The sequence below is a fragment of the Brevibacillus brevis NBRC 100599 genome (genome assembly GCF_000010165.1).
Classification (GTDB): Bacteria; Bacillota; Bacilli; order Brevibacillales; family Brevibacillaceae; genus Brevibacillus; species Brevibacillus brevis_D.
On the sequence record NC_012491.1, the window covers coordinates 5,132,182 to 5,189,729 of the forward strand.

General features: G+C 48.3%; 58 protein-coding genes, 3 riboswitches and 1 other annotated feature (2 of these 62 only partly in view). Of the genes, 21 read left to right on the plus strand and 37 right to left on the minus strand.

The features are described from left to right. From BBR47_RS24415 to BBR47_RS24445, 7 genes are all read right to left on the minus strand, one after another. Positions 1-1,633: the 5' portion of an ABC transporter ATP-binding protein gene (locus BBR47_RS24415; RefSeq protein WP_015893115.1), read on the minus strand. The gene continues 452 nt to the left of window position 1, outside the view; only the first 1,633 of its 2,085 coding nucleotides appear in the window; it begins with the start codon at positions 1,631-1,633; the stop codon falls past the left edge of the window. Positions 1,634-1,652: 19 nt separating this feature from the next. Then, positions 1,653-3,395 carry an ABC transporter ATP-binding protein gene (locus BBR47_RS24420; RefSeq protein WP_015893116.1) on the minus strand — a complete coding sequence of 581 codons (1,743 nt, stop codon included), beginning with the start codon at positions 3,393-3,395 and terminating at the stop codon, positions 1,653-1,655. Positions 3,396-3,530: 135 nt separating this feature from the next. After that, a complete protein-coding gene (locus BBR47_RS24425; protein WP_015893117.1) occupies positions 3,531-4,106 on the minus strand; it encodes a GNAT family N-acetyltransferase in 576 nt (191 codons plus the stop codon). 98 nt (positions 4,107-4,204) lie between these two features. Continuing rightward, positions 4,205-5,245: an S-methyl-5-thioribose-1-phosphate isomerase gene (gene mtnA, locus BBR47_RS24430; protein WP_015893118.1), complete on the minus strand. Its 1,041-nt coding sequence runs from the start codon at positions 5,243-5,245 to the stop codon at positions 4,205-4,207. Further along, positions 5,242-6,471, minus strand: coding sequence for an S-methyl-5-thioribose kinase (gene mtnK / locus BBR47_RS24435; protein ID WP_015893119.1), 1,230 nt, complete (start codon positions 6,469-6,471; stop codon positions 5,242-5,244). Before mtnK ends, mtnA begins: the two co-directional genes overlap by 4 nt. Before the next feature lie 133 nt (positions 6,472-6,604). Beyond that, a riboswitch (SAM riboswitch) is annotated at positions 6,605-6,750 on the minus strand. Positions 6,751-6,846: 96 nt separating this feature from the next. Next, positions 6,847-8,022 (minus strand): anti-sigma factor, encoded by a 1,176-nt coding sequence (locus BBR47_RS24440; RefSeq protein WP_015893120.1) that lies wholly within the window; start codon positions 8,020-8,022, stop codon positions 6,847-6,849. Continuing rightward, positions 8,022-8,540: a sigma-70 family RNA polymerase sigma factor gene (locus BBR47_RS24445; protein WP_041749629.1), complete on the minus strand. Its 519-nt coding sequence runs from the start codon at positions 8,538-8,540 to the stop codon at positions 8,022-8,024. The genes BBR47_RS24440 and BBR47_RS24445 overlap by 1 nt, the downstream gene beginning before the upstream one ends. A gap of 130 nt (positions 8,541-8,670) precedes the next feature. Beyond that, positions 8,671-8,847, plus strand: a riboswitch (SAM riboswitch). An 85-nt stretch (positions 8,848-8,932) separates the two neighbouring features. Here BBR47_RS24445 and BBR47_RS24450 point away from each other — a divergent pair. From BBR47_RS24450 to BBR47_RS24465, 4 genes are read left to right on the plus strand one after another with little or no spacing between them, the layout of a single operon-like run. Then, a complete protein-coding gene (locus BBR47_RS24450) occupies positions 8,933-10,147 on the plus strand; it encodes a 2,3-diketo-5-methylthiopentyl-1-phosphate enolase (protein ID WP_015893122.1) in 1,215 nt (404 codons plus the stop codon). Then, entirely contained in the window at positions 10,144-10,812 is a 669-nt protein-coding gene (locus BBR47_RS24455) for a 2-hydroxy-3-keto-5-methylthiopentenyl-1-phosphate phosphatase (protein ID WP_015893123.1), read from the plus strand. The genes BBR47_RS24450 and BBR47_RS24455 overlap by 4 nt, the downstream gene beginning before the upstream one ends. Positions 10,813-10,815: 3 nt before the next feature. Then, entirely contained in the window at positions 10,816-11,472 is a 657-nt protein-coding gene (locus BBR47_RS24460) for a methylthioribulose 1-phosphate dehydratase (RefSeq protein WP_015893124.1), read from the plus strand. 13 nt (positions 11,473-11,485) lie between these two features. Then, positions 11,486-11,998: a 1,2-dihydroxy-3-keto-5-methylthiopentene dioxygenase gene (locus tag BBR47_RS24465; protein WP_015893125.1), complete on the plus strand. Its 513-nt coding sequence runs from the start codon at positions 11,486-11,488 to the stop codon at positions 11,996-11,998. Between the two features lie 53 nt (positions 11,999-12,051). Here BBR47_RS24465 and BBR47_RS24470 read toward each other — a convergent pair whose 3' ends face one another. The 8 genes from BBR47_RS24470 to BBR47_RS24510 form a co-directional block, all read right to left on the minus strand. Continuing rightward, entirely contained in the window at positions 12,052-13,170 is a 1,119-nt protein-coding gene (locus BBR47_RS24470; RefSeq protein WP_015893126.1) for a Ger(x)C family spore germination protein, read from the minus strand. Further along, on the minus strand, positions 13,167-14,267 hold the full coding sequence (locus BBR47_RS24475) for a GerAB/ArcD/ProY family transporter (RefSeq protein ID WP_015893127.1): 1,101 nt from the start codon (positions 14,265-14,267) through the stop codon (positions 13,167-13,169). The genes BBR47_RS24470 and BBR47_RS24475 overlap by 4 nt, the downstream gene beginning before the upstream one ends. Beyond that, positions 14,267-15,811 carry a spore germination protein gene (locus BBR47_RS24480; RefSeq protein WP_015893128.1) on the minus strand — a complete coding sequence of 515 codons (1,545 nt, stop codon included), beginning with the start codon at positions 15,809-15,811 and terminating at the stop codon, positions 14,267-14,269. Before BBR47_RS24480 ends, BBR47_RS24475 begins: the two co-directional genes overlap by 1 nt. A 213-nt stretch (positions 15,812-16,024) precedes the next feature. Further along, positions 16,025-17,803 carry an acyl-CoA dehydrogenase family protein gene (locus tag BBR47_RS24485; RefSeq protein WP_015893129.1) on the minus strand — a complete coding sequence of 593 codons (1,779 nt, stop codon included), beginning with the start codon at positions 17,801-17,803 and terminating at the stop codon, positions 16,025-16,027. A gap of 25 nt (positions 17,804-17,828) precedes the next feature. After that, positions 17,829-19,007, minus strand: coding sequence for an acetyl-CoA C-acetyltransferase (locus BBR47_RS24490; RefSeq protein WP_015893130.1), 1,179 nt, complete (start codon positions 19,005-19,007; stop codon positions 17,829-17,831). Between the two features lie 18 nt (positions 19,008-19,025). Then, on the minus strand, positions 19,026-21,434 hold the full coding sequence (locus BBR47_RS24495) for a 3-hydroxyacyl-CoA dehydrogenase/enoyl-CoA hydratase family protein (protein WP_015893131.1): 2,409 nt from the start codon (positions 21,432-21,434) through the stop codon (positions 19,026-19,028). A gap of 360 nt (positions 21,435-21,794) precedes the next feature. Continuing rightward, the gene (locus BBR47_RS24500; protein WP_015893132.1) at positions 21,795-22,916 is read right to left on the minus strand and encodes an S-layer homology domain-containing protein; all 1,122 of its coding nucleotides are present in this window, start codon (positions 22,914-22,916) and stop codon (positions 21,795-21,797) included. A gap of 449 nt (positions 22,917-23,365) precedes the next feature. Continuing rightward, the gene (locus BBR47_RS24510) at positions 23,366-23,782 is read right to left on the minus strand and encodes a hypothetical protein (protein ID WP_015893134.1); all 417 of its coding nucleotides are present in this window, start codon (positions 23,780-23,782) and stop codon (positions 23,366-23,368) included. 152 nt (positions 23,783-23,934) lie between these two features. Between BBR47_RS24510 and BBR47_RS24515 the strand changes: the two genes are divergently transcribed. From BBR47_RS24515 to BBR47_RS24545, 7 genes are all read left to right on the plus strand, one after another. Beyond that, positions 23,935-24,552 (plus strand): hypothetical protein, encoded by a 618-nt coding sequence (locus BBR47_RS24515; protein ID WP_015893135.1) that lies wholly within the window; start codon positions 23,935-23,937, stop codon positions 24,550-24,552. Between the two features lie 56 nt (positions 24,553-24,608). Then, positions 24,609-24,856 (plus strand) — a binding site (T-box leader). Positions 24,857-24,978: 122 nt separating this feature from the next. Further along, entirely contained in the window at positions 24,979-26,079 is a 1,101-nt protein-coding gene (gene proB / locus BBR47_RS24520; protein WP_015893136.1) for a glutamate 5-kinase, read from the plus strand. A 38-nt stretch (positions 26,080-26,117) separates the two neighbouring features. Next, positions 26,118-27,386 (plus strand): glutamate-5-semialdehyde dehydrogenase, encoded by a 1,269-nt coding sequence (locus BBR47_RS24525; RefSeq protein ID WP_041749630.1) that lies wholly within the window; start codon positions 26,118-26,120, stop codon positions 27,384-27,386. A 20-nt stretch (positions 27,387-27,406) separates the two neighbouring features. Next, positions 27,407-28,249 (plus strand): pyrroline-5-carboxylate reductase, encoded by an 843-nt coding sequence (gene proC / locus BBR47_RS24530; protein ID WP_015893138.1) that lies wholly within the window; start codon positions 27,407-27,409, stop codon positions 28,247-28,249. 78 nt (positions 28,250-28,327) lie between these two features. After that, on the plus strand, positions 28,328-29,134 hold the full coding sequence (locus BBR47_RS24535) for a hypothetical protein (RefSeq protein ID WP_015893139.1): 807 nt from the start codon (positions 28,328-28,330) through the stop codon (positions 29,132-29,134). A gap of 103 nt (positions 29,135-29,237) precedes the next feature. Then, on the plus strand, positions 29,238-29,558 hold the full coding sequence (locus BBR47_RS24540; protein WP_015893140.1) for a ferritin-like domain-containing protein: 321 nt from the start codon (positions 29,238-29,240) through the stop codon (positions 29,556-29,558). Positions 29,559-29,571: 13 nt separating this feature from the next. After that, a complete protein-coding gene (locus BBR47_RS24545; RefSeq protein WP_015893141.1) occupies positions 29,572-29,904 on the plus strand; it encodes a spore coat protein in 333 nt (110 codons plus the stop codon). A 42-nt stretch (positions 29,905-29,946) separates the two neighbouring features. Here BBR47_RS24545 and BBR47_RS24550 read toward each other — a convergent pair whose 3' ends face one another. Continuing rightward, positions 29,947-31,395, minus strand: a complete 1,449-nt coding sequence (locus BBR47_RS24550; protein WP_015893142.1) for a PLP-dependent aminotransferase family protein — start codon at positions 31,393-31,395, stop codon at positions 29,947-29,949. Between the two features lie 147 nt (positions 31,396-31,542). Here BBR47_RS24550 and BBR47_RS24555 point away from each other — a divergent pair, with 147 nt between their 5' ends. The 3 genes from BBR47_RS24555 (at position 31,543) to BBR47_RS24565 (ending at position 33,883) form a co-directional block, all read left to right on the plus strand. After that, complete coding sequence (locus BBR47_RS24555; protein WP_015893143.1) at positions 31,543-32,157, plus strand: LysE/ArgO family amino acid transporter; 615 nt, start codon at positions 31,543-31,545, stop codon at positions 32,155-32,157. Between the two features lie 82 nt (positions 32,158-32,239). Further along, the gene (locus BBR47_RS24560) at positions 32,240-32,857 is read left to right on the plus strand and encodes a DUF47 domain-containing protein (RefSeq protein ID WP_015893144.1); all 618 of its coding nucleotides are present in this window, start codon (positions 32,240-32,242) and stop codon (positions 32,855-32,857) included. A gap of 18 nt (positions 32,858-32,875) precedes the next feature. Then, complete coding sequence (locus BBR47_RS24565) at positions 32,876-33,883, plus strand: inorganic phosphate transporter (RefSeq protein WP_015893145.1); 1,008 nt, start codon at positions 32,876-32,878, stop codon at positions 33,881-33,883. Between the two features lie 185 nt (positions 33,884-34,068). On the opposite strand, the gene BBR47_RS24570 is transcribed toward BBR47_RS24565, so the two are convergent. The 8 genes from BBR47_RS24570 to BBR47_RS24600 all read right to left on the minus strand — a co-directional run bounded on the left by BBR47_RS24570 (position 34,069) and on the right by BBR47_RS24600 (position 41,203). After that, a complete protein-coding gene (locus BBR47_RS24570) occupies positions 34,069-34,626 on the minus strand; it encodes a DUF4825 domain-containing protein (protein ID WP_015893146.1) in 558 nt (185 codons plus the stop codon). After that, positions 34,607-35,296: a permease prefix domain 1-containing protein gene (locus BBR47_RS24575; protein ID WP_015893147.1), complete on the minus strand. Its 690-nt coding sequence runs from the start codon at positions 35,294-35,296 to the stop codon at positions 34,607-34,609. Before BBR47_RS24575 ends, BBR47_RS24570 begins: the two co-directional genes overlap by 20 nt. Beyond that, positions 35,296-35,643 (minus strand): PadR family transcriptional regulator, encoded by a 348-nt coding sequence (locus BBR47_RS24580; RefSeq protein WP_015893148.1) that lies wholly within the window; start codon positions 35,641-35,643, stop codon positions 35,296-35,298. Before BBR47_RS24580 ends, BBR47_RS24575 begins: the two co-directional genes overlap by 1 nt. A gap of 140 nt (positions 35,644-35,783) precedes the next feature. Beyond that, positions 35,784-37,238 carry a hypothetical protein gene (locus BBR47_RS24585; protein WP_041749631.1) on the minus strand — a complete coding sequence of 485 codons (1,455 nt, stop codon included), beginning with the start codon at positions 37,236-37,238 and terminating at the stop codon, positions 35,784-35,786. Further along, complete coding sequence (locus BBR47_RS24590) at positions 37,219-37,761, minus strand: RNA polymerase sigma factor (RefSeq protein ID WP_015893149.1); 543 nt, start codon at positions 37,759-37,761, stop codon at positions 37,219-37,221. The genes BBR47_RS24585 and BBR47_RS24590 overlap by 20 nt, the downstream gene beginning before the upstream one ends. Before the next feature lie 26 nt (positions 37,762-37,787). Further along, positions 37,788-39,416 carry a YcdB/YcdC domain-containing protein gene (locus tag BBR47_RS24595; RefSeq protein WP_041749632.1) on the minus strand — a complete coding sequence of 543 codons (1,629 nt, stop codon included), beginning with the start codon at positions 39,414-39,416 and terminating at the stop codon, positions 37,788-37,790. After that, positions 39,397-39,564 carry a hypothetical protein gene (locus BBR47_RS31695; RefSeq protein ID WP_015893151.1) on the minus strand — a complete coding sequence of 56 codons (168 nt, stop codon included), beginning with the start codon at positions 39,562-39,564 and terminating at the stop codon, positions 39,397-39,399. The genes BBR47_RS24595 and BBR47_RS31695 overlap by 20 nt, the downstream gene beginning before the upstream one ends. Before the next feature lie 16 nt (positions 39,565-39,580). Continuing rightward, positions 39,581-41,203 carry a hypothetical protein gene (locus BBR47_RS24600; protein ID WP_041749633.1) on the minus strand — a complete coding sequence of 541 codons (1,623 nt, stop codon included), beginning with the start codon at positions 41,201-41,203 and terminating at the stop codon, positions 39,581-39,583. A 247-nt stretch (positions 41,204-41,450) separates the two neighbouring features. Between BBR47_RS24600 and BBR47_RS24605 the strand changes: the two genes are divergently transcribed. Then, positions 41,451-41,840: a cupredoxin domain-containing protein gene (locus BBR47_RS24605; protein ID WP_041749634.1), complete on the plus strand. Its 390-nt coding sequence runs from the start codon at positions 41,451-41,453 to the stop codon at positions 41,838-41,840. On the opposite strand, the gene BBR47_RS24610 is transcribed toward BBR47_RS24605, so the two are convergent. The 3 genes from BBR47_RS24610 to BBR47_RS24620 all read right to left on the minus strand — a co-directional run bounded on the left by BBR47_RS24610 (position 41,830) and on the right by BBR47_RS24620 (position 45,043). Next, positions 41,830-43,050, minus strand: a complete 1,221-nt coding sequence (locus BBR47_RS24610) for an MFS transporter (RefSeq protein ID WP_015893154.1) — start codon at positions 43,048-43,050, stop codon at positions 41,830-41,832. The two genes, BBR47_RS24605 and BBR47_RS24610, sit on opposite strands and share 11 nt — an antisense overlap. Positions 43,051-43,117: 67 nt before the next feature. Continuing rightward, entirely contained in the window at positions 43,118-44,053 is a 936-nt protein-coding gene (locus BBR47_RS24615) for a 4-hydroxy-3-methylbut-2-enyl diphosphate reductase (protein WP_015893155.1), read from the minus strand. A gap of 60 nt (positions 44,054-44,113) precedes the next feature. Beyond that, positions 44,114-45,043: a ketopantoate reductase family protein gene (locus BBR47_RS24620; RefSeq protein ID WP_015893156.1), complete on the minus strand. Its 930-nt coding sequence runs from the start codon at positions 45,041-45,043 to the stop codon at positions 44,114-44,116. A gap of 225 nt (positions 45,044-45,268) precedes the next feature. Between BBR47_RS24620 and glnA the strand changes: the two genes are divergently transcribed. Together glnA and BBR47_RS24630 are read left to right on the plus strand one after the other, a co-directional pair. Then, on the plus strand, positions 45,269-46,687 hold the full coding sequence (gene glnA / locus BBR47_RS24625; RefSeq protein ID WP_041749635.1) for a type I glutamate--ammonia ligase: 1,419 nt from the start codon (positions 45,269-45,271) through the stop codon (positions 46,685-46,687). 121 nt (positions 46,688-46,808) lie between these two features. Further along, positions 46,809-47,522: a L,D-transpeptidase family protein gene (locus BBR47_RS24630; RefSeq protein ID WP_015893158.1), complete on the plus strand. Its 714-nt coding sequence runs from the start codon at positions 46,809-46,811 to the stop codon at positions 47,520-47,522. 19 nt (positions 47,523-47,541) lie between these two features. Here BBR47_RS24630 and BBR47_RS24635 read toward each other — a convergent pair whose 3' ends face one another. From BBR47_RS24635 to BBR47_RS24650, 4 genes are all read right to left on the minus strand, one after another. Further along, entirely contained in the window at positions 47,542-47,826 is a 285-nt protein-coding gene (locus BBR47_RS24635) for a hypothetical protein (protein ID WP_041749636.1), read from the minus strand. A 73-nt stretch (positions 47,827-47,899) separates the two neighbouring features. Then, positions 47,900-48,031: a YjcZ family sporulation protein gene (locus BBR47_RS32035; protein ID WP_081437273.1), complete on the minus strand. Its 132-nt coding sequence runs from the start codon at positions 48,029-48,031 to the stop codon at positions 47,900-47,902. A 196-nt stretch (positions 48,032-48,227) separates the two neighbouring features. Continuing rightward, the gene (locus tag BBR47_RS24645) at positions 48,228-48,782 is read right to left on the minus strand and encodes a hypothetical protein (protein ID WP_015893159.1); all 555 of its coding nucleotides are present in this window, start codon (positions 48,780-48,782) and stop codon (positions 48,228-48,230) included. A 200-nt stretch (positions 48,783-48,982) separates the two neighbouring features. Continuing rightward, positions 48,983-49,477, minus strand: a complete 495-nt coding sequence (locus BBR47_RS24650) for a hypothetical protein (protein WP_015893160.1) — start codon at positions 49,475-49,477, stop codon at positions 48,983-48,985. Between the two features lie 198 nt (positions 49,478-49,675). Between BBR47_RS24650 and BBR47_RS24655 the strand changes: the two genes are divergently transcribed. Then, positions 49,676-50,137 (plus strand): DIP1984 family protein, encoded by a 462-nt coding sequence (locus tag BBR47_RS24655; RefSeq protein WP_015893161.1) that lies wholly within the window; start codon positions 49,676-49,678, stop codon positions 50,135-50,137. Positions 50,138-50,421: 284 nt separating this feature from the next. On the opposite strand, the gene BBR47_RS31410 is transcribed toward BBR47_RS24655, so the two are convergent. The 6 genes from BBR47_RS31410 to BBR47_RS24680 form a co-directional block, all read right to left on the minus strand. Next, positions 50,422-50,586 (minus strand): hypothetical protein, encoded by a 165-nt coding sequence (locus tag BBR47_RS31410; RefSeq protein ID WP_173362210.1) that lies wholly within the window; start codon positions 50,584-50,586, stop codon positions 50,422-50,424. 54 nt (positions 50,587-50,640) lie between these two features. Continuing rightward, on the minus strand, positions 50,641-51,489 hold the full coding sequence (locus BBR47_RS24660; RefSeq protein WP_015893163.1) for an energy-coupling factor ABC transporter ATP-binding protein: 849 nt from the start codon (positions 51,487-51,489) through the stop codon (positions 50,641-50,643). Then, positions 51,486-52,283, minus strand: a complete 798-nt coding sequence (gene cbiQ / locus BBR47_RS24665) for a cobalt ECF transporter T component CbiQ (RefSeq protein WP_015893164.1) — start codon at positions 52,281-52,283, stop codon at positions 51,486-51,488. Before cbiQ ends, BBR47_RS24660 begins: the two co-directional genes overlap by 4 nt. Further along, positions 52,280-52,564, minus strand: a complete 285-nt coding sequence (locus tag BBR47_RS24670) for an energy-coupling factor ABC transporter substrate-binding protein (RefSeq protein WP_007718520.1) — start codon at positions 52,562-52,564, stop codon at positions 52,280-52,282. Before BBR47_RS24670 ends, cbiQ begins: the two co-directional genes overlap by 4 nt. After that, complete coding sequence (locus BBR47_RS24675; RefSeq protein WP_015893165.1) at positions 52,561-53,325, minus strand: energy-coupling factor ABC transporter permease; 765 nt, start codon at positions 53,323-53,325, stop codon at positions 52,561-52,563. The genes BBR47_RS24670 and BBR47_RS24675 overlap by 4 nt, the downstream gene beginning before the upstream one ends. 141 nt (positions 53,326-53,466) lie before the next feature. Continuing rightward, positions 53,467-53,661: riboswitch (cobalamin riboswitch) on the minus strand. A gap of 133 nt (positions 53,662-53,794) precedes the next feature. Then, a complete protein-coding gene (locus BBR47_RS24680) occupies positions 53,795-54,886 on the minus strand; it encodes a quinone-dependent dihydroorotate dehydrogenase (RefSeq protein WP_015893166.1) in 1,092 nt (363 codons plus the stop codon). Between the two features lie 151 nt (positions 54,887-55,037). Here BBR47_RS24680 and BBR47_RS24685 point away from each other — a divergent pair, with 151 nt between their 5' ends. The 3 genes in view from BBR47_RS24685 to BBR47_RS24695 are tightly spaced (each overlapping or abutting the next) and all read left to right on the plus strand, a layout consistent with a single transcriptional unit that may run on beyond the window. Further along, positions 55,038-56,138: a GerAB/ArcD/ProY family transporter gene (locus tag BBR47_RS24685; protein WP_015893167.1), complete on the plus strand. Its 1,101-nt coding sequence runs from the start codon at positions 55,038-55,040 to the stop codon at positions 56,136-56,138. After that, entirely contained in the window at positions 56,128-57,510 is a 1,383-nt protein-coding gene (locus BBR47_RS24690; RefSeq protein ID WP_015893168.1) for a spore germination protein, read from the plus strand. Before BBR47_RS24685 ends, BBR47_RS24690 begins: the two co-directional genes overlap by 11 nt. Next, on the plus strand, positions 57,507-57,548 hold the 5' portion of the coding sequence (locus BBR47_RS24695) for a Ger(x)C family spore germination C-terminal domain-containing protein (protein ID WP_015893169.1). It continues 1,137 nt past the right edge of the window; 42 of the gene's 1,179 nt are visible here — the first part of the coding sequence; it begins with the start codon at positions 57,507-57,509; the stop codon falls past the right edge of the window. The genes BBR47_RS24690 and BBR47_RS24695 overlap by 4 nt, the downstream gene beginning before the upstream one ends.

Consider the following 57,548-nt stretch of genomic DNA (forward strand, 5'->3'; position numbering starts at 1 on the left):
GAATATTGAATCCAATGCTTCCCGTAAACAAGAACGGGTCCTGCAAAACGAGGCCGACATGACTGCGCAATGAGTGCGTATCAACCTGTCTCATATCTTGTCCGTCGATTAAAATGCTCCCTTTCGTCACCGGATAGAACCCGAGCAGCAAATTCATCAAGGAGCTTTTTCCCGATCCGGTGTGCCCTACCAGCGCAATCGTTTGACCAGGCTGCGCCGTAAAGGAGACGTTTTTCAAAACGTAATCATCACCCTGATAGGCAAAAGAAACGTTATCAAAGACAACCTCACCACGCGGACGCTCGATTTGCGCACCAGCTTCTTTTTTCTCCGGCAGCTCATCCATAATTTCAAAGACGCGTCCCGCCGAAATAGTCGCCTGCTGCATTTGCGACAACCGATTCATGATCATGTTGATCGGTTCGAAAAAACGCCCCATATAATCGACAAATGCAAAAAGCGCACCGAAGGAAATCGCACTGTGGAAAGATGTAGAGCCGTAATACCAGACGATCAGGGTCAAGGAAATTTTCCAGATCAAATCTACCGCTGGGCGCAAAAGCAAGGATTCCAGATTGATTTCTTTCATCCGCACCTTGAAGTAGTCTTCGTTTACATCAGCAAACTCCTTTTGTACACCTTGCTCCCGACGAAAAGCCTGCACAATCGTCATGTTCTGGATCATTTCATTGATCGTTGTGTTCATATCACCGAGCTTCGCGCGAATCACTGCATAGTAGCGAGAGCTGTACCTTTGATACACGTAGACTAACAGTACGAGCACTGGCACCGTCAAAAAGCAGAAGAGGGCGAGCTCAGGCTGCAAGAGGTAGAGCGCGATCAAGATTCCAATCAAATAAAGACCGTTCTGTACAAATGTGGCGAGCACACTTACATACAGCTCACGGATGGCTTCTGTATCATTGCTCACACGGGAGACAAGCGCACCTACTGGCGTTTTGTCAAAAAAGGCAACCGGGAGCTTTTGTAAATGGATAAACAGCTTCATCCGCATTTGCTGAATGATGCGCTGTGCGATCTTTTGCAGCCACAAAATCTGTACGTAGTTGAAACCAGCTGAGAGCAAGATCAGTGCCCCATAACCTACAGACAGCCAGACAATAGGCAGGACATCCCCTTGGTACATCGCCTTGACTTCCTCTGCGGTTAGCCGAATCCCTGTGGAGGTCATCTCTTGACCTGATTGATCCTTCGTTGTTACCTCGAAGCGTTCCCTGCCGTTTTCTGGCGCAATCGGGGTGAATTTCTTCTCCGTATTCGGATTCACCTTGCCAGAAACCAAGTAATAAGTCGTGCCTTCTGTCAGCACAGTTACTTCTTTTGGATTGCTCCTGTCCAAAGCAAGTCCTGTCTTTGCAGCGACATCTTCACGAATATAGTTCGTACCGTTCACTGAGGCGACTTGCCCCGCTGCTTGTGGTGGCACTTCGTCCAGTTGATACCAAGGCTTTTGGATCGCCAGGATGTGATTATCAATCATGACCTTGGCTAAAAAAGGCCCCGCCAGCTCTGCACTCGTTCCCAGCAAGAGCAGGAACAATGCGCCTAGTATTTGCTTTTGAAATGGCCTGGCGTACTCGGTCAAACGCCCCCATACATTTTGTTTGCTCATGAAACGTTTTCCCCCTCTCTCAACCAGCCACATCATGCTCCATTTGCTGACGACGGTACTGCTCTGCATACCAGCCGTTGCGGTGCATCAGCTCGTCATGTGTCCCCTGCTCGACGATCCGCCCCTCATCCAGCACGAGAATCAGCTGTGCGTGCTGTACGGCAGACAGACGATGAGCAGTAATAATGGTCGTTTTATCCGCGCGCTCCTGTCGCAGATGACGAAGGATACTCTCCTCTGTCCGCGCGTCCACAGCCGATAGTGAATCGTCGAGAATCAGAATCCCCGCATCCATCAAAAGAGCGCGTGCAATAGAAATCCGCTGTTTTTGCCCCCCAGAGAGGGTGACCCCCTTCTCTCCAACCATGGTTTGCAAGCCCTCTCTGAATTGGGCCAAATCTCTCTTCATCTCCGCAAGCTCCAGCGCATGCATCACTTCCTCGGTCGTCGCTTGTGGTTTCCCGAATGCAACATTTTCGGCAATCGTCCGTGAAAACAGCAAATGCTCCTGAGGCACATAGCCGATTTTTTCCCGCAGCGTATCAAAAGCGAGTCCTTCGATCGGGATGCCCCCGATTAACAGGACTTGTTCCTTCATCTGATATTGATGCAACAAGGCACGACACAACGTCGACTTGCCGCTTCCCGTCCTCCCGACAATCCCAAGCGTCTCTCCTTCACCCAAACGAAACGAGATGTCGGTGAGTGCTGGCTTGTCAGTGCCTGGATACGTAAAAGAAAAATGGCGTGCTTCTACGGTATTGGCGATTTGGCTCGTGACTGGATTCGCTGCTTCCGTCACATCTGGCTGCTCCACCATTAGCTCTGTAAAGCGTTTGTGGGATGCGCCACCGCGCTGCAACACATTAACCAGCCAACCAAAAGCGAACATCGGCCAAATTAAAAGTCCCAGGTATAAATTGAACGCAACCAAATCCCCTAAGGAGATAGCGCTAGTGAACACCAAATACGTGCCATAGCCCAGCCCGATCAAAAAGCTGAAGCCAATAATAATCGCGATCGTCGGCTCAAACAGCGCGTCAATCCGTGAAACGCTCACATTTCGCTCCAACGTTTTTTCACTGACCCGGCGATATGCCTCAATATCGGCCTTTTCCTGAACAAATGCTCTCAATACCCGAACGCCCGATACGGATTGTTGAACATGATCATTCATCTCTCCGAAGGCTTCCTGTGCCAAGTAAAAGCGATCATGCAGCAGCTTTCCATAGTACGCCGTTGACCAAGCCAAAAACGGCATCGGGATCAGCGCAGCCAGCGTCAGCTTCCAATCAATCGCGGTCACCATGACGCCTAGCGTTAACACGGTCATGAACAACGCATCGACAAGCGTAAGCACCCCTGTACTCGCTGTTTGTTCAATGGCGGGAATGTCATTGGTAGCCACGGCCATCAGATCACCACTGCGTTTGCGATGAAAAAACGACGGGGTCATTCTGGTCAAATGGGCAAACAGTCGCTCGCGAAGTGTTCGCTCCAGAATCAAGGCTCCCCCATTTAACAAGTACCGCCAGAGAAACCGCAACCCATACAAGCTCACGCCCAATACGAGCAAGATGACCACTGTTTGCGTCAAGTCAGCGTCCGTCAGGGAACTGTTGCGAATCGAATCGACCGTATCCCCGATTAATTTCGGCGGCCATAGCATGAGAACATCGATGACAAACAGCACAGAGATTCCAATGACGTATCTCTTCCAATAGGCACGAAAAAACCAAGATAATTGCCGAAGTGTCTGCATGTAAATCACCTCTATTTATTTAGACCTAACAGCACGACTAAAAAAGGGCTTGCGAATCACGCGCAGCCCTCTTGATCTGTCTTCACCATCGTAATTTACAGAATTTTCATTGTCAATCAATGCATACAGTTCAATCTAAGATTTTTTATCGGTTTTCCAGTCAAGCCATTCCTCTTTTAGCAGGCTGTAAGTGGCATGATCCACGTAATGATCGTAAAGGAATTCATTCCGGCGAAGTATCCCTTCCAGTTGAAACCCTAATCGTTCCGGGATCGATCTGCTCTTGTGGTTTTCCGTAGCAGCCTGAATCGTTACTTTTTCCAAATCCCATGACCCGAAGATCAACACGTCCAAGTAGGTCGCCACTGCTTCTGTCATCAGGCCCTTTCCCTGAAATTGCGCACCCAGCCAATAGCCAATGGACGTCTTTTTGTTGATCCAATCCACTGTATGTACGCCGACTGTACCAGCCAAACGTCCTTGGTACCAAATACCGTAGTGGATGCCGCGATTATCGTTGTACTGATGAATCGTCGCTTGGATGAATTGGCGAGAATCCTCTACCTTCTTCGTATAATTCAGCCACGGCAGCCATTCCATAAGATTCTCCCGGTTCGAATCCGTAAGCAAAAATAACTGCTCAGCATCAGCTAATTCTAACTGTTTCAAGTACGTATCTTCATTGATGGCTATCTGTTGGATCGTTTGCATACGAATCTCCCCTTTTCTTGGATATTTTACTGGAAAACGCCAAAATGAGCAAAAAGCGCCCGCCAGCAACAATAGGCGAACGCATATAAAAATGTCTTTTATTTTTTGCTATTGCCGATCTCTTCCGGCTTGAAAATGCCTGTCTCGGTAACGATCGCTGTAATGTACTTCGCAGGCGTTACATCGAACGCAGGATTGTACACCTTGATATCGTCTGGAGCTACCTGTTTGCCCAAGCCATGGGTAATTTCCTCGGCTGGACGCTCTTCAATCGGAATATCTGCGCCTGTCGGTGTGTCCAAATCGACGGAGGACAAGGGAGCTGCCACGTAAAAAGGAATGCCGTGAGCTTTTGCCAATACCGCTACCCCATACGTACCGATTTTGTTGGCGACATCGCCGTTCGCTGCTACGCGGTCTGTCCCCACGATGACAGCCTCTACTTTTCCTTGGGACATGACCATCGCCGCCATGTTGTCGCAGATCAGCGTCACATCAATCCCTGCTTGCTGCAATTCGAATGCAGTAAGACGAGCGCCTTGGAGAACAGGACGGGTTTCATCCGCGTACACCTTCAGGTTCCAACCGCGTTCCTTTGCCAAATAAAAGGGAGCAGTAGCCGTACCGTACGCTGCTGTAGCCAATGCCCCTGGGTTACAGTGCGTGAGAATTCCCATACCGTCATGCAACAGAGTGAGCAGATTCTCCCCGATGGTCCGGCATACTTCAGCGTCTTCCTTTTGAATCGCCAGTGCTTCATCGAGTACTGCCGCCTTCAACTCGGCAATCGACGCACCGCTTTCTTTTTCAACACGAGCCTTAATGCGATCCAATGCCCAGAACAGATTCACTGCTGTCGGACGGGACGAGCCCAGGTAGTCTGCCTGCTGGTTCAATTCCTGCCAAAACTCGTCGTAGTTACTCGCTTCACTGCCACGAATGCCCAGGTAGAGCCCGTAAGCTGCCGCCATGCCAATGGCTGGTGCGCCACGCACTTCCAAGCGTCGGATGGAACCCCAGACTTGCTCGGAGGTGGTCAAGTTCAAATAGATTGTTTCTACTGGCAGACGCGTCTGGTCAAGCAAGACCAATGCGTCATTCTCCCACTTTACAGGTGCCAATTGAGTGCTGGTTGTCATACTGTTGTAGCCTCCTGGTAGTAGCGTTCAGTTATTGTGCGTACGATGTCCGTGATATCTGTCGATTCCTCGATGCCGCTGCGACCGAGAATCAGCGCTTCTCCAATCGAGAGAGCCAGACGCTCTGCTTCTGCGCGAGTCTGGTCGTCTTCGATGGCATTCAGGTCCGCTACGCCTGCCAAGCCAATGACACGACGCAAGATTTTGCATCCGGCATAGCCTGCTGTATCCTGAATCAGGCGCTTCACGTAGCTTTGCCACAGTCCTTCGACATGGGCGCTGCGCTCTTTGGCGTGCTTGTGCCAGAGTTGAACGAATTGTGAAACGAATTCATTCCAGACATCCTCGACTGTTTCCAGTAAGTATTCGCGGTACGCTTCCCGTTCTCCTTGATCTTTTTGCAGACCGTGCTGTCCTGCGTAGTTGAGCAGCAGATTGGCAATAATCGCCCCAATGTCAAAGCCGATTGGGCCGTAGTAAGCGAACTCTGGATCGATTGCTTTTAGGCTGTTTTCCGTGATGAAAATACTTCCGGTATGCAAGTCACCATGCAGCAGCGCCTCCGAGCGCGTAAGGAAATCGTATTTCAGCTTGGCGATTTCCAGCTTCAGCGGCCTGTTGTTCCAGATCGCCTCGACTTCGCGGCGGATCAACGGGTTGAAGTCGTTGGTAGGCGCATTTTCATACGGATCAGTAAAGACGAGATCTTCTGTGATTTTGCATAATTCTGGATTTATGAATGTTCCGACTAGCGTTTTTTTATCGTATGGATGTGCGCCCAGATCGGATGTGAAGAATAACGTTTGCGCGAGAAAACGGCCAATCTGCTTCGCAAATAGCGGATACCGCTTTCCTTCGATCAACCCTTTGCGCATGATGATATGGTCCCCGACGTTTTCCATGACGGTCAACGCAAGTTCCCCATCGAAATGATACACCTGTGGCACCAGGTCTGGAACGTATTTGTGCTGAATCCGGAGTGCCTCGCTCTCGATGCGAGCCCGATCAATCGTAAGCGGCCAAGATTCCCCCACAACGCGAGCAAAAGGCAGTGCTTGCTTGACAATGACGCTCTTACCGGTTGCTGGCTCTTGAATGTCAAAAACCAGATTGAGGTTGCCATCCCCGATTTCTCGGCTGGTCAGCTCTGCTCCTTCGCTAAAAAGACCCGGTATTCCTTTTACGTACTCCACTGCTTCCTGTTCAGTCAATGCGCGATATGCCATGATTCCAAAACTCCCCTCTACTTATTTTTCCTCTATCTCTACTTGTTTTGTTTGTGTCATGAGAGCAAAAAAGACCTCTTTTCCCGAAGAAAAGAGGTCGCTGTCGTCACGTGTAAGAACCGTGTTGATGTCCCCCTTATCTTCCAGACCACTTTTGTTTCTGCAGGAATTAGCACCGTGCATGTCGCCTGTTAATCAGTCGCTTTCTCGCGTCTGAATGGCGTCATGTCGGTTGCCGGGTATCATCGGGCCAGTCCCTCCACCTTCTCTGGATAAGGTATCCAAAACGTATTCGGTTTTTGATTTAGTTTGAATCATACAACCAACGCTTCCACGATGTCAACACCCTTTTGTGCAAAAATTCGCACCTTGCTATCAATAGCTGTATTGTGTTCCGGATGCCTCAGGTCGCTCCCAATTCCACCAGTCTACCTTGCCTAAAAACGCTGCTGTTATCGACTTTTCTGCCTTGAGCTTCAGCAGTTCTTTCGTAGGTCCGGTGAGGACGGCTCCGTAGATGCGAACCCCGTATTTCTGTATGTGACTGTATCGCTCTGCAATCTGTAGATCTCTGCCAGGGAGTAAGGATCTTCCGATATCACGAGCCAGTTCCTCTTGCTCTGACAAATAACTCATCTCCTCCAGATAGTTTGCGATTACTCTGTCCCCATCCCCTTTTTTATATACACCACCGTAATCCATTTCTCGCTGGGCAAATCCCCACACTTCCCCGGAACCAAAAAGCACATCTCCGCTTTCAGCTTGCTTGAGCTCTACCCCTGTATCTATTGCAAGCCAGACTGTATCTTGACCTGAAGAGGTAACATGGCGGGTAACCAGCTTATAATACTCCTCGTACGTCAGAAAGTGGTCAAAAGATATCGCAAGCTGCGAAACCGTTCCTTCGGGCAGCTTCTCCATTGTCGTCCAGGCAGCTGAGGTGAGAGACATGGTATCCTCCGTTTCCTCCTCTGCCGGATAACGGAAAAACAACTTTTGCTCCCTGACCCCGTTCGTCCATTGCGGCTTGGCATTCACATTCCACAGCACATTCGTACTCTCAAAACGACCCGCATTCTTTTCCTCTCCCCCAACCCGCTCGCTTAGTTCCATGCTGATGTTTCCGTACAGCAATCCGACCTGTGAACCACTCCCCCCCACTCTCACACCTGGCTGAGTAAAATTGACCATCGACTTCGCAACGCGGAACAGGTCTTCATGCATCAGCGACCCAACCCAGCCATTCAAAATCAGCAGCACAACTCCCGCCAGAAAGGGAAGCCCTATGGTGAATCCTGCGTTGGACAACCGATTTTTCCATTTCCCCCGGCGAACAATGGCACGCTGTTTTTCAGCTGACAGTGTTTCAGACTGTTTGGTTTTCTCGTTGTCCTCTTCTGTTTCTTCCCCCAACAAAAGCCTTTCCAATCGCTGTGCGTACTCTTCGTCAGCGGCTATTTCTTCCTCGAATTGTTTCGAATCCTCTGCCGTCATTTCTCCACGCAAATAAGCAAGCAACCTTTGCTCGCGTTGATTCTTCTCCGTGTTCATCACTTGCTTTCCTCCCTCCACAACTGCCGCATCTTTTGTCGTCCCCGAAACAAGGAGCGCTTGACGTCTGCCAGCTCGATTCCGAGTACCTCTGCCATTTCCGCGTAGGAAAACTGCATGGCGGACAATAAAATGACCTGTCTCTGCTTTTCCGGAAGTTTCTCCAAATAGTCGTAGGCCACTTCCCATAGCTCCTGATTCACGACATGCTCTGCCGGATCAACCGCCAAATGATCAGGTCGCTCTGGCAAGGCTTCTACAAACACAAATCGTTGTTTCGTCTTCTTGCGATAACCATCCACGAAAGCGTGATAGGCCACCTTGAACAGCCAGGGCCGTACTTTTTCCCCATGGTAGTCGTCCAAGGAAGAGAAGGCGCGACAAAAGGTTTCCTGTGTCAAATCCTCTGCCAGCCTCTCATCTCGTGTCAGCCGGAAAAGATAGCGGTAAATATCGTTTACATGCAGCTGGTACACATCCTCCAGACCTACTTTCCCAAGCCGTTCACACCCTTTCACCCCTTACCACGAAGGAATTGTAAAAAAGTTTCATCTTCGTCTCATTTTTCTAATAATCTCCTGCACATTCTCTGCAAAAACAAGGATTGACTCCTGACAATGAACGTCATATCATGGGGGAAACGAATAACTCTTATCGCGAGCTGGCTGAGGGACTGGCCCTATGATGCCCGGCAACCGGCGCTATACCATGAATCGTACGCTCATCATGCGTACCTTGGATAGCGAAACGGTGCTAATTCCAACGGATAAGAGTCGAGATCGAGCAATTTTGGCTCGTTTCGGCTACTGACCCGAGAGATGAGAGGAGACGAGACGCTTTCATAGTCGACAACCGCCTCCCCGCTCAATGGGGAGGCTTTTTTATTAATTCAAGGAGGATTTGACGTACCATGAGTGAACAACGTATCCTCGTCACCTATCTCACACAAGCAAAAGACTTGAACAAAAAAGCGCAAGCCATTGCTGTTGGCATGACAGTCGGTTCCTGGACGGACCTGCCGCTTGCCAAGCAAGCTATGCTAGCGCCATATCTCGGTGAAGCTGTGAGCGCGACACCGATTGCGACACTGGAAAACGGAGAAACACGCGGTCTGATTACCGTTAGCTATCCGACTCGCAATTTTACAGCGGACATTCCTTCCTTGTTAACCGGAATATTCGGCAAACTGTCGATGGACGGCAAAATCAAGCTCGTCGACATTGTTTTCCCTGAATCATTCCTCCAGGCTTTCCCTGGACCGAAGTTCGGCATTGATGGTCTGCGCGAACGTTTAGGTGCACATAACCGCCCGCTCTTGATGAGCATTTTCAAATCGTGTCTAGGTCTTCCTTTCGACGATCTGAAGACGCAATTCCGAGCACAAGCCTTGGGCGGAGTCGATCTCGTGAAAGATGACGAAATCTTCTTTGCAGATGACCGTGCTCCTTTTATCGAACGGATCAAAGCGTTCAAGCAGATCGCACAGGAGACCGAAGCCGAAACTGGCAAGCCCGTCCTCTATGCAGCCAACCTGACTGGACCTGTGCATGAGCTGAACGAAAAAGCGAAGCGTGCAGTAGAGGCGGGGGCTGATTGCCTCTTATTCAACGTGCTGGCCTTTGGCTTCGATGCCCTGCACCGTTTGGCAGCCGATCCTGACGTACACGTACCAATCATGGCGCATCCAGCATTGGCAGGCGCATACTATCCATCACCTGACTACGGCATCGCCACCCCGCTCCTACTCGGTACGTTGATGCGTGTAGCTGGGGCGGATTTGGTGCTTTTCCCATCCCCATATGGCAATGTGGCTCTGGACAAAACAGAAGCGTTGCAGCTCGCGAAGCATTTGACAGATCCATTGAATGGTGTACGCCGTTCCTTCCCGGTTCCGTCTGCCGGCATTCATCCGGGGCTGGTTCCACAGCTTTATCAAGACTTCGGACTCGATCAAATCGTCAATGCAGGAGGCGGAATCCACGGTCATCCCGGTGGAGCAACCGCAGGAGCAAAAGCTTTCGTTGCCGCGATTGAGGCAGTCACCGCAGGCCGAACATTGGAAGAAGCCTCCTCAGAATCACAAGAACTGGCGATCGCCCTGGAAAAGTGGGGTGGCGCACGATGAGTAAGAAGCTCGTCCTGTTCTGCGATTTCGACGGTACGATTACCGAAAAAGACAACATTGTAGCGATTGTCCGCAAGTTCGCTCCCCCTGAGTGGGAAGCCTTGACGGAGCAAATCCTTTCGCAAAAAATAAGCGTTCAGGAAGGAGTTGGCAAGCTGTTTCAACTCTTGCCCTCCTCCTTGCGCCAGGACATTATTGATTTTATTGTCCATGAAGCGACCATTCGCCCAGGATTTGCTGAATTTGTGAGCTATTGCCGCGAAGAAGGCATCGAGCTGTTGATCACGAGTGGCGGCATCGACTTTTTCCTGGAGCCTATCCTGGCACCCTTCGATCTTGCCGATGTACCGATCTACTGCAATGGCAGTGATTTCAGCGGAGAGCGCATCACCATTACGTGGCCAAACGCTTGCGATGAACATTGCACGAACGGCTGCGGCATGTGCAAGACGACCATCATCCGCCGTTACGATCCAGCAACCCATTTCCGCATCGTCATCGGCGACTCCATCACTGATTTGGCTGGTGCCAAGATCGCTGATTATGTGATTGCTCGTTCCTTCCTCGCTGACAAGGCGGAAGAGCTGCAATTGCCGCATAGCACGTTTGCCACATTCCACGATGTGATTCGCATTTTACAGCAAGTCCAACAGGAGGTCGTCTAATTCATGACTGCAACACTCGAACAACGTCTGGATGCCTTTCGCCGTCTGGATGACGCCAAGCTGACATTTGCCCGCCGGGACTGGTTTCCCGGCACCAGTGGCAATCTCTCTATTAAAATACAAAGCGATCCCTTGCAATTTGCTGTAACAGCAAGCGGCAAAGACAAAACCAAGCTGTCCCCCGAAGATTATCTGGTGGTAGATCAAGACTCGCATCCAGTGGATGATACTGCTCTCAAGCCTTCCGCGGAAACGCTCATCCACGCCGTCGTCTACAAAACGTTCCCGAAGGCAGGGGCTTGCTTCCACGTCCATACGGTCTGGAATAATCTCATTTCCGAGCTGTACTTTGGACAACGCGCCTTTTCCATCCAAGGACAAGAGCTGATCAAGGGACTCGGAATCTGGGAAGAAAACGCGCGCATTACTGTTCCGATTGTTGAGAACTTTGCCGATATTCCGACCTTGGCTGCCGCCATTGAAAAAGTGATGACACCAGAAGTTCCCGGCGTACTCATTCGTAACCACGGTATCTACACGTGGGGCGGCAATGACTTCGAGGCCAAGCGCCATCTGGAAGCTTTTGAATTCCTATTCGAGTATCACGCCCGCTGGCTGCAATTGCGCCAAGCAGTCGTGTCCACTACAACCACCAATTAAGGAGGAATAAACGATGGCACAAATTCGTTTTCACGACAACAATGAGTACATCTCCGCACCCGAGGAAGTTGTCTCCTTCCTGGATACCCAAGAGATCATTTACGAAAAATGGGGCGTGGATCGCCTTGATCCAAAGCACCGTGATAACTACAGCCCGACAGACGAGGAAAAACAAGAGATTCTCGACACCTTTAAGCCAGAAATCGATGCGATTAGCCAACGTCGCGGTTACTTGACAGCGGACATTATCGTTCTCTCTGACAAAACACCTAACCTCGACGAGCTGTTGGTAAAATTCAAGGGCGAGCATCACCACACCGACGATGAATGCCGCTTCTGCGTCGATGGTCACGGTATTTTCGCCATCAAAGGCAAAGACGGACGCTACTTCGACGTCGAGCTGGAGCCAGGCGATCTGATCTCCGTACCACCGAACTACCGCCACTACTTCACTCTGATGGACGACCGCAAAATCAAGGCGATTCGCCTGTTCGTCACTCCTGCAGGCTGGGAAGCGATCTATTAATAACGAACCCCCTTGGCATTTACTAATCGCCAGGGGGTTTTGTCTTTCACCCTTCACTTTACAACGCCATTTCCCTTGATCGATACGTCTGGCTTGATTTCAACTGTGGCATTGGAAAATGCCTTCGCCCAATCATCCTCTACCTTTTTGTATTCCTTATATTCATAGGCACGTGCATAGAGACCAAACCCAAACGGGTCTACACCGATTTCCTGGCATTTCTTGATTAACTTCATATAATCCTTCTGCAACTCGTCGCTGATCATTCGCTCCATCTTTTTGTAGTCCTTTTGCATGTCGTACGGAAACATTCGCTCTGATATGGACACTCGCAACCTGAAATGAACGTCAAAATGAAATCGACCGTTCTGATAGGATGTTTTTACTTTTTTTTGGACGCCCTTGATAAAAAAGCTGATCCTGTCTTTCGTAATTTGTTTGTGATCGTTCTGCTCTTTAATCGGGATGGTGACGGATAATTCCCCTTGTTTTTCATAGAGCAGCGTTTGCAAAAGAATCGTATCCCGGGGTTCTATCGTGCTTGCGTACGTTCCATTATTTTTTAACAAAGTCGTCCCCACTACCTTGACCGCCCGCTTTTCTTTCTTCAACTCAGTCAAGCTAGGTGTCATCCCTTTTTCATACATTTGCCGATGGAGCTCCTGCGCCCTCGTCTTTACTGTCAGATTTCTTTTATTGGCTGTGTCAATTAGCGTTGTTACATGAATGGACAGACGAGGCTTGTCCTTTGGTTTATAATCAAACAGCTCATGCAACGGACCATCAAGCATAGCCATGCGGGCGTTGACACTGAACTTTGCATCCCGAAAAACGACATCCAGCAACCGAAACCAGTCCGGGTGAGCCAGCAGCTTTTTCCCGAACACAAGCACCTGGATTTTGCCTGCTTGGGTCAAGCCTGTTACTCGCTCGTCAAAGCCCATTCTCGACTCTCTAATCGTAGATGACCGGATACCGTATTCCTCAGATTTTTCCTTTGCCTCCCGACTAAACACAGGGCTTGAGATATAGTAGAGAAGCTCGTTTTTTTCGCTCAAATCAATTCCGACCATGAGCGATAAAGTGGCATCCTCCAAATTAATTTGATCCCTGCAACCTGCCAACACAGTTACCAGCAAGCTCAATAACAGAATCTGAGCAAATGCCCTCATGCTTTTTTCCCCCCTTCTGCTCGTTTCGATAGCCTAATCGGCCCCCAAGCTAGTAAAGGAAGCGCATAAGCAAAGCACAAGCCTGCATAGCTCCAAATTTGTATCGATTTCTTCAGATCGATAAAGGATGGCGTATAAAACCATAGCGCCACTGGAACCAGAAGAAGGAACAGGCGCAAATGCTTGCGGTGATCCTTCATGCCGAATAACTGACTGGATGAAAAGACACAGAAATAAATGTACGGTATTGCAGTCGTTGACAATATAAACATATACGTAGAGAGAAAAAGAATATCGACACGTTCCAAAAAGCGGAACTCAATGGCTTTCCATAAATTGAGCGTAGGCCACGTATACTCCGTGATTTCATCGGGGCTAAAGTAAGCAAAGCAAACGATGATGACAGACATATACACGAGCATCGTCAATGTATTCGCAATGATAATGCCAAGAGGCGCATATTGCTTTTTTTGAAGAAAAGGGTAGGCGAAATAACCAAACTCAAATCCAAGAAAGGAGAGTACCGTGGATTTACTCGCCTCCCAGATCGGATGCCAGCCCTCCTTGATTACTGGCAGTAAGTTTAACCAATGAACCTCTCGATAAGCCGTCGTGATAACAAAAGGTATCCAAAGTGTAAGATAGAATACAAGCTCGGCATACCTTCCTATGGCGCGAACCCCTCCCTGGAGAACAAAATAAGTCGGCAGCGTAAAAAGGAACACAACGACATAGGCGGGTGTTTGAGACAGGAGCCACACATTAATGATTCCCGTCGCATTTATCAACAAAACGAACGCTGCAACCGCGCAATAAATGGACATCAAAACAATAGCGACACGACCGAGCCACTTGCCCAGGATCAATGGAAATATATCGATGATCGTCTTCTCCGGGTACTGCTTCATCATGTTCGTGATGACGAGACTGACTAGCGTTGCTGCAAGCCATCCGATCAAAAGCGATATCCACCCGTCGGTGCTCGCCTTCTCCGCCAATTCTCTGGGAATCGTCAATACTCCGATCCCTACTTGTGCCCCATGAATGAGGAGAATGTACTGAAGGACGCTCAATTGGTTGTATGTATACTTTTTCATCACCCGTCCTCCTTTGGCCGATTATCCCCTTGTCGTTCCTCTTCAATCGTATGGGCTGACAGGGGACGATCTTTCATTTTCCACAGTGGCAGGCGGATAAACAAATCTTTCCAGTCCCCGAAGCGCACAGGGGCAAGAGGACTTCCATAAGGAACACCTAATGATTCCAGCGTAATCAAATGGCCGATCAATGCCATCAGCCCGACAATAATGCCGACAAAACCAAACATCGCAGCGAGAATCATCATGAGAAATCGAATAAGCCTGACGGCCGAGGCCATATCGTAGTTCGGAATAATAAAAGATGAGATCGCTGTAAATGCAACGACGATCACCATAATATTGCTCACAATCCCCGCTTGTACGACCGCTTGACCAATCACGATACCTCCCACGATACCAACTGTTTGTCCAATAGGGGCCGGCAAGCGAATCCCCGATTCCCGGAGCATTTCCAGTGTGAGCTCCATAATGAATGCTTCTAGCAAGGGAGGGAATGGGACCCTTTCGCGGGACTCTCCGACTGACAAAATCAAATCAAGTGGGATAACTTCATAATTGAATGAAATCAGCGCAATATAAATCGCGGGTAAAAAAGTAGCAATCAAGAAAGCCAAGTACCGAAGCAAGCGGATGAACGTAGCGACTGGCCAACGCGTACCGTAATCGTCAACGTTTTGAAAAAAGGAAGCGAAAGTAGCCGGTCCGATTAATACACTTGGGGAGCGATCGACAACGACAGCAATCTTCCCTTGCAAGATGTGAGAGGAGACTGAATCTGGACGTTCTGAAGTCAAAAACTGCGGAAACATAGAGAACGGATTATCCTCGATATACTCCTCCAGTTCAGACGCATTGAGAATCGCGTCAACCTTGATGCTCTTGAGCCGATCTTCCAGCTCCTGTAATACTTCCGGATTCGCCACATCAGCCAAGTACATGATCGAGAGCTTTGTAAGACCTCGTTCTCCCAACCATATTTCTTTTATTTTTAATTCACGGTTGGGAATATAACGGCGGATGAGGGCAATGTTATGCGCGTCCGTTTCGACAAACCCTTGGTGTCCTCCCTTAAGCGCAGCCTCCAACTGCGGGTCTTCTATTGACCGCTGTGGCCATCCATTCGTTTGCATCACAAGCACTTCTTTTCGACCCTCGATAAACAAAAGACTACTCCCAAGCAAGATCTCGGTTTCTACTTTCCGAAAGTCGTAGGCAACTGATATCTTTCCGACAGATAACAGGTCCAAAATACTCGATTTCTCACCCTCTGGGTGTGACAAAAGCGGACGAAGCACATTATTGTTAATCGAGTTTTTGTCAACCAAGCCATTCAGGTAGACGAGTGTAACCATGTCCTCTATATGCTTGCACGCAAACGTCCGAATGACCAAATCGGGTGTCAGCGTAAATATCGCATTCAGCTCCGCAAGGTTATCACTTAATCGCTCACTGATCTCACGGACACGGATAGGCTCACTTGAGTGGCTCATCCTGTCTTTGACAGATGTCTTTTTTCTTCTCAGCCACCCTCTCATCGCCATCTTCTACAGCTCCCGCCCTTTTCCGAAGTATCTTCCATTAGCGTTCGTGAGAGCTTCCCAAAATATGCATGGAACTTGGCACATTCTGCCGCTGAATCGAATAAATCCCAAAGCCGTCGCAAATCGCAAATATCCGCAAGAAAGGAAACGTGCGTTACATGCAAAAGGAGCAAAGCTCAATGCTTTGCTCCTTTTGCCATCTACTGTTTGGAACTACACCACATATGCTCCCGCTTCAATCACGCGATCTGCAATCGAACGTTTGAGTGCCACTGTGTTGATCGGCGTGCGGCGGGTCAGCTTTTTCAAGATCGACAGGCGCAGACGAAGCTCGTCGCCCTCTTCCATCGCCGCCAATGCTTCCTTCGCCCAGCCTTCGATACGATCGAATGCCTCATGTACATAGACAGCAGTCATTTCCAGCTTTTGCTGCTCAGCTTCGATGCCATTTGCCGCCATTGCTTTCTCTGTCCGCTTCACGATGCTATCCATTGCGTACAGCTCGATCAGCATGTCAGCTGCAAATGCCAAGAGTTCCTGTTCTTTGGACATTTCCTGTTGGTATTTCATCATCGCAGAACCAGCCACCATCAAAATGATTTTGCGCGTGATGTTGATCAGATGCTTCTCCATAGCCAGGGGTGCATCCTCAATCTCTTCTGGATAATAGCTCATCAGATCTGCTTGCAGACTGCTTGCTGCTTGCATGAGCGGCAATTCACCTTTCATCGCCTTTTTCACGAGCGTATCCGGGATGAGCATGCGATTGATTTCGTTCGTTCCTTCGAAAATGCGGTTAATCCGCGAGTCACGGTACATGTTCTCGATCTCGTACTCGGACATAAAGCCGTATCCACCGTGGATTTGCACGCCTTCGTCCACGCAGTAATCCAAAACCTCAGTGGCAAATACTTTATTGATCGAGCATTCGATCGCATAATCTGCAATCGCCTTCGCAACCTCCGCGCCATCATCCGCTTTTTCACCCAAGCGAGTCAGCGCTGTATCGAACAGACCCACTGTGCGATAGACGGAACTTTCAGCCGCATACGTTTTCACTGCCATGTTCGCCAGTTTGTTTTTGATTAAAGGAAAGTTGGCGATTGGCGTTTTGAACTGCTTGCGCTCTTTTGCGTAGTTGGTCGCGAGTTCCACTGCCTTTTTCGAGGAGCCGACTGCGCCCACCGCGAGCTTGTAACGACCTACGTTCAAGATGTTGAACGCGATCACGTGACCTCTTCCAGGCTCACCGAGCAGATTATTTACCGGCACAGGTACATCTTGCAAAATGACCGTGCGTGTTGAGGAGCATTTGATTCCCATCTTCTTCTCTTCCGGTCCAAACGAAACACCTGGGAATGTGCGCTCAACGATAAAGGCAGTAAATTTCTCGCCATCAATTTTCGCGTACACGATAAATACATCAGCAAAGCCAGCATTGGTGATCCATTGCTTCTCTCCGTTGAGAATATAGTGCGTGCCATCTGCGGAGAGAGTCGCTGTCGTTTTCGCACCCAGCGCATCTGAGCCAGAGCCTGGCTCTGTCAGGCAGTAAGCTGCGATTCGTTTTCCAGATGCCAGATCAGGCAGGTAGCGCTGTTTTTGCTCCTCGTTTCCAAAGTACACGATCGGCAGTGAACCGATACCGACATGAGCGCCGTAGCTGAGCGCAAAGCCGCGAGCCAGCGAGAACTTCTCTGTTACGAGTGCCGTGCTGACTTTATCCAGCCCCAGACCCTCGTACTTCTCCGGAACGTCTCCAGCCAACAGACCGAGCTCCCCTGCTTCCTTCAACAGACGAACCGAAATATCAAATTGATGGTTTTCAAGCTCTTCCAGATGAGGACGAACTTCATTGTTGACGAAATCCTCTGTCGTCTTGGCAATCATCTTTTGCTCTTCGGTGTACTCTTCTGGCACGAATACATCATCAGCTGAACCTGCATCGATCAAAAAGCTTCCACCGCGGATCAAATCTTTTGTTTCTGCCATTACTATCCCTCTCCTTATATTAAAATTAGATCATTTCAAAAACGCCAGCGGCTCCCATTCCACCACCGATACACATCGTAACGACTCCGTATTTGCCGCCTCTGCGCTTCATTTCATTCAAAAGCTGGACGGTCAGCTTGGCACCACTACAACCGAGTGGATGCCCTAATGCGATTGCCCCACCATTTACATTGACCTTTTCTGGATCGAGTCCCAGCTCGCGAATGACGGCAATCGATTGGGAGGCAAACGCTTCGTTTAACTCAAACAGATCGACATCCTCCAAGCTGATTCCTGCCAGCTTCAATGCTTTTGGAATCGCAACAACCGGACCAATCCCCATGACATCAGGGTCTACACCGCCAACCGTAAAGGAACGGAACTTGGCAATCGGCTCGACACCCAGCTCGGCTGCCTTTTCGGCAGACATCACGAGAACTGCCGCCGCGCCATCGCTCGTTTGCGAGGAGTTTCCTGCTGTCACGCTGCCTTGCACATGAAAGACCGGTCTGAGCTTGGCGAGTGCCTCCATCGTCGTGTCCGAGCGCGCTCCTTCATCCTTGTCGAAAACACGTTCCTGGACGTGAACCTTGCCAGCTTCATCGACAAAATGCTGCTTGACTGTCAAAGGTACGATTTCATCCTGGAATTTCCCTGAAGCAATGGCGGCCGTCGCACGCTGATGGCTTTGCAGAGCAAAATCATCCTGATCCTCACGAGAAATGTTGTACCTCTTCGCCACTTCCTCAGCCGTATGACCCATGCTCATATACGCTTCCGGCTTCGTTTCTACCAGAGTCGGATTGAGTGCGATTTTGTGACCGAGCATTGGCACCAGACTCATGCTCTCCACCCCGCCAGCGACTACTACTTCGGAGCTGCCGACCATGATTTGCTGAGCAGCGTAAGCAATCGTCTGCAAACCAGAGGAGCAAAAGCGATTGATCGTGATCCCCGATACATTTGTCGGCAATCCGGCGCGCAGGCCGATCAAGCGAGCCATATTCATGCCTTGCTCAGCTTCCGGTACAGCTGTCCCTATGATGATATCCTCGATATCAGCCGGATCGAGCTGTGGTACGCGGCGCAACAGGTCGCTTACAACTGCAGCTCCCATATCGACTGGGTGAAAATCCTTGAGACTTCCTTTTTTCGATTTACCGATAGCGGTGCGGGCGCCCGCGACAATAACTGCTTCTCTCATCGTTATCCCTCCCTCTCCCTAGTTACGCAAAGGCTTGTTCTTGGTCAGCATGTGCTGCATCCGTTGCTGGCTTTTCGGCGTCTTGATCAGTTCGAGGAACGCTTGCTTTTCCAGCTCCAGAATGTAGTTCTCTGTCACTTCTGTACCCGCTGGCACGTTACCGCCGGACATAACATAGGCAACTTTGCTTGCGATCAGCTCATCATGCTCGGAAATATATCCACTCTTCTTCATGGCATAAATATTTTGGCGAAGGTTCGCATAACCCGTTTCACCGATGACGCGAATTTTGCGTGGCGCTGGCGGCGTGTAGCCCTCTTTATCCATCGTAAGCACCAGCTGCTTCGCATCGTATAGCAGATGATCAGCATTCACGCTGATGCGGTCAGTCGGTCGCAGGTACCCCAGATTGATGGCTTCCTGACCACTCGTAGATACCTTTGCCATGGCAATGGCTTCAAACGCCTTCGCAACGAATGGGAACGGATCAACTGGCACGCTTCCTCCCTCTGGAACGTTTTCCATTGCTCGGAACAGCATCTCCTTCGTTCCTCCGCCACCTGGCAGAAGTCCTACTCCCACCTCTACCAGTCCGAGGTACGTCTCTGCCGATACCTGCACGCGATCCGCGAGATAGACCACCTCGACACCGCCACCCAGCGTCATGCCGAATGGTGCTGCTACCACTGGACGATGCATGTAGCGCAGTGCCCGTGCTGTTTTGTGGAAGTTCGTGACGAGCATGTCGAGCTCCAACCAGTTCTCATCCTGTGCTTCCATCAATGCCATTGCGAGATTCATCCCGACGCAGAAGTTTTTGCCTTGATTACCGATGACCAGACCTGCGAAGTTCTTCTGCACTTCCTCTGCGGCCTGACTTGCCATGTGCAAGACATCCATCCCGAGTGCATTGTGCGGAGAGGTGAATTCCAGACATGCGACTCCATCGCCCAAATCAATCAAGGCGGCACCCGCATTTTTCTTGATTAGCTTGCCTTGTTCCTTAAGGGCTGCCAGGTTGATGTTTTCCTTGCTCTCTTCGACGTCCTTGTATGTGCCTCCGATGGAAAACACGCTGCGCTTCCCTTGCTCTTTTTGATAAAAGGAGGTTTTCCCACTCGCGAGCAGCTCCTCGACGAGTGCCGGAATCTTCTCGTTTTCCTCACGCATTTTTGCCACTGACTTTTCGAGACCGATGGCATCCCACGTTTCGAATGGCCCCATCTCCCAGCCGAAGCCCCACTTCATGGCCTGGTCAACAGAGACGATATCGTCAGCGATCTCATATGCCTTTTCAGCAGAGTACAGCAGTACCTTTTTGAAGACACTCCAGACGAACTCACTGCCCTTGTCCTTGCCGTATGCGAGCGCTCTCAACTTCTCAGGCAGTGTCTTGGCTGTTTTGGCTGCTTCGAGGGAAGCAAACTTCGGCCTCACACTTGGACGGTATTCCAGCGTGTCAACCGACAGTGCCAAAATCTCTTTGCCTTTCTCCGTCTTCACCTGCTTGAAAAAGCCTTGCCCAGCTTTTTGCCCGATCCATTTTTTCTCCACCATTTGCAGAACGAACTCCGGCACTTCAAAAACAGAGCGCTCCTGCTCATCCGTGCTTTTATTCCTGACGTTACCCGCCACATGCACGTACGTATCCAGTCCCACGACATCGAGTGTGCGGAACGTCGCGCTCTTCGGACGGCCGATGACCGGACCTGTCAACGCATCTACCTCATCTACCCCAAGCCCCAGTCGCACCATTTCGTGGATCGACACCTGCAATCCATATGTACCGATCCGATTGGCGATGAAGTTCGGTGTATCCTTGCAAACGACCATTCCTTTTCCGAGCACATGCTCACCAAAATGCTTCATGAAAAAGATGACCTGCGGGTCTGTATCAAGACCTGGAATCAGCTCCAACAGCTTCAAGTAGCGCGGTGGGTTAAAAAAGTGCGTGCCGAGGAAATGCTTGCGGAAGTCATCCGAGCGTCCCTCTGCCATTTCATTGATAGAAACCCCAGACGTATTGGAAGACACGATGGTCCCTGGCTTGCGATGCGCTTCTACCATAGCGAAGACGCTTTTCTTCACTTCGATGTTCTCGACAACTACCTCAATAATCCAATCGACCTCGCTCAAGCAAGAGAGATGATCCTCGAAGTTACCAACTGTAATCAAGTCGATGTTCTTTTTATCGTAGAGCGGCGCCGGCTTCTCCTTCAAAAGTCGGTCTCGGCCCGCTTGTGCTATCCGGTTTTTCACCACGCTATCAGACAAAGAAAGTCCTTTATTACTCTCATCTGCTGTCAATTCACGCGGCACGATGTCCAGTAAATAAGTGGGAATACCGACGTTGGCTAAATGTGCTGCGATCCCGGCGCCCATGACGCCTGAACCGAGAACTGCCGCCTTGCGAATTTTGCGTTCCATCTCCAAATCCTCCTTTTTAAAAAACCTAGTCATGACTGATTCATGGTCAAAAAGAATGGCCTCGCAACAGTGAATACCTAATATTCAGACTAGCAGAGTATTTTTAAAACTTCTACTTTCTCCATAGATATTCCTGTGTGCGTCAGCACATGTCTCGTATTGAATGAATGCTCATTCAGTATGTGGGTTAAAAAATGACATCCCACGTTTTGGCTGTTTTACACGCCCGGAGATGCTACGCTCCCACCAACTGAATCACCGTTCAGTTTTTATTGTAATCGAAAATTCTGTCAGTTGCAATCGTCACTTCATGAAAGAAAAGAAAAGGGGCACACTGTTGTCCGGTCCCCCTTTTCTGAGCTATTTTTGTGTGTAAATCAGCGCAGTGATCTTGCGTCCGTATGCGTTGGACGCGTCTTCTTCCAATCGGTATTCAATCTGGAAGTCTCCGTTTTTCGGGTCTAGATAATGAGCAATCACCCAAAGGATTTTCGAATTGTTCTCGTCTGCCTTGACCGATACTTTTACCGGCCCGTTGTACGTAGGCACTTGCTCCAGCTTTGCCATGCTTTTTCGTGCATCGTCGGTAAAGAGCGCAGACAGCTGCTTCTGATTTTTTGTTTCGTACGCCAAATTCGCTGCTCGTAAATACACCTGCGCGATGTGCTTCTGATTCGCAGGTGAACCCCGGAACTGCGAAGCTACATCCATCCGGTAATAATCAATCAGTCGATCCATCACAACGATGTATTCTGCACGCGTCAGGATCTTGTTCGGAGAAAAGGTCTTCTCTGTGCGAAACAGATTGAATTCCCGGATCGCCAGTGGATATGGTGAATATGTATCTCGATAGAATCGGTCGCGCTTCCATTCGTAATAGCTGTTAAAGAAAGAGACTGTATCTTGTGGTTTAATATTGGCCGTACGGAATTTTTGTGGGGCCATCATATGAAACAATATCAAGCTGGCCTCTTCTCTCGTCAATGGCCACTGCATTCCGGCACTGGACATCCACCACTTCGGATTTTCCTTCTCTTGCTTTTTCATCAAGTGCCCGGTTTCAGCCAAATATAGATAGTACAGCATCCGGTCTCCTGGATCAAACTTGCCCAGATCGTCTGTTTCGATTTTCATCATGGTCTTTAGGTTGCTCAGCAGTTGATCTACTTCCCCCCGGAGTAGATAGCGCTGATCCAGGTTTGGCTTGCGTTCTGGCTTTTCTATCGGTCCGTATATTGCCTCAAATACGCGATTCAGCATAACCAGAGCTTCGCCTCGAGTAACTGGCTTGTTTGGGTAAAAAGGCTGATATCCCGTTCTTTTTACGATGCCGAGATCCGCCATTTTTTCGATCTGCTCACTTGCCCAATGTCCCTGTATGTCCGTATACATGCCAGGCGCAGACGCATTCGCACTCCCTGAAAAAACGCTTTGCACCACTAGCAGTGCCAAGAGAAAAACGATAGCAAAACGCTTTACCATGACTTACGATAACTCCTTTCTTTTCATGATCGTTTCCTTACTCCCTTTTTTTGGTAATTCTCCCCCAGTAGCATCCATTCCTGCCATATTGGTCTATTTTCCTGGGTCTGATCTCTCCCTTTCTTGTATCGGGATGAAAACGGAACTTTGTTATACTTTTTCAGAAGAAATGAAAAAGAGCCGCACTTTGTATGAGCGGCCCAATTATATTCTTTTACTCTACGCGCTGACTATCCTTCAATCTGCTCTGACCAGCCTGGTCCCTTGGTCACAAGGGGTCCATATAAGAAAATGTTGATGAGAGTAAACAGGACGATAATCCCAAGAGCAGTCCCTAACATGGATGTCTCCAGCGAAAAACTGGCGAGGACGACTAGACCTCCTGCCATAAGGCCTATAACCAACGGGAATAGAAAAAGAGCCATCGGTTATCCCAACGGCTCTCATGATTAGTTTTGTGGTACAAAGCTGCCATCACGCAGCATCGTCAACTCGCCCATCATGAATGCTAAATCTTCGTTTTCGTCAAACTTTCCACTTTCCTCCAAAGCTTCCAAACGACGCAGAAGCATGTTGGCAAAGTCTTGAATCTGTACCGGATGTCCCTCCGTATCGGCATCATCCAAAATGTCAAAACCAGTCAAGGCCTCCAAGTGGGTCACGATACGGAAACCGCCGATTTCCCCCAGTAACTCCGGCTTGTTCATTTTTGATTTCTCTAATTTTTGCAGCATGGACAAAATATCATTCGCTACCACGCTAGGGAAAGCAACCTGATAAAAGTTGCGATTTTTCGCTTCATCGGTTTTGATAATCAACACATCAATCCCGTCTGGTTTTTTTGCTTTTTTGCCAAACCCAAACATATATTCCACCTCAATCGTTCGATCTGTCCAACTCTCTCCATGATAGACATAATCCGAGAGTCAGACAACCCCTATCCATATATTAACTGGGCTATTTGTCTTTTTTGACACACACGCTAACGTTAAACGACTGCTCCCAAGTGAGGTGCGCCATGAAAGTTAACTGGAAAAACTGGATGTTTATTCTCGTTCTCTCTTTGCTCGTCACAGGATGCATGACGCAAGTAAAGCAGGAGCATGCAAAAAACAAGGCCAAAACACAGAGTAAGCCCGCCGCGCAGTCTGCCATCCAAAAGCTTGGGGATAACAAAATGGATGTCGTCCTCTTTTTGAAACAAGCCGAGCATCAACTGGAAAATGTATATTACGCTGCCGCGGACAATGCCAAAGGCAAATCTGTAGTTGAGGATGGTCTCGTCTTTCGAGAATTGCCTAAGCGCTTCGACAGTAAAGACAAGATAACGGGGTACTTCAGTCGTTTTTGGAGCCGTCCACTGGCAGAAGCCATGTACGACAACATGACAACCAAGTTGGTGAAGGAAAAGGTATACGTGGCAATCCCACGCGTCGACTATCCGACTTTGATCTCGGTTCGAAACACGACTGTTCAAAAAAACAATGGGGAACTCAATGTGACCGTAGAAGATGTAACCGATCCCTCCTTTGCTTCTGACCGCACGCTGCGCTACCGACTCGTGCGCGATCAAAAGACGAAACGGTTCGAAATCAAATCACGGATGGGCGCTTATGGGAATGAACAATTTCAATAAGCCTCTTGACATTTCTTGCGGATCCAGCGAATAATAGTGAATTAATAAGCACATAGTGAGCGGCAATGACGGGGAATAGTAAAACCGCCCTTCAGGTCCAGAGAGCGAAATCCACCGGCTGAGAGGTTTCGTCCTTGAATCGGTTTGAACCCACCCCAGAGCATCCAGGGAAGACCTGGACAGGTTTCTTTCACCTGTTATCAAAGAAAGAGAGCCGGGCGTTTCTTGGCTGAAGTATACCTTCAGTCCAAAACGTCAAATAAGGTGGTACCGCGTGAGGTTTTCAAGCCCTTTCGTCCTTATCAAAGAGACGAGAGGGCTTTTTTCTGTGAAAAACGTCTCGACGTTTTTCATAAAGGTGGATGCGACCGCTTGCGGTCAACAAAACGGTCATGACCGTTTTGTATGCAAGAAGGGGGTTTTGAGATGAAAAAAGGTAAATTGCGTTTGGTAGTAAAGGTGGGGAGCAGTTCGATTGCAGCAGCTACAGGCGGTGTTGATCCGGCAAAAATGTCGCTGCTTGTCTCCGCTATCAGCCAATTGCGCGAAGTGGGTCATCAGGTTGTCCTAGTCTCCTCAGGAGCTGTCGCCAGCGGTTATCAAAGTCTCGGCTATCAGCAGCGCCCCCGATCCTTGGCAGCCAAGCAAGCAGCGGCAGCCATCGGGCAAAGCCTGTTGATGCAAACCTATACGCAAATGTTCGGCGCTCATAACTTCAGCGTGGCGCAAATCTTGCTCACACGCGGAGACTTTTCTCACAAGGAACGATATCAACACGCATTCTCTACGCTGTCACTGCTTTTAGATAAAAACATTTTGCCAATCATCAATGAAAACGACACAGTATCCGTAGCGGAATTGACCTTCGGAGACAATGATATGCTGGGCGCACTCGTTGCTGGTCTCATCCATGCCGATTTGTACATGATCCTGACTGATACGAATGGCCTGTATGACAAGGACCCGCGTTATCATGCTGATGCCAAACACATGGGCTGGCTCGAATGTGTGACGGAAGAAATCGAGGCACTTGCAGGCGGAGCTTCCCAACTGGGAACAGGTGGTATGCGCTCCAAGCTGATCGCAGCAAAAACCGCCCAATCATTAGGAATTCCCGGCTTTATTGGAAAATTGACGAATCCCACAGATTTGCTCGATGTCCTTACTGGCAACGGGAATGGCACCTACGTCAACTATCATCCCGAAGCATCTGCAACAAACAGCGTTCCTACTCGCAAGCAATGGATTGCGCTTCACTCCCCTATCCGTGGAAAAATAATGGTTGATAGCGGTGCAGCGGAAGCGATTTTGGAAAACAGCAAAAGCTTGCTCCTAGCAGGTGTCCGCGATGTATCCGGCATGTTCGAGCAAGGTGAGGTTATTGAGGTTTACTGTGAGGGGACGTTGATCGGTCGTGGTATCAGCAGATTTACCGCAGCACAGTTAAGTGATTTTCTTTCCCCTGATAACGTAACGCGACACAGCGGTACTGTTATACATCGAGATGAATGGGCGCCTGTCATCTAAGCGAATCCGTGTAGATAGAAAAAGGAGTTGGAGAAACCATGAAAAGCTTGAAGGAAAAAGTGCATACACAATTGAGCCTGGCCAAACAGGCTTCACGAAAAATGGCTATACTCTCTCGCAAACAAAAAGACGAGGTGCTCGTCGCAATCGGCAACCAGCTGCTGGCAGATGAGGCTGTTATTCTCTCCGAAAACGCCAAAGACATCGCCATCGCGAGAACAGACGGTCAGCCTGCCTCCTATCTAGATCGTCTCTTGTTGACGCCGGAGCGAATAACACAACTCGTGGATAGTCTGGCGCAGCTGGTATCCCTCGATGATCCTGTCGGGGAACGGATCGACTCGTGGACACGGCCAAACGGACTTTTCATCGAACAAATCCGCGTCCCTCTCGGCGTCATTGGAATGGTGTATGAAGCCAGACCGAACGTCACCGTTGACGCAGCAGCAATCGCCATCAAAACAGGCAATGCGATCGTCTTGCGCGGCAGCCACAGCGCTGTTCATAGCAATCTCGCGCTGGTGACTAGTATTCGTCAAGCGCTCACTGCGACCGGACTTGACGCGGAAGCGGTGCAGTACTTGCCTTTTGCCGAACATGCTTCTGTCGATTACTTGTGCACCGCCAATGGTCTCGTCGATGTCATCATCCCACGGGGTGGCGCAGGACTGATCCAGCGCGTACTGCAAATCGCAAGCGTTCCTGTACTCGAAACAGGCGTTGGCAATTGCCACATTTATGTGGATGAAGCGGCTCACTATGACATGGCTGAAAGCATCGTGATCAATGCCAAAACAAGTCGTCCTGCCGTATGCAATGCTGCCGAAACCCTACTCGTGCACCGCAGTTGGCCACAGGAAAATCAACGTGCCTTGCTTCAAAAGCTCTTGGCGATGGGCGTTGAGCTCCGCACTTGTGAGCGTACGATCGAGCTGCATACTGACCTCGCCGCACAACTGCACCAAGCAACATCAGAAGATTGGGATACAGAATACTCTGCGCTGATTATGGCGGTTCGCACTGTCGATAGCCTGAGCGAGGCCATTGAACATATTACAGCGCATACTTCCGGTCATTCCGAGGCAATCGTAACGGAAGATGAAATCGCAGCCCGTCAGTTTTTGACTGCGATCGATGCCACAGCGGTTTATCACAACGCCTCTACCCGCTTTACCGATGGTGGAGAATTCGGCTTCGGTGCTGAGATCGGCATCAGCACGCAAAAATTACATGCTCGTGGGCCAATGGGCTTGCCAGCGCTCACTTCTTACAAGTATGTCGTACGCGGAAACGGCCAAATCCGATAGTCCAAGGGGAGGGAATCACCATGAGCAACCAAGCAACAGCGATTACAGAAGGGCGGATCGGTTTTCTCGGTGCAGGCTCGATCGTGGAGGCCATGCTTTCTGGTATCGGAAAGAAAGGGTTACTCCCTTCTGAGCGTATTTCCGTCACGAACCGCAACAATATGGAGCGTTTGGAGCAGTTGGCAAATGACTACGGAGTAACTGTTACTCAGGACAAATTTGACGTAGTCCGTTCTTCCGATATTTTAATTTTGGCTATCAAGCCGAAGGATGCCGCAGAGGCTTTGCTGGATTTGCGTGGGGTCGTTCGTTCCGACCAATTGATTATCTCGGTAATCGCTGGCGTCTCCACCAGCTTGATCGGAGAGTGGCTCGGTGCAGAGTGCCCGATTATCCGCACGATGCCTAATACATCGTCTGCGGTTGGTTTGTCCGCTACCGGACTGTGCGCAAATCCGTTTGTCCAGGAAGAGCACTGCGAGCTGGCTACCAAACTTTTCGAAGCAATTGGCACCGTATATGAAGTCGCCGAGGAAGAGCTGGACATCATTACTGGATTGTCTGGAAGCGGCCCTGCTTATATTTACTATTTGGTGGAGGCCATGATGGGGGCAGGTGCCAAAGCGGGACTAGATCGGGAAATGGCGCGCCAATTAACGCTGCAAACCGTGATTGGCGCGGCACATATGCTGCTCGATACACGCGAAGAGCCTTCGATTCTCCGCCAAAAAGTAACGAGTCCGGGCGGAACGACCCAGGCAGGGCTGGAAGTATTGGAAGCCTATCAGTTTCAGGAGGCTGTCACGGCAGCCATCCTGCGTGCTGCCGAAAGATCGCGGGAGATGGGGGCACAATACCAGTAAAGTCGTTTTGTCCCTCCTTCTTGTCATGTATAATAAAAAAGATCAAGCATAGTCGAGAAAAATGACGAAGGAGGTCCCATGGAAATTTACGCCTTGTACGGCACCAGTGGAACAGGAAAAAGCACCAGTGCATTAGAACTTGCTCACCGAATGAACATCGACGCCATTATTGATGATGGCATCCTGATTTACCAGGGACGCAAGGTGGCCGGAACCTCTGCCAAATATGAGAAGACAAAAATTCAGGCGGTAAAACGAGCTATTTTTCATTATAAGGAGCACGCTGAAGAAGTACGACGAAGTCTTGGCGAGATTCAACCAAGCCGACTACTCGTGTTAGGAACTTCGCAACGGATGATTGGTCGTATCGTCGAAGCGCTGCATTTGCCTTTTCAGGTGGACTTCATCCCGATTGAATCCATCAAGCCTCCGCAGGAAATCGAGGCTGCCCGCTACGTGCGGGAAACAATGGGCAAGCACACGATACCGATTCCGCGTGTGGAGGTAGAAAAAGATTTCCTCCAGCGTCTCATTTCTTCAGCCCAACAGATTTTCAGCTCGAAAAAAGAAGTCATTGGGGAAACAACCGTGGTTCATCCTCCATTTTCAGGTGGACGCATCATGATTCATCCCCAGGTGTTGCGAAAAATCGTTGAAGCGGCCTGCAACCAGTTTGACGAGGTCCAGCATGTGGTCAAGATCGTCTCCAGCTTTGAGGATTTACCTCGGTTCCAGGTTTCGATTGCTCTTCAACTGCCTTACATGACAAATATTCCAGCACTTATCTATGCCCTTCAATCTACATTGTACAAAGAAGCTCACTATTGTCTCAATATCGCTCCTGCCAGCATCGACATCGTCGTTTCATCTCTGGAGCTAACCTAATCCGGTCCTTTGCGACCGGATTTTTTTTGGCTGCAATCCTCAGGGGTTACATCCTGACTTGTTGCTCATCCTATACATGATTCCATCTGAAAGGAGCAACCTTATGCCATCCATCCTGTCTTCCAAGCCCTTTGCTCAAGCTCCGATTCCCGAACCGCCTAAGGTCATTTCTACAAAGGACTTGAGCTATCTCAAGGATGCTTTGTCATGGGAACTGATCGCTTTCAAAAAGCTGCATGCTTTTGCACAGCAAGCTACTGATCCCCAGGTCAAGCAATGTCTGGAACAACAAGGACAGATGCACCAGCGACACTACCAAAAGCTGCTGAGTCACCTGCAAAATAACAACACCGCCGTGATGGCGACCATTCCGCAGATGCAGTCCCAGCAACAGCAATCACAACAGCAACAACAAATGCAGTAAGGGAGGAATCGGGATGCCAAACCAAAACCAGATCGCCAATCCACAATCCGGTCAGCTGCCACAAGTAAAAGGTCCGCAAATGAACGATCGTGATTATCTCAACGATTGTTTAGCTACCTGCAAATACTTGACAGATAACTTTAACATCGCCGTTCGTGAAGCCAGCCACCAGCAGCTTTATGATGACATGCTGCAAATTTTGAATGAAACCCATCAATCAGCCCGCGATGCTTTCAATCTCATGTTCCAAAAGGGATGGTACAAGCTGGAGGCTGCCGAGCAGCAAAAACTCCAGCAAGCTTATCAGCAATTTAGCGGGTACTCCACGCAGTTCCCTTATCATTGATATAGCAGAAGACACCTGACCCAAGCAGGTGTCTTCTTTTCGTTACCCCTTACCACGCAGGAGCTGCGCTATTACATATAACGCCTTTTCCATGTCGGCTTCTTCTGCGTACACGTAGGACAAGCGAAGATGATGACTATCCGTCTGATCATAAACAAAGCCCGGATTTAACAGAACCCCTTTTGCCAGTGCTTCCGTAAAAAGCTTGCGCATCGAGACCGACTGATGCAAACGCAGCCAAATGTAAAAACCGCCATGCGGAATATGCCAATCTGCCAAATCGCCAAACCAGCGAGCAAGGCATTCGCACATCCTGTCCCTTCTATGTCGCAGAGCTGCTCTAAGCTGATCCAGATGCCAGGAATATCTATCGCTTGTGAGCCATTCTCTCGCCACCCATTGGGAAATCGCACTCGCTCCGTAGTCCGTCTGCATTTTTACATCCGCGAGGCGTTCTATGACAGGCTCAGGACCTACAATCCAGCCGATCCGCAGCCCTGGACTGAGCGTTTTGGACAAGCTGCCCAAATATAAGACTAACCCGCTCTGATCCCTCGCCTTTAACGGCAATGGCCCCGGTTCGTCTAACCACAATTCTCCATAAACATCGTCTTCCAATACAGGCAGCCTCTCCCGCTCGCATGCAGCCAGTACTTGCTCCCTTCGGTTCTCTGACATACTAATCCCAGTCGGATTGTGGTAAGCCGAAATTGTATAGAGGAGTGCTGCGTTATGCGCCTGCTTTTGTCTCGTTAACACTTGGGGAGAGATTCCTTCCGCATCCATTGGTACACCAACCAGACGCATTCCCGATGATGGAAACAAAGGTAGAGAGAATAAATACGAAGGCTGCTCGAGCAAGATGGCAGATCCACGGTGAAGGATGCCAATCGATATCAACTGCAAGGCTTGAAGGGCCCCCGAAACGACCAAAATAGACGCCGGTGAAGCCTCGATCCCCCTGCTCCGCAAATGATCGCTGATCGCTTGGCGCAAAGGCAACAGCCCTTTTGGCTCCGAATATCCGAGATGAGTCATTTTGCCCTGCAAGCTAGCCATGACCTCTTCCATCTCCGCAACAGGAATCAAGCTCGGCGACAGCTCACCAGTCCCTAAACGAATGTACCTCGGGTCTGGCTCATAACGATTGATATCCTGAATCGTCGGCGAATTGGGGAGATGCGCACCTGCTTGCACGTAGCCCAGCCAATTGGGTGGTGGCGCTGTCGTCAATAAGGACCACGTGTTGTTACTAACGACGGAACCACTGCCTACGGTTGCTTCAATGAAACCATCCGCTTTTAGCTCTTCCAACGCCGTCACCACCGTACTGCGGTTTACCTCAAAGGCTTGCGCCAACGCTCTTTGTGTTGGCAATTTACTATTGATCGGCCATTCTCCACCTGCAATTTTCCCCTTCATATAAGCTACGATCTGCGCGTAGATCGGTATGTCAGATGATTTGTCAGGCTTCCAGTCTATCGTTAGCACAGGCACATTCCTCCTCGTCTGATCATTGTACAAATTGGTTGGTTTGGATGTAAACCAATTGGCTGGAGACAACGGATTCACAACCGTGAATAATGACAGTAATGCAAATGGCCTTTGCATCGAGAGAGAAACGGGGAGGAAACGATCATGCTGGAAGCGATTTTGCACGGTTTTGTGCTTGCTTTTGGACTTATTTTACCGCTCGGCGCACAAAATGTTTTCGTTTTTAATCAGGGGGCTCTACAACCTACATTACTTCGCGCCATGCCCGTCGTACTGACTGCGGCACTCTGCGATACCCTGCTCATTTTATTGGCAGTATTGGGAGTCTCTTTGGTTGTATTGACAGTCACATGGCTGAAAACGGTGCTGTATGTCATCGGCTTCTTCTTTTTGGTGTATATGGGATATTTAACGTGGCGTAGCCGTCCAGATACTGAGGCTGGAGAGAAAGAGCGCTTTTCGGCCAAAAAGCAAATCATGTTTGCTGCCTCTGTCTCTTTGTTGAACCCGCATGCGATTCTCGACACGATCGGGGTCATCGGCACCAGCTCACTCAGCTATTCGGGAACAGAAAAGTGGGGCTTTACTGTTGCCTGCATCCTCGTATCCTGCTTCTGGTTTTTCGGCCTTTCTGTAGCTGGTCGTACAGCAGGACGATTGGACCGGTCCGGAAAATTGCAGCGTGGTCTGAATATGGTTTCTGCTGTGATTATGTGGGGAGTGGCCTTCTATATGGCAGCCCAATTACTCATCTCGTAAAGAGTTCATGAAAAAGTGAATAATCCCCATCCCCTCCACTCAAAATACTCCTATTCGGGTTTTCGAAGTGGAGGTTTGTTTAATGCTTTTTACCAAATCGGATGCACTCTTGGATGACTTGTATGAGATTGCGAAAAATGTGCATCAGACGGCGATCTATTTTAACGAATACAAAATCACTTCATTAGAGACAGTCAAAACCTTTGCTACAGAGATGAAGGAGTACGAAACAAAGGGCGACAAGCTCATCCATGAAATCATCGTGCAAATCAACAAGACATTTATTACCGCAATCGAGCGTGAGGACGTTCTGGACCTTGCCGTCAAGCTGGATGATGTGCTGGACGGATTGGAGTTTTGCGCTTCGCGACTCTATATGTACGATATCATGGAACCAGATCAAACGATGGTGCAATTCGGACAACTCATCGAAGAAGCTACCAAGCAAATTCTTCTCGCCATCGAACTGCTTCAAAAGCAAAAGTTGTCTGCTATGAAGGAGTACATCATCCGCATTAACGATTTGGAAAGCGAGGGGGATGAATTGGTGCGGAGCAGCATTCGGCAATTGTTCAAAAACTCAAGCGATCCCATTCACATTATGCAGCTCAAAGAGGTTTACGAAGTGCTCGAAGATGTCATGGATCATTGCGAGGATGTCGCGGATGCGATGGAATCCGTGATCATGGGCAACTCTTAAACAAGGAGACCTACTTTCATGTATACGAGCCTTCCTCTTGTGATTGCCGTTATCATTTTGGCTGTTTTCTTTGATTTCATCAACGGGTTTCACGACACTGCCAATGCCATCGCAACCACCGTATCCACCAAGGCTCTCCCGCCTAAGATTGCCATTTGCCTAGCGGCTATCATGAACTTTATCGGTGCCCTGACATTTACCGGGGTCGCCAAAACTATTGGTGGAGAGATCGCCGATCCAACCAAGCTGGAATTCGGTGTGCTTGTGGTCATGGCTGCTCTCTTGGCTGCGATTCTTTGGAATTTGATTACGTGGTGGTACGGTATCCCCAGCAGTTCGTCTCATGCTCTCATCGGCTCACTCGTAGGGGCAGTCCTCGCTTCCGCTGGGAGTGCGCAAATCAACTGGACTGGTTTTTCAAAAATATTCGAGGCACTTATTGTGTCACCGGTTATTGCGCTCGTAGCCGCTTACCTCATGATGAATTTGGTTTATTTCATTTTCAGTCGGATCATGGTTCCTCCTTCCAAGGTCAACCGGGGATTTCGCTTCTTTCAGATTTTCACGGCGGCCCTGCAATCCTTTACACATGGAACGAATGACGCACAAAAAGCGATGGGCATTATCGTATTCGCTCTCGTTGCCGCTGACCTGCATACAGATACCAGCACGATTCCTTTCTGGGTGCAGTTCATTTGTGCCCTCGCGATGGGCTTGGGAACCTCTATCGGAGGCTGGAAAATCATCAAGACGGTCGGAGGCAAAATCACCAAAATTGAACCGATTAATGGAGCCACTGCCGATCTCACCTCGTCTTCGATCATTTTTACCTTTACGCAGTTAGGCTTGCCTGTGAGCTCTACCCATGTCATCTCTTCCGGGATCATGGGGGTCGGTGCAGCCAAACGGCTAAAAAGCGTCAATTGGGGCGTTGCCAAACGTATCGTGATCACCTGGTTTATTACGCTGCCGATTTCTGCCTTGCTCGCAGCGGCCATTTATTTGTTGTTACATGTATTTATCTAAAAGCAAAAGGGACGAGTAACAGGCTCGCCCCTTTTTTCTGTTATCCGAATGAAAAAACCAAGTAAGACTAGCGCGATTATATTAAGGTTTACATCAAAATGAAAGGCCATTCTGGAAAGGATGGCCTTAAAACTTCCGTTACAGACAGCGTGGTGAAACGTTAGCTGCTTTGCATTGCTTTTGCCTTACTCTTTTATAAGCTGTTTCATACCCTCTTCAACAAATTGATCATCCCGTAACTTGTCCTGCACACTTTTCCGCCACTTTTCTTTCGTCAATAGCGATGCCAAATTTTCACCGAAGAGACCTTGCATAGCAACTCTTGTGGCAACAATCGTGGTGTCTGGAAAGCGATATTCGATTGTCTGCAAATTGTCGACCAGAGCAAAGGCTGACACGGTGTTGTACAGCATCGCTTGCTTGAATAATTTCGCCTCGATGTCGGTCGTCTTCTCCTCGTAATGAATCTCAATCGTAAACTTCTCCGGACGGAGCTGAAATGTACGCTTGCGATCACTTAACGGCAAATGATTGAACATAACCAGATTCGATGTAGCGCCCATGTACTTGTTTTTGTATGGCAAAATGGATTCCAAATCGTGAGTCAGCGGGCTTTGCTGAGCCAATTGATACTGCTCCGATTGCGCTTCGTTCTTCGGTATTATGATGATCTGAATAGCCATGAATAGGACAACCCCGATGAGAACCAAAGCAAGTATGATTTTATTTCGCAATGTCGTCACCTTCCCCTGCATCATATTTTAAAATTAGTCGCGGAAAGGAGTGGAGCCACAGCGGAATGAGGATCGAGAGAAAAGGCAGCGCATACCCTACAGCAATGTTAGCGAATTGATAGGGTCCAGTAAGATTCACTGGCGTTGAAAACCATAGATTGCTACCAAAATAGAGGGCTGTCGTAAACACAAGTGTCCCGACAATATAAAGCGCCCACAGCATCCAGCCCGTTTTTCGCAACAAAAAGGCAGATCGCACATTCAAGTGGGTCAATTGATGGGAAGAAGCAGGTCGGTTGATCCCTAACAAGACCAAATAAACGATACCGATGAGAATGCAAATCGCAAGCAGACCATAGTTCAAAAAGATACCCATTCTCCAGATTCGCAAGGGCATAGTCACAATCCAGGCAATGAGTCCGTACAGCAATCCGAGCTGCAACAACTCTTGCAGGAGTGGAAGTATGTATATCTTACGGCGTTCTCCGACAAACGAATCAATTGAAGGGAGATTGGCCTTTGCTTTTTTCACGGCTTCATCCAACGATAGCCCATCTGCGACCAAGTCGGCGACCTTTGCCTCCAAATTGCTCAATACTTCCCACTTGAGCTCTTCGATTTGTTTACTTCCCCTGTAATTTTGAAACAACTGATCGACATGGTGCTGTAAACTCTCCATCACACTTCATCCCGCCTTTCGATGAGCTGGTCAATCAATTCTTTGGCGACCTTCCAAGATGCCAAGGCTCTTTCGTACGCCTCTCTCCCCGCTTCTGTCACCTGATAATATTTGCGTCTCCCCCCCTGGCTCTCATTTCCCCAGTACGAAGCGATCAGCTTGTGTGACTCTAATCTTTTCAGACTGGTATACAAAGAGGGCTCTTTCAGTTCGTAGCGACCGTCGCTGTTTTTGAAAATGGCTTTGATGATTTCGTACCCATAGTTATCGCCGTCATACAGGACACGAAGAATAATCGTATCGATATGACCGCGGATAATTTCACTGCTAATACTGCTGTCACTCATCTCGTTCACCTCGCAGATATAGCATAACACATATTACTATGTATGACGAAGTAATATGTGTCGAATTGTTCTACTCACAAAAAAAAACAAGACCACTCAAAAAGTTGAGATAGTCTTGACATATAGGCAGCCCGATCGTTTTATTGTTTCATCTGGTACACCAGATAGGGTGCTGGCGTCCGTTTTCCGTTTAGTTCCGGCCATACATAAAGCAGTTCCAGTGAGGGACGATTCCCCTTGTTAGGCTCTGTAGATGCTTTCCCTATTTCTGAAAAATTCCCTTCCAGGCCTACTACCTGTCTGCTGGTGCTATCCACCCAAACCTTATACTTGTGACTCTCCGCTCTTGCTCCTTGTGTAATGGCAATGAAGTCTATCCTGATTGCTGAGTCTTCCACCGCCGCGCCCTCCATTGCAAGCTGCGTGATTTGTCTTGGCAAATAGGACGCCAGTTTTTTGACACCGATTTGGGCTGCTTCTGCTTGGGACAGCTCCGGGGAAGTATGTGACTCCGTATTTGTTTTCATCCGATACGCCAGCAGTTGACCAGATTTCTTGGCAAACCTCGCAGTGAGATAAGTAGCATCTGTCATTTTCCACGTATATTCCATGTACGATTCGTGTTCTTCTGTTGATAATGGACGGTTATCCCCTTCGATACGTACACCGAACTCTTTCTGGATCAGAGTGGCTATCTCCTCATCTGAGTTGGCCATGAGCAGCTTACCTTGTGCCTGAATCGGGATGAGGCTATAGCTTCCAGTTGCTGCCACGCTCTGAAAGCGATGATCGAGGACTTCCCCGTTCAATGCGTTGATATAGCCTGCAAAAGCCGCTACTTCTTCTTGCTTCAAACTGGCTGTCAGCCTTTGTACTGCTTCCTCTTTGGAAATTGCTTTTTCTGGATTGGGAAATAGCGAGAGATCTGCTTCTCCATCGAGATTCTCTTCCAAGACCATACCCGCTGGTGTTCCATCTGACTTCAAGTGAACCTTCACGACACTGTCGGCGAACGGTATACCGTTAATGACGCGTAGAAAAACAGCCGTATCTTTTTCCAGATGGTTAGAAGCAAGTTGATATTGCTTACTTTTATCGCCTAATTTCTGCTTCATATATTGCACGACAGACAGCGTTGTATTGCTTGCCGTGGCTGCCGTTTTTGGCAGTGCTTGGCTTTCAGGGAGCGATTGTGATTGCGTAATGACACTCTGTTCTTTCTGTTTGGGCTGTTCTTTCACCTGGCTTATTTTCCGCTGCTCGGCAACAGGAGGAATATTCCTTTGCTCCGGTATGTCCTTCTCTTTTGCCAGTGAAGGCGCATTCTCTGCAGGCTGCTCCGTACGTACACTGCTAGTCCCATTTGGCGCTTCTTTTCCGTCAGGCACAGCTACCAAGAGAGCCAGTACGACAGTTGCAGCTGCACCTCCTGTCATCGACAAGATACGGCCCACTTTTTTCCTCTGCTTCATCTGCCTTGCCTGTTTAACCAGCGTCTGATCCAAATAGGTGACAAATTCCTGACGTGGGGGTGGGTCCTGCCTTCTTAACCCTCGCAGCTGGACCGTCAGCTTCTCATCCTCTAGCCCACTCATTTAGAAAGCCCCCTTCCTCCGTATCATCCATCATTTCTTTGACCAGCTTTAATGCCCGATGGGTGTTTACTTTCACCTTGGATTCCGATACACCCAGGATTTCTGCCGTCTCCTTGACGCTGTATTCCTCGATGCAACGCAAAATCAGAACCAGACGATAATGGGGCGCTAGCTTTTGGATCGCTTGCTTCAGCTCACGAACGTTTTCCCGCTTGGTCAGGACATTTTCCGGACTCCCTTCCTTGGTCGCCAGCTTCATCAGCCAGTTTTCTGAGAAAAAGGACTTGACCTTCTGCTTGCGATGCTGGTCAATCGCCGCATGCTTGGCAATGGAGAAGAGCCATGTTTTCAGAGTGACTCTGCCATCAAATCCGGCGAGCCCTTTTAACACTCTCGTAAAAACCTCCTGTGTCAAGTCCTCGGCATCATTCTGGTTGCCGGTAAAATGGAGCAGAAAGTAGTAAACGTCCTGATAGTGAGCATGATAGATCGCGCTGATCCGCTGCTCGATATCCTCCTGCACGGGTTAGCCTCCTGTCTTAGTACGGATTAATGAAATTCACCTGTAGTAGTAAATTTGCCGGTTAGGGCATCAATTTCTCGGTGGTCTAGGGATATGGCTGTTCTGTACGCCAGAATGGGTTGATAACTTGGGTTATCCGACAAAATATCGGCATCCGGTGTCAAATATTGCAGCTCCAGTGGACGCACTTTCAAGTATTCCTTTACCGCCTGCTCATGTGATACAGCCTTTTTGGGGTCAGGCAGAATGAGCGGTTCCCAAGATACATCCTCCATACGCAGACTTATCACCTCTCCCGTGATACGGTCTATTCTGATAGAAATCTCATCATCCAGAACCGGAATCCCTTCGTGCACATTTACAAACTTGAAGCCCTGCTCAGCGCCTCTCTGCCGAAACTCTGCTGTCCCAATCGGCATCACTTCTTTTACATGCTTTGGTCCGTACTTTTCCAGCGCAGCAATAGCTAGTTTCATCGATTCTTCTGGCGTTAGCCATTTCTTTCCGTTTGGATCTTCTTCAGGGTGTTCTCTTTCTTTCTTTTTCTTGTCAACCATACCGTAGCTCATGAATCGTCCTGTTTCTTTCTCCGTTATAATGATAGCCTCCAAGTCTTTATTGATTTCATGTGTATATTCCTTACCTTTCGTATCTTCAGAAATGCCTTCTTTTATTTTTTCAGCTTTGCTCTCGATCCCAAAAGCAGCGAACAAAGCTGCTGCTTCCTCTGTCGTCTTTACGGTTACTTCCTTACCGACAGGATTCACTCTGACAATGGGGTTATATGCACTCCCCGAACCTTCATAAGCACTCCCCGAACCTTCATCATCAGGAACTTCCATGCCTGTTTTGGCATCGATAAATTCCGAGAATTCCGATTTGTATCGTAAGGTAGGAGAGCCATACAAGTATTCCTTCGTTTTCTCGTTCCATCCCTCTACTGGCTGTTTCAAATAAAAGAGCTTCAGGTGCTTGGCGAAGGCTTTTTCCGCCTGATCCTTGGATATGGCTTCCTTAGGATCAGCAAACTTCAAATCTTCGAGGGCTGGTGCATCATCGCCCCCGAGCCCGTATAAGCCTTCCCCTTTTGATATAACTTCCCCCTTGCTGTTTACGGTTAGATTAACATTCACATTCAAATATGGAAGACCGTTTACCTGTTTCGTAAACAAAGCTTCATTTTGATCCGAATAATTAGGGTTATATTTGAAGCCACCCATATCTGCTCCGTACCATTGCTTCATAAAATCTGTTGCTTTACTGACTACCTTGTCATGCTCAATCTTCGGCCTTCCTTCTTCGGGAAATTCCTCGTTGTATCTAAACCCCTTGGGATTCCCTTGTTTATCCAAACTGAATTCAAAAGACGGCTTCTTCTTCTCCTTGGACGTTTGCAAGATGATGGTTATACGATTCGTTCCATCCTTTTTTTCTAAAATTTCAAGCGAACTGTAAGAAAAATCGGCTAAATATGGCAACCTTTCCTTTACCTTTTGGATTGCAAGCTCTACCTTCACTTTCCATTCAGGTGCAAGCTCCTTTGCCTTGCTCTCCTCCGCCAGCACTTGACCATTATTCGTCAGATAGATTGGCGTAGTAGCAAGTAGAGTTGCAGTTGTTACCGAAAAAATCACTTTATTCAGCTTTTTCATCATTTACATCCTCCCGTATTTTTTTCAACATTAATGAATCGTAAGAAATAGCAAAAGTCTGGTTGCCGGTAAAATGGAGCAGAAAGTAGTAAACGTCCTGATAGTGAGCATGATAGATCGCGCTAATCCGCTGCTCGATATCCTCCTGCACGGGTTAGCCTCCTGTCTTAGTACGGACTTTTATGAAATTCAGCTGCAGTAGTAAATTTGCCGGTTAGGGCATCCATTTCTTGGTGGTCTAGAGATATGGCTGTTCTGTACACCAGAATGGGTTGATAGTTTCGGTTATCCGACTCAATATCGACATTTGATGTGAAATATTGCAACTCCAGTGGACGCACTTTCAAGTATTCCTTTAGCGCCTGCTCATGTGATACAGCCTTTTTCGGGTCAGGAAGAATGAGTGGTTCCCAAGATACATCCTCCATATGCAAACCTACCACCTCTCCCGTGATACGGTCTATTCTGATAAAAATCTCATCATCCAGAACGGGAATCCCTTCGTGCACATTTACAAACTTGAAGCCCAGCGCAGCGCCTCTCTGTTGAAACTCTGCTGTCCCAATCGGCATTACTTCTTTTACATGCTTTGGTCCGTACTTTTCCAGCGCAGCAATAGCTAGTTTCATCGATTCTTCTGGCGTTAGCCATTTCTTTCCATTCGGATCTTCTTTAGGGAATTTTATTTCTTTCTTTCTCTTGTCAACCACACGGTAGCTCATGAATCGTCCTGTTTCTTCCTCCGTTTCAATTTCAGCATCAAAGTCTTTATTGATTTCATGTGTATATTTCTTACCTTTCGTATCTTCAGAAATGCCTTCATTTATTTTTTCAGCTTTGCTCTCGATCCCAAAAGCAGCGAACAAAGCTGCTGCTGCCTCTGTCGTCTTTACGGTTACATCCTTACCGACAGGATTCACTTTGACAATGGGATTATATGCACTCCCCGAACCGTCATAAGCAGGAACTTCCTTGCCTGTTTTGGCATCGATAAATTCCGAGAATTCCGATTTGTAGCGTAAGGTAGGAGGGCCATACAAGTTTTTCTTCGTTTTCTCGTTCCATCCCTCTACTGGCTGTTTCAAATAAAAGAGCTTCAGGTGTTTGGCGAAGGCTTTTTCAGCCTGATCCTTGGATATGGCTTCCTTTGGATCAGCAAACTTCATATTTTCCAAGGCGGGTGCATCGTCTCCAAGATTATATTTATGTAAACCTGATCCTTTCGAAATAATTTCTCCTTTGCTGTTTACGGTTAGACGAACATTGATATTCAGATACGGAAGTCCGTTTACCAGTTTTGTAAAATGGGCCTCGTTGTCCTTTGAATAGTTAGGGTTATAGGCAAAGCCGCCCATATCTGGACCATACCATTGCTTCATAAAATCTGTTGCTTTGCTGACTACCTTCTCATGCTCAATCTTCGGCCTTCCTTCTTCGGGAAATTCCTCGTTGTAGCTAAACTTATCGGGATTCCCTTGTTTATCCAAACCAAATGTAAAAGACGGTTTCTTCTTCTCCTTGGACGTTTGCAAGATGATGGTTATATCATTTGTTCCATCATCTTTTTCTAAAATCTTAAGCGTACTGTAAGAAAAATCGGATAAATATGGCAACCTTTCCTTTACCTTTTGGATTGCAACCTCTACCTTCACTTTCCATTCAGGTGCGAGCTCCTTTGCCTTGCTCTCCTCCGCCAGCACTTGACCATTATTTGTCAGATAGATTGGCGTAGTAGCAAGTAGAGTTGCAGTTGTTAGCGAAAAAATCACTCTATTTAGCTTTTTCATCATTTACATCCTCCCGTATTTTTTCAATGTTAATTAATCGTAAGAAATAGCAAAAGGTTACAAAAAATACAAAATAAAAAAAGGCTGTTGAATCAATTATCAACAGTCTTTTTATTTTGCATGACAGGGAAAGATACGTTTTTCCACCCCTTCTCCAATCGAATAGGGAAAAAGTGTTTATCCCCCTCACTCCGAGGACAGGATAATAGTAACTTCCCATGCTATGGTCCTCAAAGGAGTTGAAAACAAAATGTCTCGTCACTGGTATCGGCAGCTTCGTTATCCAATCATCGCTCTGGCTGTGACATTAACGCTACTTTGGACGCATCATTCCCATCGCCTACCCGCTTCGTACGCGATCGCGACACGGACACATACCGTTACGATTTCTAGCGCTGGCTTTTTGCCCAATCAATTGACTGCACACGAAGGAGAGCGAGTCTCGTTGATGATCGTCAACACCGATACGCGCCCTCACAATCTATCCATTCGTGATCTGAACCTTGCATCCACAGAATTGAAGCCGACTCAATCGACACTCTTGCAGTTTTCAGCCGCCAAACGTGGTCGGTATCATTTCGTATCAGACGCGCCTGGCTATCCGGAAACAGGCTTCCAAGGCATGCTCGTCATTGACTAGCTTGCACTTCTTCGTCTGGTGAGATTTGCTTCCACCGTCCGAATTTTATCATGAGCAGAGGAATGATCCCGATCGCGGTGATGATTCCAAAAAACAAATAAATAGCGAGCACCGAAAACGAATCTTTGATCCACCCTGCTACCAAATTACAAAACATCGATCCAAGCCCGCCTCCCACTGAAAAGAAGATGGCCAGCGCCGTCACCTGAAGGGATGCGGGCGTATTTTCGCGCACAAATTGGGCTGCCGTTGCCAAATAAAAGCCTACTGAAATCCCCTGCACAAAGAACATGGCAATCACGGCAGTGGTACTTGGAGCGGAGCTATACCAAAACCAGCGCATCGTGCAAAAAATCGCCGATAGCAAGAGCGTCAACTCCAGTCCCCACCTGCGGACAATATAACCCGCCAGCTTCATAAAAGGAGCTTCACTGCCTGCAAACAACAAGAAGGCAAGACCAATCCCGGCAATGGTCCCTCCGATATCCTGATAAAACAGGGAAAACCAAATATTATTGGCGTTTACAGAACCCATCATGCAGAACGATGAAATCAAAAACAACGCAAATCGCGGAATTCGCGCCAAATTCCTTATCCCCGCAAGCATACTGACGCGAAACCGCGATGCCTCTGTCACTTCTTCCGGAACCTTCCGAAGAAACAGAATAGCAATCAGAAACGCCAAGCAAAACGAGTAAAAAAGAACATGTGGCCCCCACTGCTCAACGAGAAGACCCGTGATGAATGCCGCTAATGCAAAACCGATTGCTCCCCACAGGCGAATGTCGCCGAACTGAATGCCATGTCCATTGGCATAACCGAGAGCCAAGCTATCTGAGATGGGAACGACGGCACTTTGAAAAAACGACAACAATATGTAGAGCAAAAAGACGTAGACAAAGGAGGAGACGCCCGTAAAGAGGAGTCCCACCAACCCGGTGATGATCAATGTCAGAATCAGCACAGTTTTGCGAATTTGATAGCGATCACAGATCATACCCCACATCGGCTGTGCCACGATGGAAACGATCGGCGCGACTGCACTGATGAGACCAATTTGGGTCCCGGTTAGATGGATGGATTCGTAGTATTGCGTAATAAGCGGAGCAAAAGCGCCAAACCCGTAGTAAATAAAAAGATAAAGGGCGCAAAGACTTACGTATCTGCCTTTTGCGCCCCCCAGCCCGAAACCGGAAAGTGATTCTGGCATATAACTCTCCTATTTTGAGGTTAATTAACCGTGTAAGAAAACATAACACAGAGCATGCCTACATGATTTATTTTACCGTTGGCAATATTTTCGCCATGTTAACGGTTCGTTTTTTCTCCCATGTAGCCGGGTTGAACTCATCGAACTGCTCCAGGAAGGTGATGACTTCCTTCGTCAATGGAGTCGGCGTCGAAGCACCAGAAGTAACTGCCACATTTTTCTTTCCACGCAGCCATTCTATGTCGAGCTCAAACAAATCAGCGATCCGATACGACGGAACATCCGCGATTTCTTCTGAGACCTGTGCCAAACGATTGGAGTTGTTGCTGCGCGGATCGCCTACGACGATACACAAATCTGCCTCTCCTACTTGCTCCGCTACAGCTTCCTGACGAACCTGCGTAGCGAGACAAATCTCATTATGCACTTCCACGCCAGGAAAACGCTTAAGAATGGCGTCCATCAGATGTTTGACGTCCCATTGACTCATCGTCGTCTGGTTCGTAACGATCAGCTTGTCTGTTGGCAGATCGAGTGCCTCCAGCTCTTCCAGCTTTTGAACCAGATGTACGTGATCCGGCGCGATCCCCATTGCACCCTCTGGCTCAGGATGCCCTTTTTTCCCGATGTAGAGCACATGATAGCCTTCCGCTACTTTTTCACGGATCAAATCATGTGTCTTCGTTACATCTGGGCAAGTCGCGTCGACAACGGTCAAGCCTTTATCGCGCGCTTTCTTGCGCACCTCAGGAGACACGCCATGGGCAGTGAAGATGATCGTTCCCTCCTGAACCTGATCCAAGAGAGCGAGCCGATCCTCTCCATCCAATGTTTTTATCCCTTGTTTTTCAAACGCCTCGACGACGTGAGCATTGTGTACGATCATGCCCAAAATATGAATCGGGCGGGGCAAGTCAAAGTTTTGCGCTGTTCGCAGAGCCAATACCATGGCATCTACCACACCGTAGCAATATCCACGGGGGGAAATCTTGATGACTTCCATCTTTACCCCTCCTACTTTTTATAATGCGTAAGCGAAAGACATTCCACCCAATATTATACCTTATTTGTCTCCTGCACGCTTCTGTTCGTAAACCTTCAGATTATTGTAGACAACTTTTAAAAGCGGTGTGGACACGCCTTTTTGTTCTGCTCGCTCCAAGAGGTAGCCTTGAAGATGATCTGCTTCCACCGGAAGACCTTTTTCCATATCGCGCAGCATGGACGATTTCGTTTGAGGACGCTGATTTTGGAAAGTCTCCATTTGTTTATCGACGATATCTGGCTTGATTGGTGCCTCCAAAGCGTTCATGACAGAAGCGATTTCTTCTGCGAGCTGACGTGTCAGCTCTACTCCCCAAGCCGATTCCCGGATCGGTCCAACAGCGGAATTCATCAGTGTGGTAATACCGGAAAACGTCGCAATAAACAAGTATTTGTGCCAGGCTTCCCGTTGAATATTTGTACTAGCACGCATCGTTCCATTGATCTTGGAAAAGGCTTGCTCCATTCGCTCTACACGCTCACTTTTGCCACCTTCCCACTCACCGAAAACCGCATCATGAATAGGACTTGTCTGCACGACATCGCCATCAGCATTCAGCGTCGTTTCAATGAAACAAAGACCCCCGAGCACGCGCTCCCGCCCAAAACGATCCCACAACACTTCCATATGCGCAATTCCGTTCAGCAGCGGAATGACGACTGTGTCCTCGCCTACGTACGGAGCGATGGCATCCACGCTTTCTTCCAGCGTGTAGGCCTTGTTGGATAACAGCACAACATCAAATGGTCCTGCTTCCTCCCCTGCTTGAATCAGTTGTGGCTGCTCCAAAAGCAAATCTCCATGAATGCTCTGAATGCGCAAGCCTCGCTCCTGCAACTGTTTGTATCTACACTCACGCACAAGAAACGTTACATCTACTCCCGATTCAACCAGCCTGCCACCAAAATAACCGCCAATGCCCCCTGCTCCCAGTACGAGAACCTTCATCTATATCGCCTCCGCGTTTATAAGTCTTGGTTTGTCTACATTTTATTAGAAAGTAACCATTTTCTAAACCCCACAATATAATGTTAGAAAACCTAACAAACAAAGTAAGAAAACCTCTTGACGAACAATGATAATTGTCGATATAATTCAAAATATAAAAACTAAGTAAAAACCGAACGTTGATAGTGAAATCATAACTTTAATTCGTGAATGGAGTGAATTTTGTTGGATATGAAAACAGTCCTGTCCACAATTGACGAGGAAAAAGTGGAATATGTAGATTTTCGCATCGTTGACCTGCTCGGTCGCCAACACCATGTCACCGTTCCTGCCTACGCGGTAGATGAAGGAACATTCTGCAATGGCGTCGCATTTGACGGCTCTAGTTTAATCGGGTACAAGTCCATTGAAGAAAGCGACATGGTAGCAATGCCCGATCCGGCAACCGCCTTCATCGATCCTTTCGTAGAAGCCAAAACCATGAATATCATCTGCAACATCGTCAACCCAGACAACACCGTCTACACACGCGATCCTCGCGGCATTGCCCTCAAGGCTGAAGCCTATCTGCAACAATCCGGCCTCGCTACCGCTGCTTACTTTGGCCCTGAATCCGAATTCTTCCTCTTTGACAACGTACGCTATGCCTCTGGTCCGTCCGGTTCCTTCTTCCACATCGATTCAGAAGAAGCTTTCTGGAACACAGGTAAAGAAGGACAAAACCTCGGCTACAAGGTACGCAATAAGGGCGGATACTTCCCTGTTCAACCGACCGACTCCCAAATGGATATCCGAAATGAAATGTGCACGCTGATGACAAAATGCGGCTTGCATGTCGAGCGCCATCACCATGAGGTGGCAACAGCCGGTCAAGGTGAGATCAATTTCCGCTTTGATACACTGACTCGTACAGCAGACAATTTATTGCTGTTCAAATACATCGTGCGCAATGTAGCTGCCAAACACGGCAAAACTGCTACCTTCATGCCAAAACCAATCGTTGGAGACAACGGATCTGGCATGCACGTTCACCAAAGCTTGTTTAACGGCGATACCCCGTTGTTCTATGAGCAAGGCGGTTACGCAAACCTGAGCGAGACTGCGCTGCACTACATTGGTGGTATTTTGCACCACGCCCCTGCGTTGATCGCCCTGACTAACCCAAGCACCAACTCGTTCAAGCGACTGGTTCCCGGCTACGAAGCACCAGTGAATCTGGTCTTCTCCAAAGGAAATCGCTCTGCTGCCGTTCGGATTCCGATTGCTGCCGTTACCCCAAAAGCGTCCCGCATTGAGTTCCGCACTCCGGACTCTACTGCTAACCCGTACTTGGCTTTTGCCGCCATGCTGATGGCTGGCCTCGATGGCATCAAGCGCAAGCTCAACCCGCGTGAACTGGGCTTTGGACCAATGGATAAAAACATCTACGACTTGTCCGATGCGGAAAAGCACGAGATCAAGAGCGCTCCCGCCTCTCTCGCTGAAGCACTGGTCGCATTGGAACAAGACCATGATTTCTTGCTCGAAGGGAATGTTTTCACAAAAGAAGTAATAGAAGGCTGGATTGCACAAAAACGTGGTGAGATTGAACAAGTCGAGCGGACAGTGAATCCAAAAGAGTATGAGCTGTATTACGACCTATAAACAAAGAAACAGCCCTTCTCTGATGAGGAGGGCTTTCACTTTGTCCCGAATAAAATGCTGTTTCCATTCACAAATTAAAGTTGTACTGTGAAAAAAACAGATGATCGGATGAACATAGACAATGGTGAATCGAACGATAACCCACTTGCTCATTTGTTTTGCTGCCATTCTTCTCTTAACTGTTAGCTTTCCAGTAGAAATTGAAATCGGTCAAAAAATTGTTTACGCCGAGCATTCGTTACCAATCATTAGCGACCAAGGTATTTTTACGATTGAGGTTTATCCCAGGAAACACAAGTTAATTGTCAAAAAGCATGGGAAAACAATAAAAACGTATCCCGTTGCCGTTGGTAATCCTTCTACACCTACACCAGTTGGAGAATACAAAGTCATATACAAAGGAAAAGATTGGGGACCCTCATTCGGTCCACGATGGTTAGGCTTAAACGTCCCTTGGGGAATTTATGGCATCCACGGCACAAACAAGCCATACTCCATCGGACAGCATTTGAGCCATGGTTGTATCCGCATGCGAAACAACGACGTCATCGAACTGTTCAAGATGATTCCACTCGGAACAAAAGTAACGATTTATGGTCATGTATTAGGGGACCCGAGCCACGATCCTAGAGATTTAGCAGAGGGCGACGTTGGTGGAGATGTACAGCTCATTCAATCTCGGTTGAAGAGCGCTGGTTATTATCACGGAATATGCGATGGCAAGTTTCGATCCTCGACAACTGCGGCTCTAAAGAAATTTCAACGGGATCGAAAATTAAAACCAAACGGTGTCGTGTCCAGCAAGATTTACCAAGAGCTGGGACTGCTGGAATAGCTCCCAAGATTCATGATCACTACATAAACCTTCTAAACATACTTCCAAGCCCATTTGCTCCTTGGAACGTTCTGAATACCTCGTTTGCTATGCGTACACCATTTAAAATGGTACCCATATCAAGGTTTAGATTGGAAACCCTTGGCGGTCGAGACTCTTTTCTCGTCCTACGGCTTGTTTTTGCCCACTCTTGATAATACTGACCAAGGGATTCAGGATTTTTTTGCAGCTTTTTGACCGAAACCTTATTTGACTTGAGCCAGTCAGAGAACTCAGGGGTAAAACCATTGATTTTTCTAGCCAATTTTCCTCCTCACCTCCATTCGTAAATGAATAATGCAAAGGGATTGTATGTCCCTTTGCATTACTTTGTTACCCTAACAATCACAACCGACAATTACCAACAAAATGAAAAGGACCAGGATCAGAGCAAAGTCATCGAAGCCATCAAAGAAACCCATTCTGTCTCCCCCTTTCCTTAGACACACTACTCTATGCGCTTTTCTCATGATTTGCCTGTACCCTCACCTAATAGCAAAAGGACGCAAGCATTTGCCTACGCCCTTTTTCATCCTATTGCAGTCCGATTTGCGACTTTACTTGCAGAATTCCGCCCTAATCCAAAATATGACTACCAACAAGAATAACAGCCTGACAATTCTCGACACAAAAAGAGCCTCGTACAAGGCTCCCTTTGCGTTGTTATTACTCTTTTACATAAAGCTGGTACATCTCGGTTTCTTCATCAGTTGCTTTTGCGATTCGAAAAGCTTCTTCCACGCTTTTCTTGTTTTGAATTACCTCGTAGAAAAAGCGCAGGGCGAACATCAGCGCAGAACTTCCGTCCGGGTAATCATCTGGCCCAATATACATATGGCAACCACTTTCCAGAAAGGCCTTCGCTAATTTAGGATCACCCAGCGAGCATCCGTTACTCAACACGATTTTTCCATCCAGCTTGGCAAACCGTCTAACCTCGTCAGGACCAAAATTATCCTTTGGTTCTCCTTCCTCGTAAACGTCCTCGCCCAGCTCTGGCATAATGAGGCTTCCCTCATCGCCATGGAAATTCAGAATAATCATGTCGGTATTTGGGTAGAGGTCGCTGCCATTCAATACATCGATCAAATCGCTTGGTCGACCAATCCAGTACGTAAAGACTCGAGCTCCAAAATACTCAAGTGTATTTCGGATTGCTTGGCTATCCTGGTCCGTATCCGGACCGACTACTAGGGCAACATTCATTTCAGGTTTACTCATTGTGATATTCCTCCATTTGGTTGTAAGTGGTTTTTATTTGTGGGTAAACAAAACCATTTACGTGGAGGGGGGCGGGCCAACTGGTGAATGGCAAGACGTTACTTCTTAATCATCAAGTAGGAAAACTCCTCTTCAATTGGAATATTTTATAAATTTTCAGTAGTATATCACCCAAAACTTGGCGTGTAAAGTTTCTCTAACTATGCAAATCCTTTTTTGATTTTGGACTTTATGTCACGATACAGCTCCCCGTATGTAATCGCATGCTCGATATGCGAATAGGAAAGCACGGAATCGCCATCCTTGCTCTCGCAGCAAGCAAAGAACAGGCTTTCCATCAGATTGTGATTTTCGATGGAATTGGTAATATGAACGCACTCCTCAATCGAATCCTGAGCGTCATGCTTGTAAAAAAGAAACGTCCCTTCTTTGAACGCCCCTTTTTTGTTGGCGTCTTTCCAAATGAGCATGCCTAAGGTAATAAAGTACCCTTCCTGGAAGCGGATCACGCCTGTAATGACCGAATTAATCGTAGTCGGAATGATCGCAATCGAGTCATTGAGCTGATTGACGTATTCATACAATACTTTATTGGATTCTCGAAGATCAGCGATTGGTACATGAAGAAGCTGCTTGTCTCTTAATTTTTCTACGAGTTGCTGAACGCATAGCGTCTTATTCAAAGTTGAAATCACAACCTCATCACTTCTCCCATTGTAAGTAAGTGTCTTCTTTACGTTATTCGTGATGAATGGACATATCCCTACAAAATTCGTACAAATCTTCTTACCATTTCGGCGGAATTCAAGTTTTCCCAAATTTTATTTTTTTTACCACAACCAATCAAACAAACAAGCGTATAAACTATCAGATTGGTTTAGGGGGTTACGGTTGTGAAACTCGCGGAAGCGTTAATCATTCGTGCCGATTATCAAAAGCGAATCGAACAGTTGGGGGACCGCTTGCACCGCAGCGCAAAGGTCCAGGAAGGTGAACAGCCTCCAGAAAATCCTGACGATCTCTTATCTGAGCTGTATCAGTTGTTTGACCAGCTCGAGCGTATTGTTCAGCAAATCAATCGAACCAATGCGTCTTGCCGCTTTAACGAAACAATGACACTCTCCGATGCGTTAACCAAACGTGATGTTCTCGGTTCAAAACGCAATGAGCTGGCCGACCTGATCAAAGAAGCTACAGTCAAGCATGATCGCTACAGCCGTTCGGAGGTCAAGATTTGCTCAACTGTTAATATTGCCCAGTTGCAAAAGCAAGTCGACGAGCTGTCCAAGCAGTACCGGGAACTGGATGCAAGCATTCAACAATTCAACTGGTTAACGGAGCTGCAAGAAACCTGACGTAAGAGACATGGAAGTCGGTAGTCTGTCTGCAAAAGGCGAACACGTCCCCATTCAACAGGGTTAATGTTGAAAACTCATTGGTCGGGTCAAGGGGCAACCCTGAGGGTTCAAATCCCTCTCTCACATAAGAAGCCCAGTAATGTGACATGAGTAATGCGTACTTGGTATTGTAACTACCGTGTGTTGATTTTGTCTGACAGACGAGGGTGGGTACGGGGATCATTCCATGTAAAAAAGCCCTTCACGCCTTTATGTGGCGAGAAGGGCTTCTTGGCGCAAATTTACGCCTTTCCTTTTAGGTAATCATCCTTTATCTTCTTTTCCTGTTCAGCGGTAGTCATGTCTTTCTCCAACACTTGATACATCAGTTCATCCTTCACTTGGCGAGGGATTTCTTTTTCCTGATGATTCGGGACAGATGAACTCGAGACAGAGTCATGTTCCATACGCGTACCTCCATGGCTTTTTGGGGTTAGCTTACCCGAAAGCGCCCACTCCATTCACCACACACGCTGAACACTGAGCATTTTTCTCAGCTCGTCGACCGAACGTGGAATATTTCCGCCCAACTCTCGCTTCCACTGCTCAGGCAGTGCCTCCCACACATCCACGAGCAACGGCATACCTAGATGAAGGCTTTCCAGCATGTCTCTGTTTTCCAATGCCTCCTGCGGATCTCCCGCGAACACAAGCCTTCCTTCATCCATGATGCAAATCCACTCCGCCCATTCAAACGCAATATCCATATCGTGAGTTGCCATCAAAACAGTCGTTCCTTGCCGGTGAATAGCATCGAGCTCCCGCAGTAAATTTTTGGTCTGGTAGCGATCCAGATACGCAGTAGGCTCGTCCAACAGCAAAAGCTCTGGCTCCATGACCATGACCCCTGCGAGTGCCAGTCGTCGTTTTTGTCCCAGGCTCAAATGATGAATCGGAGCTTCTGCCAGCTCTCTTAACCCGAATGCATCCAGCACCTTTTCTACCTTTGCCCGGATTACGTCCACAGGCAGCTTCTGATTGCATAAACCGTAAGATATATCTTCTGCCACTGTGCTTGCGATCAACTGATGCTCGGGATCTTGAAAGACCAAGCCTACCTTTTGCGTCATCTCTTGCAATGCGGCCCGTTTGTAGACAAGCGGTTTCCCCTTCCACAGCACCTGTCCCTGCTGTGGCTCGATGATCCCGTTTCCATGCAAGAACAGGGTCGACTTCCCACAGCCATTCCGCCCCAAAAGAACACATTTTTTCCCCTCTGGAATCCATAAGGACAGCCCTGACAGGACTGGTCCCCGCCCTCCTGGATACGTGTACTGCAAATCGATGAACTCCAACAACCGTGATGTCATAACCGCCAACCTCCTGTCCACCACTCAAGCAGCACCAGCAGCATACAGCCTGCGATTGATTCCCACTCATAGCGGTGCGAGCGGGCATGGGAATGAAACGAGAGCACCTGCATGCTCTCCCCGAAACCTCTTGCCGCCATTCCTTTGTGCAGGGCTTCGTATTTGCGCATCGCTCTGACAAACAATTGCGCAACGAGAACCCCTGCATCCCGAAGTGTCGCCCGGAAGCCGCGATGACCTCCGCGCGAACGTTGGGCAATCCAGAGCTGGTGAGAAATCGTTACCAACACAAAAATAAACCGATACATAATCATTAATAAATCAGTCACAAGAACAGGCATATGAAGCCGGCGAAGCACCTGCAAGATTTCGGCAAACGGCACGGTAAACAAAAGGAAAGCAAAGCAGGATAAGCTCGCCATGGTCCGCCAAAATAAAATCCAAACTTTACTGAAGGAGGACATCGGCACATAGAGCACATACGAACCCAAATCCCATGCTGCCGCGACCTGTACCTGTACTCCTCCTGCTCTCGCCCCTTCAATCAATAGAGCAGGGAGCCCCGCCGCGAAAAACGAGAGTGACACGATCATAAAGGCACAGTAGATACGGACAGGAATACGGGCATATACCACTACCCATACCGTCATCCAAACCACGACCGCCATCTGCATCCATACATGTCCCACCAGGACGAGCAGTAACATTGCACTCGCCAGCAATAGCTTATGAGCTGGCGGCAGATGTTTTAGCCTGTTTTGATAAGAGAGAGAATCAAGCTGCAGCCCGTTCATTTTTTGCGTTTATCCAACCGACCTTTGTACAAACCCACGGCGTAGCCAACCACTCCCGCTCCCAACGCCGCCTGCACCGCAAACAATAGACTCTCCGTCTCTCCCCCTGGCGGTTCTATCAGCGGTTGAAACCACGGTTCGTAGTTCGGAGCGATTTCCTTGATCGCTTCCTCCGCCACGCCGTCTGCGCCGCCAAATTCCGAATCCTGCACCAGCAGCAGCGGGACAATAGCCAGTACAATTACCCCCAAGAGTAAAAGCCAGTTCCACCCCTTTTTCACAGCGATTCCTCCCGTTTGAGCAAACGAAGCTGCGTAAGCTCTTTTGCGTTATAAGATAACAACCAGTTCCAAACAAGAACGGTCAACAGACCTTCACTAATAGCGAGCGGTACTTGCGTGAACGCAAAAATTCCTGCGAATTTGGCAAATGAGGCCAACACTCCGCCAGATTCAGCTGGAAATGCGAATGCCAGTTGAAACGAAGTCACCACATAGGTAGCGAGATCAGCCAAAGCCGCCGCCGCAAAAACCGCCAGACGCTGACTTCCGGCCACTTTCATGATCAACCGATAGATTCCGTATGCCACCATCGGTCCTACTACTGCCATAGATACAGCATTTGCTCCTAGCGTAGTCAAACCTCCATGCGCCAAAAGCAAGGCTTGAAACAAGAGCACCATACTCCCTAACACAGACATCGCAAAAGGCCCAAACATAATGGCGCCAAGGCCTGTTCCAGTCGGGTGAGAGCTGCTGCCTGTAACCGAAGGGATTTTCAATGCAGATAAAACAAAGGCAAATGCTCCTGCAACGCCAATAAGGAGCTTCATCTCGGGATGTTCTTTTACAATCTTGTTAATCGAGCGAATCCCAAGAATAAAGAATGGCAAGAACACAGCCCACCAAAATAAGGCCCAGGATAATGGCAAATACCCTTCCATGATGTGCATTGCATGTCCTGTCTCAGGTTCATTGAGCAAAAAATACAAGACAAAGCCCGCGATCATCAAACAAGTAGATACGAGACGAGATCGATTCATGTTTATCCTCCTTCACTGACTTTCATTCTTTCCTCCAAACAAAAAAATCCCATCCATCAGTGGACGAGATGTGCACACAAAACAACAGACTGACTAGACAGCCTCATTGCCTCGTATTCACCGCTCCTTTCCGCGAAGGTTCTGTGGGTGTGGCTACTAGGTAGGTCTCCTGGCTTCCAGATCCATGCGCTCCTTGTCCTTCCCCATACGAAGATGAGTGGTTTCCTTTTCAAAGAGAGCTCCCTGGTTACAGTGGCGGGACCGCTCGGGACTTTCACCCGATTCCCTGTTACCCTTTATGCGTCACATAAAGGCACCTAACGCCGACTATATGCAATTGACTGACAATTCATGTTTGTCCCACATCATTATACCGGATCACTACATAAATCGGAAGAATATAAGCGAAAACGCATAAGTCGATGACCCACTACAAACGGAGCCATCGACCTATGCGTACTTGTTCTATCTATTCTTTTGCGTCTACGCCAATTACTTCACTAATATGTTTAAAACCATCGCGTTGCATGAGCTTGAGCAGTTTTTTGTTGATTTGTTTGGCGATACCTGGGCCCTGATAAATCATCCCCGTATACACCTGAACAAGACTGGCTCCTGCCCGGATTTTCGCGTAGGCGTCTTCCCCATTATAAATACCACCGACACCGATGATTGGTACCTTGTCTCCTACTTCTTGATAAATCTCCTTCACCCAAGCAGTGGAACGCTCTGTAAGAGGTCTTCCGCTCAATCCGCCCGCTTCCTCGGCAAATCGATGTCCGGAAACGGCCTCGCGTGACAGTGTCGTATTGGTAGCAATAATTCCGGAAATGCCTTCTTCTACAGCAGCGTGAACAACATCGCGCATGTGCTCATCTGACATGTCTGGCGCTACTTTCAGCAAAATCGGCTTTTTCTTGATGGAACGCCCTTCCATTTCGGTTGCCTTTTCTTTTACTGCACGCACCAAATGACGCAAGCTCTCCGTTTCCTGCAAGTCACGAAGATTCGGGGTATTTGGAGAGCTGATGTTAATGACGAAATAGTGACCGTATGCATAGAGCATGTCCATACATTTGCTATAATCGACGGCCGCTTCTTCATTCGGCGTTACTTTGTTTTTCCCAATGTTAATCCCAATCGGAACATCTGAGTATGCGTAATCGACCAAATGCTGGGAAGCCAGATACGCACCGTGATTGTTGAAGCCCATTCGGTTAATGACAGCTTGATGTTCCGGCAATCGGAACAATCGGGGCTTTGGATTGCCTGGCTGCCCCTGCGGCGTCAGTGTCCCGATTTCCACAAACCCAAAGCCAAGAGCACCCAGCGCATGATAAACTTCTGCATTTTTATCAAAACCGGCTGCAAGTCCGACTGGATTCGGAAACGTCATTCCCCACAGCTTGTTCTCCAACCGCTGGTCTTTTACCTGATAGATCATCTTCAGGATGCTTTTGCCTGGAGCAGAATCCTCCACCAGCCTTAAGGCACCAATTGTCTTTTCATGAATCTCTTCCGCATCTTGCTGGAACAGATATTTTCTTATGAGCTGATACATCGGCTGCACTCCTTACTCCGTTTCTACCTTTTTACCTCATAGTAGAATACCATACTTTTTCGGGAGGATGTAACCTTTATACGTGATACATATTTCCAAGTAAGCAGGCAAATCCTAACAGCACCACCACACACAGGGGGATAAGTCTTTCATGAAAGTGGACGGAAAAATCGGGATTGGTCAAGCCATTATGGTGATGATGCTGACGATCGGCATTACGAACCACGTAACCGTCATTCCCCTCTTATTAAGTAAAGCCGGAAGAGATGCTTGGTTGAGCGTGTTGGTTGCTGGTATTCCTTTTTCCTTGTGGGTGTATTTATTGTTTGTGATCAATCGAACAATAAAACAACAAGCCTTGTATGAATGGCTTCAGCAGCGAACAGGAAATATTGTCAGCCATCTCTTGCTCACTCCGATCATGATCTGCCTGTATTTGATGGCGTTAACCAATCTGATCGATACCCAGACATGGACTACCGTCAATTATCTGCCTCGAACACCCGAATGGGTGACTGCATTCGCCTTGATGGGCTTATGTGTGCTCGCAGCTATCGGGGGAATGACCTCTGTTGGAATTACAGCAGGAATACTTCTGCCTATCGTCGTGTTGCTTGGATTTTTTGTCGCTTTTGGCAATATTCCCAAAAAGGATTATAGTCTTTTACTACCGCTTTTCCAGAACGGTTATCGTCCTCTGATAATGGGGATGCTCTACTTTGGCGGTGGTATAACCGAGCTGTTTCTGTTGCTATTGCTTCAGCATCACATCCGCAAGCCACTCCGCCTCGTACACTATTTCGTTATGCTCGGCATTACGGTTCTGTTGACACTCAGTCCGTTGACAGGGGCGATTGCAGAATTCGGACCTGTCGAATCTGCCCGTCAACGTTTTCCCGCATTTGAACAATGGCGGCTCCTCACCATTGGAAAAGACATCGAAAATATGGAGTTCTTCTCGATTTTCCAGTGGCTCTCTGGTGCTTTTATTCGAATCACTATCTGCTTGCTGCTTCTGGGGGAGTTACTCACGATCCATACCAGAAAACAGCGCAAATACACGATCCTGTTTCTCGGGGGGAGCATGATCGCCTTTACCAGCCTCCCGTATAGCGACATGCAGTTCGTTTCCTTCCTCACGCACGTATACTATCCGCTTTACTTCGTCCTTATGATCATTGTCACACTCGCACTCATCCTGATTTCCCTGCGCAAATCATCCAAACAGGAGGGAATAGGCCATGACCCTTGAAGAGGAACTGCGGTCAAAATTCGCGCATTGTGCCGACGTTATTTTTATGCGAACGGTCACACCTGAGGATCAGCCAGTGTTGATGCTTTATTGTGAAGGGCTTGCAGACATTCGTCAATTACAGGATACAGCATTGCCACAGCTTGAGCGCTTCCTGACTGAGGGGGATTTGCGCTCTCTGCCCCTCATCCCCCTTTTCACGGATTCTGAACTGTGGATTGAGCGACTTTTTGCTGGAGATTTGCTGATTTTTATTGGTGATACTCCTCCCTTCGCTTGGGATATTTCTAAGCGGCCAGAGCGTGGCACTGAGGAAGCCAATACGGAGATTTCGATCAAAGGTCCCCGGGACGGTTTCGTTGAGGATATTTCCACGAACGTTGCTCTCATTCGCAAGCGTATGCGAACCATTACCCTGGCTTATGAGCCTTTTATTCTCGGAACGCGTTCACGCACAAGAGTCGGCATAATGTATATCACAGACGGGGTATCTGAAGATCTGGTAGAGATGATGCGCGAAAGACTACACAAATGTACGTCAAAAAAAATTGTGAACAGCGCCATTCTGGAAAAAATGCTGAGCGACAACACTCGTTCGGTGTTTCCCTTGGTTAATTATACGGGACGTCCTGATTTTGCAATTTACATGCTGCTGCAAGGCAAGGTCATCGTGTTGGTAGACGGTTCGCCCTTGTGCATCGTGGCACCTGTAACCTTGCTGGAACTGATCAAAACTCCTGAAGACGATCAATATCCTGTTACCTATGTATGGCTGGAACGCATGCTGCGACTGGGGGGATTTTGGATCGCAATCTTTCTGCCTGGCTTCTGGATTGCGCTGTGTGCCTATAATGTAGAGCAATATCCTTTTCAATTGCTCGCTACCGTTACACAGGGCCGAAAAGGGTTACCGTTTTCCGCGCCGATGGAGCTATTTATCATTTTATTTATTTTTGAGTTTCTGCGTGAGGCAGGTGCCCGTCTGCCCAAAAACGTCGGGCAAACACTGGCACTTGTCGGTGCACTGATTATCGGCGATGCCTCCATTCGTGCAGGACTGACATCGCCGTCGATGCTGTTTATCGGCTCCCTTACCGTCGTCGCCTCCTTCACACTGGTCAATCAGGCATTAAGCGGCGCGGTAACAGTTGTGCGTTTCGCCGTTTTCTTCCTTGCTGCGACCATCGGCATGTACGGCTTTGTACTCGGAATGATTGCCATTGTGTACTACTTGTCCACCTTGACCTCGTTTGGCAGATCGTATATTTTGATGGGTTCTTCCAACTCAGTGTCCACGCTGATCAATGTCATGTTTAAGTCCTTGACCAGCTTTTTTCGGACGAGATTTGCGAAAGGTGGCGATAACAAATGAAGGGCATGCGCATCGCTTTTACTGTGCTGCTGTTGGCA

Coding starts and splice junctions, on each gene's coding strand:
- BBR47_RS24420 (WP_015893116.1), bottom strand. CDS start 3,395: ATGCAGACACTTCGGCAATTATCTTGGTTTTTTCGTGCCTATTGGAAG.
- BBR47_RS24630 (WP_015893158.1), top strand. CDS start 46,809: ATGGTGAATCGAACGATAACCCACTTGCTCATTTGTTTTGCTGCCATT.
- BBR47_RS24465 (WP_015893125.1), top strand. CDS start 11,486: ATGGCACAAATTCGTTTTCACGACAACAATGAGTACATCTCCGCACCC.
- BBR47_RS24500 (WP_015893132.1), bottom strand. CDS start 22,916: ATGGTAAAGCGTTTTGCTATCGTTTTTCTCTTGGCACTGCTAGTGGTG.
- BBR47_RS24545 (WP_015893141.1), top strand. CDS start 29,572: ATGCCAAACCAAAACCAGATCGCCAATCCACAATCCGGTCAGCTGCCA.
- proC (WP_015893138.1), top strand. CDS start 27,407: ATGAGCAACCAAGCAACAGCGATTACAGAAGGGCGGATCGGTTTTCTC.
- BBR47_RS24565 (WP_015893145.1), top strand. CDS start 32,876: ATGTATACGAGCCTTCCTCTTGTGATTGCCGTTATCATTTTGGCTGTT.
- BBR47_RS24675 (WP_015893165.1), bottom strand. CDS start 53,325: ATGAATCGATCTCGTCTCGTATCTACTTGTTTGATGATCGCGGGCTTT.
- BBR47_RS24610 (WP_015893154.1), bottom strand. CDS start 43,050: ATGCCAGAATCACTTTCCGGTTTCGGGCTGGGGGGCGCAAAAGGCAGA.
- BBR47_RS24555 (WP_015893143.1), top strand. CDS start 31,543: ATGCTGGAAGCGATTTTGCACGGTTTTGTGCTTGCTTTTGGACTTATT.
- BBR47_RS31410 (WP_173362210.1), bottom strand. CDS start 50,586: ATGGAACATGACTCTGTCTCGAGTTCATCTGTCCCGAATCATCAGGAA.
- BBR47_RS24615 (WP_015893155.1), bottom strand. CDS start 44,053: ATGGAAGTCATCAAGATTTCCCCCCGTGGATATTGCTACGGTGTGGTA.
- BBR47_RS24580 (WP_015893148.1), bottom strand. CDS start 35,643: ATGAGTGACAGCAGTATTAGCAGTGAAATTATCCGCGGTCATATCGAT.
- BBR47_RS24560 (WP_015893144.1), top strand. CDS start 32,240: ATGCTTTTTACCAAATCGGATGCACTCTTGGATGACTTGTATGAGATT.
- BBR47_RS24585 (WP_041749631.1), bottom strand. CDS start 37,238: ATGAGTGGGCTAGAGGATGAGAAGCTGACGGTCCAGCTGCGAGGGTTA.
- BBR47_RS24490 (WP_015893130.1), bottom strand. CDS start 19,007: ATGAGAGAAGCAGTTATTGTCGCGGGCGCCCGCACCGCTATCGGTAAA.
- BBR47_RS24480 (WP_015893128.1), bottom strand. CDS start 15,811: ATGGCGATGAGAGGGTGGCTGAGAAGAAAAAAGACATCTGTCAAAGAC.
- BBR47_RS24645 (WP_015893159.1), bottom strand. CDS start 48,782: ATGAGTAAACCTGAAATGAATGTTGCCCTAGTAGTCGGTCCGGATACG.
- BBR47_RS24620 (WP_015893156.1), bottom strand. CDS start 45,043: ATGAAGGTTCTCGTACTGGGAGCAGGGGGCATTGGCGGTTATTTTGGT.
- BBR47_RS24600 (WP_041749633.1), bottom strand. CDS start 41,203: ATGATGAAAAAGCTAAATAGAGTGATTTTTTCGCTAACAACTGCAACT.
- BBR47_RS24535 (WP_015893139.1), top strand. CDS start 28,328: ATGGAAATTTACGCCTTGTACGGCACCAGTGGAACAGGAAAAAGCACC.
- mtnA (WP_015893118.1), bottom strand. CDS start 5,245: ATGACAACCAGCACTCAATTGGCACCTGTAAAGTGGGAGAATGACGCA.
- BBR47_RS24690 (WP_015893168.1), top strand. CDS start 56,128: ATGACCCTTGAAGAGGAACTGCGGTCAAAATTCGCGCATTGTGCCGAC.
- BBR47_RS24455 (WP_015893123.1), top strand. CDS start 10,144: ATGAGTAAGAAGCTCGTCCTGTTCTGCGATTTCGACGGTACGATTACC.
- BBR47_RS24575 (WP_015893147.1), bottom strand. CDS start 35,296: ATGGAGAGTTTACAGCACCATGTCGATCAGTTGTTTCAAAATTACAGG.
- BBR47_RS24485 (WP_015893129.1), bottom strand. CDS start 17,803: ATGGCAGAAACAAAAGATTTGATCCGCGGTGGAAGCTTTTTGATCGAT.
- BBR47_RS24680 (WP_015893166.1), bottom strand. CDS start 54,886: ATGTATCAGCTCATAAGAAAATATCTGTTCCAGCAAGATGCGGAAGAG.
- BBR47_RS24685 (WP_015893167.1), top strand. CDS start 55,038: ATGAAAGTGGACGGAAAAATCGGGATTGGTCAAGCCATTATGGTGATG.
- BBR47_RS24495 (WP_015893131.1), bottom strand. CDS start 21,434: ATGGAACGCAAAATTCGCAAGGCGGCAGTTCTCGGTTCAGGCGTCATG.
- BBR47_RS32035 (WP_081437273.1), bottom strand. CDS start 48,031: ATGAGAAAAGCGCATAGAGTAGTGTGTCTAAGGAAAGGGGGAGACAGA.
- BBR47_RS24660 (WP_015893163.1), bottom strand. CDS start 51,489: ATGACATCACGGTTGTTGGAGTTCATCGATTTGCAGTACACGTATCCA.
- BBR47_RS24540 (WP_015893140.1), top strand. CDS start 29,238: ATGCCATCCATCCTGTCTTCCAAGCCCTTTGCTCAAGCTCCGATTCCC.
- BBR47_RS24515 (WP_015893135.1), top strand. CDS start 23,935: ATGAAAGTTAACTGGAAAAACTGGATGTTTATTCTCGTTCTCTCTTTG.
- BBR47_RS24510 (WP_015893134.1), bottom strand. CDS start 23,782: ATGTTTGGGTTTGGCAAAAAAGCAAAAAAACCAGACGGGATTGATGTG.
- mtnK (WP_015893119.1), bottom strand. CDS start 6,471: ATGGCATATCGCGCATTGACTGAACAGGAAGCAGTGGAGTACGTAAAA.
- BBR47_RS24595 (WP_041749632.1), bottom strand. CDS start 39,416: ATGATGAAAAAGCTGAATAAAGTGATTTTTTCGGTAACAACTGCAACT.
- proB (WP_015893136.1), top strand. CDS start 24,979: ATGAAAAAAGGTAAATTGCGTTTGGTAGTAAAGGTGGGGAGCAGTTCG.
- BBR47_RS24525 (WP_041749630.1), top strand. CDS start 26,118: ATGAAAAGCTTGAAGGAAAAAGTGCATACACAATTGAGCCTGGCCAAA.
- BBR47_RS24450 (WP_015893122.1), top strand. CDS start 8,933: ATGAGTGAACAACGTATCCTCGTCACCTATCTCACACAAGCAAAAGAC.
- BBR47_RS24605 (WP_041749634.1), top strand. CDS start 41,451: ATGTCTCGTCACTGGTATCGGCAGCTTCGTTATCCAATCATCGCTCTG.
- cbiQ (WP_015893164.1), bottom strand. CDS start 52,283: ATGAACGGGCTGCAGCTTGATTCTCTCTCTTATCAAAACAGGCTAAAA.
- BBR47_RS24440 (WP_015893120.1), bottom strand. CDS start 8,022: ATGAACACGGAGAAGAATCAACGCGAGCAAAGGTTGCTTGCTTATTTG.
- BBR47_RS24460 (WP_015893124.1), top strand. CDS start 10,816: ATGACTGCAACACTCGAACAACGTCTGGATGCCTTTCGCCGTCTGGAT.
- BBR47_RS24425 (WP_015893117.1), bottom strand. CDS start 4,106: ATGCAAACGATCCAACAGATAGCCATCAATGAAGATACGTACTTGAAA.
- BBR47_RS24470 (WP_015893126.1), bottom strand. CDS start 13,170: ATGAGGGCATTTGCTCAGATTCTGTTATTGAGCTTGCTGGTAACTGTG.
- BBR47_RS24475 (WP_015893127.1), bottom strand. CDS start 14,267: ATGAAAAAGTATACATACAACCAATTGAGCGTCCTTCAGTACATTCTC.